The 44,405-nt window shown below is 45.8% G+C and carries 52 protein-coding genes and 1 tRNA gene; 15 read left to right on the forward strand and 38 right to left on the reverse strand.

Annotation, left to right across the window (positions count from 1 at the left end):
* Positions 1-27 precede the first annotated feature (27 nt).
* From K0A89_07760 to K0A89_07790, 7 genes are all read right to left on the reverse strand, one after another.
* A complete protein-coding gene (locus tag K0A89_07760; GenBank protein MBW6518382.1) occupies positions 28-1,209 on the reverse strand; it encodes a glycosyltransferase family 4 protein in 1,182 nt (393 codons plus the stop codon).
* Positions 1,206-2,381, reverse strand: a complete 1,176-nt coding sequence (locus tag K0A89_07765; protein ID MBW6518383.1) for a glycosyltransferase family 4 protein — start codon at positions 2,379-2,381, stop codon at positions 1,206-1,208. Before K0A89_07765 ends, K0A89_07760 begins: the two co-directional genes overlap by 4 nt.
* Positions 2,378-3,454 carry a UDP-N-acetylglucosamine 2-epimerase (non-hydrolyzing) gene (gene wecB, locus K0A89_07770; protein MBW6518384.1) on the reverse strand — a complete coding sequence of 359 codons (1,077 nt, stop codon included), beginning with the start codon at positions 3,452-3,454 and terminating at the stop codon, positions 2,378-2,380. The genes K0A89_07765 and wecB overlap by 4 nt, the downstream gene beginning before the upstream one ends.
* Positions 3,455-3,502: 48 nt before the next feature.
* Positions 3,503-4,435: a glycosyltransferase family 2 protein gene (locus K0A89_07775; GenBank protein MBW6518385.1), complete on the reverse strand. Its 933-nt coding sequence runs from the start codon at positions 4,433-4,435 to the stop codon at positions 3,503-3,505.
* Positions 4,436-5,161: 726 nt separating this feature from the next.
* Positions 5,162-6,049: a UDP-N-acetylglucosamine-1-phosphate transferase gene (locus K0A89_07780; protein ID MBW6518386.1), complete on the reverse strand. Its 888-nt coding sequence runs from the start codon at positions 6,047-6,049 to the stop codon at positions 5,162-5,164.
* 303 nt (positions 6,050-6,352) lie between these two features.
* Entirely contained in the window at positions 6,353-6,568 is a 216-nt protein-coding gene (locus K0A89_07785) for a PEF-CTERM sorting domain-containing protein (GenBank protein MBW6518387.1), read from the reverse strand.
* Between the two features lie 478 nt (positions 6,569-7,046).
* The gene (locus K0A89_07790) at positions 7,047-7,196 is read right to left on the reverse strand and encodes a hypothetical protein (protein ID MBW6518388.1); all 150 of its coding nucleotides are present in this window, start codon (positions 7,194-7,196) and stop codon (positions 7,047-7,049) included.
* A 392-nt stretch (positions 7,197-7,588) separates the two neighbouring features.
* Between K0A89_07790 and K0A89_07795 the strand changes: the two genes are divergently transcribed.
* Together K0A89_07795 and K0A89_07800 are read left to right on the forward strand one after the other, a co-directional pair.
* Positions 7,589-8,359, forward strand: a complete 771-nt coding sequence (locus K0A89_07795) for an undecaprenyl-diphosphate phosphatase (GenBank protein MBW6518389.1) — start codon at positions 7,589-7,591, stop codon at positions 8,357-8,359.
* A 77-nt stretch (positions 8,360-8,436) separates the two neighbouring features.
* Complete coding sequence (locus K0A89_07800) at positions 8,437-8,949, forward strand: VanZ family protein (GenBank protein ID MBW6518390.1); 513 nt, start codon at positions 8,437-8,439, stop codon at positions 8,947-8,949.
* A gap of 3 nt (positions 8,950-8,952) precedes the next feature.
* Here the strand turns inward: K0A89_07800 and K0A89_07805 are convergent, their stop codons facing one another.
* Positions 8,953-9,891, reverse strand: a complete 939-nt coding sequence (locus tag K0A89_07805) for a tributyrin esterase (protein ID MBW6518391.1) — start codon at positions 9,889-9,891, stop codon at positions 8,953-8,955.
* Between the two features lie 175 nt (positions 9,892-10,066).
* Here K0A89_07805 and K0A89_07810 point away from each other — a divergent pair, with 175 nt between their 5' ends.
* The 3 genes from K0A89_07810 (at position 10,067) to K0A89_07820 (ending at position 11,851) form a co-directional block, all read left to right on the forward strand.
* Entirely contained in the window at positions 10,067-10,285 is a 219-nt protein-coding gene (locus K0A89_07810) for an antitoxin family protein (protein ID MBW6518392.1), read from the forward strand.
* The gene (locus K0A89_07815; GenBank protein MBW6518393.1) at positions 10,269-10,664 is read left to right on the forward strand and encodes a type II toxin-antitoxin system VapC family toxin; all 396 of its coding nucleotides are present in this window, start codon (positions 10,269-10,271) and stop codon (positions 10,662-10,664) included. The genes K0A89_07810 and K0A89_07815 overlap by 17 nt, the downstream gene beginning before the upstream one ends.
* A 155-nt stretch (positions 10,665-10,819) precedes the next feature.
* The gene (locus tag K0A89_07820) at positions 10,820-11,851 is read left to right on the forward strand and encodes a class I SAM-dependent methyltransferase family protein (GenBank protein ID MBW6518394.1); all 1,032 of its coding nucleotides are present in this window, start codon (positions 10,820-10,822) and stop codon (positions 11,849-11,851) included.
* A gap of 168 nt (positions 11,852-12,019) precedes the next feature.
* On the opposite strand, the gene K0A89_07825 is transcribed toward K0A89_07820, so the two are convergent.
* From K0A89_07825 to K0A89_07865, 9 genes are all read right to left on the reverse strand, one after another.
* Positions 12,020-12,469 (reverse strand): hypothetical protein, encoded by a 450-nt coding sequence (locus K0A89_07825; GenBank protein MBW6518395.1) that lies wholly within the window; start codon positions 12,467-12,469, stop codon positions 12,020-12,022.
* Positions 12,470-12,504: 35 nt separating this feature from the next.
* Complete coding sequence (locus K0A89_07830; protein MBW6518396.1) at positions 12,505-13,371, reverse strand: PepSY domain-containing protein; 867 nt, start codon at positions 13,369-13,371, stop codon at positions 12,505-12,507.
* A gap of 15 nt (positions 13,372-13,386) precedes the next feature.
* Positions 13,387-13,857, reverse strand: a complete 471-nt coding sequence (locus K0A89_07835) for a hypothetical protein (protein ID MBW6518397.1) — start codon at positions 13,855-13,857, stop codon at positions 13,387-13,389.
* Between the two features lie 741 nt (positions 13,858-14,598).
* A complete protein-coding gene (locus tag K0A89_07840; GenBank protein MBW6518398.1) occupies positions 14,599-14,823 on the reverse strand; it encodes a hypothetical protein in 225 nt (74 codons plus the stop codon).
* A gap of 76 nt (positions 14,824-14,899) precedes the next feature.
* Positions 14,900-15,538: a LysE family translocator gene (locus K0A89_07845; protein MBW6518399.1), complete on the reverse strand. Its 639-nt coding sequence runs from the start codon at positions 15,536-15,538 to the stop codon at positions 14,900-14,902.
* Between the two features lie 27 nt (positions 15,539-15,565).
* Complete coding sequence (locus tag K0A89_07850; protein ID MBW6518400.1) at positions 15,566-15,766, reverse strand: hypothetical protein; 201 nt, start codon at positions 15,764-15,766, stop codon at positions 15,566-15,568.
* Positions 15,767-15,811: 45 nt separating this feature from the next.
* A complete protein-coding gene (locus K0A89_07855; protein MBW6518401.1) occupies positions 15,812-16,819 on the reverse strand; it encodes a transcription initiation factor IIB in 1,008 nt (335 codons plus the stop codon).
* A 94-nt stretch (positions 16,820-16,913) separates the two neighbouring features.
* On the reverse strand, positions 16,914-17,168 hold the full coding sequence (locus K0A89_07860) for a Gar1/Naf1 family protein (protein MBW6518402.1): 255 nt from the start codon (positions 17,166-17,168) through the stop codon (positions 16,914-16,916).
* Between the two features lie 65 nt (positions 17,169-17,233).
* Positions 17,234-17,881 (reverse strand): histidinol phosphate phosphatase domain-containing protein, encoded by a 648-nt coding sequence (locus tag K0A89_07865; protein MBW6518403.1) that lies wholly within the window; start codon positions 17,879-17,881, stop codon positions 17,234-17,236.
* 97 nt (positions 17,882-17,978) lie between these two features.
* Between K0A89_07865 and K0A89_07870 the strand changes: the two genes are divergently transcribed.
* Positions 17,979-19,133: an AI-2E family transporter gene (locus K0A89_07870; GenBank protein ID MBW6518404.1), complete on the forward strand. Its 1,155-nt coding sequence runs from the start codon at positions 17,979-17,981 to the stop codon at positions 19,131-19,133.
* 27 nt (positions 19,134-19,160) lie between these two features.
* Here K0A89_07870 and K0A89_07875 read toward each other — a convergent pair whose 3' ends face one another.
* From K0A89_07875 to K0A89_07890, 4 genes are read right to left on the reverse strand one after another with little or no spacing between them, the layout of a single operon-like run.
* Positions 19,161-19,907, reverse strand: coding sequence for a fumarylacetoacetate hydrolase family protein (locus K0A89_07875; GenBank protein MBW6518405.1), 747 nt, complete (start codon positions 19,905-19,907; stop codon positions 19,161-19,163).
* Positions 19,908-20,699, reverse strand: a complete 792-nt coding sequence (locus tag K0A89_07880) for a dihydroorotate dehydrogenase electron transfer subunit (GenBank protein ID MBW6518406.1) — start codon at positions 20,697-20,699, stop codon at positions 19,908-19,910.
* Positions 20,696-21,610, reverse strand: coding sequence for a dihydroorotate dehydrogenase (locus tag K0A89_07885; protein ID MBW6518407.1), 915 nt, complete (start codon positions 21,608-21,610; stop codon positions 20,696-20,698). The genes K0A89_07880 and K0A89_07885 overlap by 4 nt, the downstream gene beginning before the upstream one ends.
* Position 21,611: 1 nt before the next feature.
* A complete protein-coding gene (locus K0A89_07890) occupies positions 21,612-22,421 on the reverse strand; it encodes a 2-amino-3,7-dideoxy-D-threo-hept-6-ulosonate synthase (GenBank protein ID MBW6518408.1) in 810 nt (269 codons plus the stop codon).
* Positions 22,422-22,597: 176 nt separating this feature from the next.
* On the opposite strand from K0A89_07890, the gene K0A89_07895 reads away from it, so the two are divergent.
* Entirely contained in the window at positions 22,598-23,005 is a 408-nt protein-coding gene (locus tag K0A89_07895; GenBank protein ID MBW6518409.1) for a CBS domain-containing protein, read from the forward strand.
* A 19-nt stretch (positions 23,006-23,024) separates the two neighbouring features.
* On the opposite strand, the gene K0A89_07900 is transcribed toward K0A89_07895, so the two are convergent.
* Positions 23,025-24,818, reverse strand: a complete 1,794-nt coding sequence (locus K0A89_07900; protein ID MBW6518410.1) for a chloride channel protein — start codon at positions 24,816-24,818, stop codon at positions 23,025-23,027.
* Positions 24,819-25,118: 300 nt separating this feature from the next.
* Between K0A89_07900 and hypD the strand changes: the two genes are divergently transcribed.
* The 5 genes from hypD to K0A89_07925 all read left to right on the forward strand — a co-directional run bounded on the left by hypD (position 25,119) and on the right by K0A89_07925 (position 30,579).
* Positions 25,119-25,718 carry a hydrogenase formation protein HypD gene (hypD, locus tag K0A89_07905; protein MBW6518411.1) on the forward strand — a complete coding sequence of 200 codons (600 nt, stop codon included), beginning with the start codon at positions 25,119-25,121 and terminating at the stop codon, positions 25,716-25,718.
* Positions 25,719-26,054: 336 nt separating this feature from the next.
* Positions 26,055-26,786 (forward strand): hypothetical protein, encoded by a 732-nt coding sequence (locus K0A89_07910; GenBank protein ID MBW6518412.1) that lies wholly within the window; start codon positions 26,055-26,057, stop codon positions 26,784-26,786.
* Complete coding sequence (locus K0A89_07915) at positions 26,787-27,041, forward strand: hypothetical protein (GenBank protein ID MBW6518413.1); 255 nt, start codon at positions 26,787-26,789, stop codon at positions 27,039-27,041.
* Positions 27,025-29,178 carry a hypothetical protein gene (locus K0A89_07920; protein ID MBW6518414.1) on the forward strand — a complete coding sequence of 718 codons (2,154 nt, stop codon included), beginning with the start codon at positions 27,025-27,027 and terminating at the stop codon, positions 29,176-29,178. The genes K0A89_07915 and K0A89_07920 overlap by 17 nt, the downstream gene beginning before the upstream one ends.
* Positions 29,179-29,292: 114 nt before the next feature.
* Positions 29,293-30,579, forward strand: a complete 1,287-nt coding sequence (locus tag K0A89_07925; protein MBW6518415.1) for an ATP-binding protein — start codon at positions 29,293-29,295, stop codon at positions 30,577-30,579.
* A gap of 47 nt (positions 30,580-30,626) precedes the next feature.
* Here the strand turns inward: K0A89_07925 and K0A89_07930 are convergent, their stop codons facing one another.
* Together K0A89_07930 and K0A89_07935 are read right to left on the reverse strand one after the other, a co-directional pair.
* A complete protein-coding gene (locus K0A89_07930) occupies positions 30,627-30,974 on the reverse strand; it encodes a cupin domain-containing protein (GenBank protein ID MBW6518416.1) in 348 nt (115 codons plus the stop codon).
* 38 nt (positions 30,975-31,012) lie between these two features.
* A complete protein-coding gene (locus K0A89_07935; GenBank protein ID MBW6518417.1) occupies positions 31,013-31,153 on the reverse strand; it encodes a hypothetical protein in 141 nt (46 codons plus the stop codon).
* 71 nt (positions 31,154-31,224) lie between these two features.
* On the opposite strand from K0A89_07935, the gene K0A89_07940 reads away from it, so the two are divergent.
* Positions 31,225-32,499 (forward strand): ATP-binding protein, encoded by a 1,275-nt coding sequence (locus K0A89_07940; GenBank protein MBW6518418.1) that lies wholly within the window; start codon positions 31,225-31,227, stop codon positions 32,497-32,499.
* 11 nt (positions 32,500-32,510) lie between these two features.
* Here the strand turns inward: K0A89_07940 and K0A89_07945 are convergent, their stop codons facing one another.
* From K0A89_07945 to K0A89_08010, 14 genes are all read right to left on the reverse strand, one after another.
* Positions 32,511-34,634 carry a DHH family phosphoesterase gene (locus K0A89_07945; protein ID MBW6518419.1) on the reverse strand — a complete coding sequence of 708 codons (2,124 nt, stop codon included), beginning with the start codon at positions 34,632-34,634 and terminating at the stop codon, positions 32,511-32,513.
* Between the two features lie 35 nt (positions 34,635-34,669).
* Positions 34,670-35,635, reverse strand: coding sequence for a polyprenyl synthetase family protein (locus K0A89_07950; GenBank protein MBW6518420.1), 966 nt, complete (start codon positions 35,633-35,635; stop codon positions 34,670-34,672).
* 24 nt (positions 35,636-35,659) lie between these two features.
* On the reverse strand, positions 35,660-37,000 hold the full coding sequence (locus K0A89_07955) for an RNase J family beta-CASP ribonuclease (protein MBW6518421.1): 1,341 nt from the start codon (positions 36,998-37,000) through the stop codon (positions 35,660-35,662).
* Positions 37,001-37,054: 54 nt separating this feature from the next.
* Positions 37,055-38,149, reverse strand: a complete 1,095-nt coding sequence (fni, locus tag K0A89_07960; protein MBW6518422.1) for a type 2 isopentenyl-diphosphate Delta-isomerase — start codon at positions 38,147-38,149, stop codon at positions 37,055-37,057.
* Positions 38,150-38,175: 26 nt separating this feature from the next.
* On the reverse strand, positions 38,176-38,949 hold the full coding sequence (locus tag K0A89_07965) for an isopentenyl phosphate kinase family protein (protein ID MBW6518423.1): 774 nt from the start codon (positions 38,947-38,949) through the stop codon (positions 38,176-38,178).
* Positions 38,946-39,842 carry a mevalonate kinase gene (mvk, locus tag K0A89_07970; GenBank protein ID MBW6518424.1) on the reverse strand — a complete coding sequence of 299 codons (897 nt, stop codon included), beginning with the start codon at positions 39,840-39,842 and terminating at the stop codon, positions 38,946-38,948. The genes K0A89_07965 and mvk overlap by 4 nt, the downstream gene beginning before the upstream one ends.
* Before the next feature lie 28 nt (positions 39,843-39,870).
* Positions 39,871-40,668 (reverse strand): MEMO1 family protein, encoded by a 798-nt coding sequence (locus tag K0A89_07975; GenBank protein MBW6518425.1) that lies wholly within the window; start codon positions 40,666-40,668, stop codon positions 39,871-39,873.
* Positions 40,669-40,709: 41 nt separating this feature from the next.
* Positions 40,710-41,327: a 30S ribosomal protein S2 gene (rpsB, locus tag K0A89_07980; protein ID MBW6518426.1), complete on the reverse strand. Its 618-nt coding sequence runs from the start codon at positions 41,325-41,327 to the stop codon at positions 40,710-40,712.
* 35 nt (positions 41,328-41,362) lie between these two features.
* Positions 41,363-41,554 carry a DNA-directed RNA polymerase subunit K gene (locus K0A89_07985; protein MBW6518427.1) on the reverse strand — a complete coding sequence of 64 codons (192 nt, stop codon included), beginning with the start codon at positions 41,552-41,554 and terminating at the stop codon, positions 41,363-41,365.
* A gap of 203 nt (positions 41,555-41,757) precedes the next feature.
* Positions 41,758-41,832, reverse strand: a tRNA-Pro gene (locus K0A89_07990).
* Positions 41,832-42,020: a DNA-directed RNA polymerase subunit N gene (locus K0A89_07995; GenBank protein MBW6518428.1), complete on the reverse strand. Its 189-nt coding sequence runs from the start codon at positions 42,018-42,020 to the stop codon at positions 41,832-41,834. The genes K0A89_07990 and K0A89_07995 overlap by 1 nt, the downstream gene beginning before the upstream one ends.
* A gap of 9 nt (positions 42,021-42,029) precedes the next feature.
* A complete protein-coding gene (locus K0A89_08000) occupies positions 42,030-42,434 on the reverse strand; it encodes a 30S ribosomal protein S9 (GenBank protein MBW6518429.1) in 405 nt (134 codons plus the stop codon).
* Between the two features lie 15 nt (positions 42,435-42,449).
* On the reverse strand, positions 42,450-42,869 hold the full coding sequence (locus tag K0A89_08005) for a 50S ribosomal protein L13 (GenBank protein MBW6518430.1): 420 nt from the start codon (positions 42,867-42,869) through the stop codon (positions 42,450-42,452).
* A gap of 11 nt (positions 42,870-42,880) precedes the next feature.
* A complete protein-coding gene (locus tag K0A89_08010) occupies positions 42,881-43,249 on the reverse strand; it encodes a 50S ribosomal protein L18e (protein ID MBW6518431.1) in 369 nt (122 codons plus the stop codon).
* Positions 43,250-43,598: 349 nt separating this feature from the next.
* Between K0A89_08010 and K0A89_08015 the strand changes: the two genes are divergently transcribed.
* A complete protein-coding gene (locus K0A89_08015) occupies positions 43,599-44,123 on the forward strand; it encodes a hypothetical protein (GenBank protein MBW6518432.1) in 525 nt (174 codons plus the stop codon).
* A gap of 53 nt (positions 44,124-44,176) precedes the next feature.
* On the forward strand, positions 44,177-44,405 hold a 229-nt coding region (locus K0A89_08020; protein ID MBW6518433.1), incomplete at its 3' end, for a DUF123 domain-containing protein.

Consider the following 44,405-nt stretch of genomic DNA (forward strand, 5'->3'; position numbering starts at 1 on the left):
TCAATTGACTTTGTCGCCATCTCTTTTTTATTTAGTGTACCCATGTACTGCCTCTATCAGGACGTTTTCGAAATCTGAACATATCTTTTGCCAGCTATAATTTTCGTTTACGAATTCCATCCCTTCATAACTCATTTTTTCCCTCATTTCTTTATTATTAAAGAGATGGATCACTGCCTGTTCTATCTCATCGCTGATTGCGGTATATATTACCTTATCCTCAGCTATTTCCCTGACACCTTTTAAATCTGTAGAAATTACAGGTTTCCTGCATGCCATATATTCAAGTAATTTTAACGGGAATGAATTTTGACTATCTCCAGTGGTTTTTCGTGAGACCATACACACATCCATGCAGGAGATATAATTAGGCAATTCACGGGTCAGGACACTTCCCACAAAAATAACATTTCCCGCAATCCCCAGTTGTTGTGCTGATTTTTTTAATTGGAATGACCTGTCGCCGTCTCCAATAATTACCATCTTAACATGGTAACCAGAACTGACCAATCGTTTTATTGCAGCAAAAGTCTGTTCAAGCTCAACCCACTCACTTAATACACCAACAAATCCCAGGATAAAATCGCGTTCTATTCCTAATTTTCTCTTCAGATTCCCGGAATCCCGGGGATAAAATAATTCAGTATCCACGCCGTTAGGTATTATTCTTGATGTATCAGGGGGAAAGCAGTAGGAATTTAATAGTGAATCTGTTACCAAAGTTATCTTATCAGATGTTTCCAGAGATTTATTAAACATATATTTCCCGGCAGAATGCCCGATATTCTTGAACACACGTGGGATTTGTGGGGATGTCTTAATCGCTTCAGGCAAGTCATCAGCCACATCAAATACCGTCGGAATATCATAAGACTTTACCTTTTTACCCACATAATAACCTGCGATGAGACTATTAAAATTGATATGAACATCATAGTCACTGAAATGCAGTTTTTCATCAAACAAGTCGAAATTTTTTATTAACAATAATTCCTGTAACACAGGATTTATGTGCCTCTCGGTGATATAATGTAACCTGGCATCTTTCAGACACTCTTCCAGATACTCATCATGCTTCTCCTCTAACCACCAGGCTTTAACACTCAAAATCGTGATCTCATGGTTCCGGGACAGGTGCTTGATAATATGATGCGGTCTCTGGGGATTGATGCGTTTTACGTCAGGCAGTGAAGTGATCAGAATTTTCATGTGAGTTCCCTGTTCTCTTTTCTCTCCCCCATTGTCGTGCTGACCAACACCTCTTCCATTTGTCCCACTATCTTTGACCAATCATAATTCTCTTCCACAAACCTCCTGCCTTGCGCACCCAACCTTTTTCTAAGCCCCTCATCTTCATACAGTGCCAGTATCTTTTGCTTCAGTTCATCCCTGCCAGATGCATAGAGTACTCGCTCTCCTGCAACCCCATGTATCCCCTGCAGCCTGGCTGAAAGTACCGGCTTCCCACATGCCATATACTCGAATAACTTCAAAGGAACCGCCATCTCAGAAATTGCCCCCTCCCTGAAAGGCATAATACAAACATCCATGGCTGAAATATACTTTGGCACTTCAGAATAGGGTACCATACCGGTAAATATCACCTTCTTCTCAACTCCATACCTTTTTGCCAGTTCCACGTTCTCCCCGAACCTGCCCTCTTTCCCAACCACAACCAGCTTGACCTCATCATTCAACTCCTTTAACACAGAAAAGATCGGCTCAAGGTCTATCCATTCCCTCATCACACCCACATAACCAATAATAAAACCATCAAGACCAAAATCGTACCTCGCACCCATACCATGATCCCTGAAAAGATCGGTATCCACTCCATTTGAGATTATGTCTGATTTACCTTCAGGGATATCATAAGCCGTTCTCAGTACCTCTGTGGTCAGGGTGATCCTCTCTGAGATACGAATGTTCTTTTTCAGCATCATATCTCCAAAAAAACCGCCAACCGGTCTTAATATTCCAGGGATTTGGGGTGAATGTCGTACCATTGCACCCAGGTCATCAGCAATATCATATACGGTTTTCAGTTTCCTGGCCGCAAAATAACCCGACACCAAGGTACTATAATTCAAATGAACGTCAAAGTCGTTTGTTTCCACAATTTCATTCACTTTGTTCCTTGACAATACTTCCTGAAGCACAGGACTCACTTTTCTATCAGTTAAATGGTAATAATCTATCCTGTCAAAAATATCATCGAAATCCCTTGAATACGATTCCAGGTCGCCCTGCCCACCTTTCCACCAGTCATTTATGCTGAGAACAGTTACGTCATGATCTTTCGAAAGATGCCTGACAAATTGATGGGGCCTGTTATGCTGGGATTTTTTCAAATCAACTATCGAAGTCACCAGGATGTTCATACATGACGCTCCAGTATCCCAATTATCTTTTCTCCTGCCCTGCCATCCCCAAACGGATTAGTCCAATTTTTGTTGGTTTTTACCATTTTCCTGACAGAATCCAGAATCTTTTCAGGAGATGTCCCTGCAATGATATTGGAACCTGCTTCAATGGTTTCTGGTCTTTCAGTATTATCCCTCAGAGTAACACACGGGACATTCAGGATACAGGTCTCCTCCTGCACACCGCCTGAATCCGTGAGTACCAATCGGGCATTACTTTCAAGTTGAAGGAAGCCTGGATAGTCCAGTGGATCAATGAATTCAATAGTATTTACCACGATGTCGAATTCTTCCATTCTTTTTTTTGCTCTCGGATGAATTGGGTATATTACCGGTAACCCAAACATTTCAGCAACAAGTTCCAGTGCCTTAATAATTCCCTCAAATATCTTTTTTTCATCCACATTTTCCTGTCTGTGTACTGTTGCAAGGAAATATTCTCCAGCTTTAAGATGAAGGTCATTGAGGATATCGACCCTATTATCTGCAATTTCCAGGTTTTGGAAGACTGCATCAACAATGGTATTGCCGGTTACAAAGATCATCTCAGCAGGGATCCCTTCTCCAATTAATGTCTCCCTTGACTTTTCAGTCGGGGAAAAAAGGTAATCTGAACAATGGTCAGTCAAAACACGGTTAATTTCCTCAGGCATTTTCCTGTCATAACTTCTAAGACCTGCTTCAACATGACCGACCCCTATGCCCAGCTTTGCAGCCACGATAGCACCGGCCAGTACAGTATTAGTATCCCCCTGCAACAACGCGATATCCGGGCTTTCTTTTATTAAGATCTCCTCAATACCCATCATCATCTTTCCCGTTTGTTCGCCGTGACTGGAAGACCCGATACAAAGGTTATACTTAGGTTCGGGTAGTTCAAGTTGCTCAAAAAAAATACGGTCCATATTACGTGAATAATGCTGGCCGGTATGAAGAATAAAATAATCTGTGCCTCTTTTTTCGCACTCCCTTATTAAAGGAGACAATTTGATAATTTCAGGCCTCGTTCCAAGAATAATTACAATTTTCATGAAGTCGACATTTCCTAACGCGTGTAAATATCTTTTTTATCTACCGTTTTATTTGTTTTTAGTCTCTCTTATCAACAATGACATAGTGTGTAGAATGATTCCGGTAAATGCTGAAAATGTTCCTATTAATGTTAACATTATCAAAAGCAAAGATGGTCCGAACGGCAACTGCCCTCCTGCTAAAAATAGTTTAATATAATGCAGCCCGATCCCAAATCCTGCCAGCATCAATGCTATTCCCGGCACCGTAAAATAAAATAGCGGCCGATTCAGCTCCATATCATGCAGCACCTTCACCAGCACCCTCAACCCATGCCTCACCGGATTCGCAGTGGAACAATCAACATCATACCGAACACTGATATCCACCTCTTTCACCCTCAGCTTTGCAAGAGCAGCATCCACCAGCATCTCGCTCTCTATCTCAAAACCGCTTTCCCTGAACCTGAAAGCTGGTATGGTATGTGCCGCAAAAGCACGAAAACCGCTCTGGCTATCGGTCACATCAAGCCCACTGCTAAAGTTCGTGGCCTTGTCCAGCACTTTCTGGCCCAGGCGGCGGTATCCAGGAGTATTCTTGCCGTGGCCGTTCATATAACGGCTGCCGTTCACAACATCTGCTTCCCCCTCCAGGATAGGAGCAATAAGTTTGGGTATTTCAGAAGGATGGTGCTGTCCGTCAGCATCCAATGTCACGATGATATCAGCCCCTTTGGCCGCTTTAAAACCACTCCTGAGCGCCGCACCCTTCCCTCTGTTTATGGGATGCCGTATCACTTCGGCCCCGGCCAGTTCGGCTACCTCTGCGGTCCGGTCCGTACTACCGTCGTCGATAACAAGCACCCGGTCGACATACTGACGTGTGCGAAGGATCACGGAACCTATGCTGACCTCCTCATTGTAGGCGGAGAGGACGGCGGTTATGGTGGGCAGGTGGGCACCTCCGGGAAATGGGTTGGGTGAATATGGGTGGAGTACCATGAGGGAAACATATGTAGAATGTCCTTCAATGTATCAAAATTCAGATCAAAGTTCACGTATAAAGCTCCGTTTTTTTTTTCCGTAAGAATTCATCAATCTAACGCTGCCTGCATATCTTTTTTATCAATCCTGTCTTTTTTAGAATAGGTTTTTCATGCTGGATTTCCGAGTTAATAATTACCCAATCTTCAAACATTATTTTCCTTCGGATATTTAATTGCACTCTATATACAAATTATCTCATTCCATTTATATAATTATGTATAACATATTGTACTTAAACAATTGCCAGCGTCGCCAATCTATTTCTTCCCGGAACCATTTTTTCCCCAGCATGTCCCCTCCTAAAGCTATCAACGCGCCAAGTCTAGTAAAGGATAATAGCTGCTTGTTCAATCCCATATCAAAGAGCACCTTCGCCATCACCCCGAATCCATATCATACCGGATTGGCAAGAAAACGATCAATATCATACCGAACGCAAATATCAACCATCTTCTCTTGACTTATTAAGACCTGCATCTACCAGTATCTCGCTCCATAACTCAAAACCACGTTTCCTGAATCTGAAAACTGGGTATTGAATATGCTGAAAAAAGCACACAAACCGTTCCTGGTTATCATAAAATCAAGCCTGAAGCTAGTATTTGTACCAACCAAAGTACATTCTTGCCCGGACATCGGTAGTTCCTGTAAAAAAAGGGAAAGACCTCAGGACTGAACTGGCTACCAGGGTGCAAATATTCCAATCATACAAAAAATCCCCGTCAAAGCGAACATTGCCCAGGCCCCGTGCTTTTCGTTAACTCTGAAATAATAGGGCAATACCCACTTAAGGGTCAATGGATTGGGCACTTCAAGGGTTCCATCTGCCCTTGGGCCACCGAACTTGGCCACGGGAAATTTCCTCACTCTCCAGTATACATACATCAGGAAATTGACCGTATGGGGGATCAGCATGATAAATCCGCTCACAATAAAACCCTGTATCACAATAATTGCCCCAATGGCCGAACCCACGGTCAGCGAACCGATATTGCCCCAGAATATCCTTGACGGATACCGTTCATAGAAATAAAAACCAAGAGTTGCACCGGTAATACTGACCACAGATAAAATATTATCCACATCTTCCATCACAATGCTCTTGATGATCAATGAGACCAGGACAATGATCGATAGACCTGAGGACATCCCATTATATCCGGAATGCATGTTGACCAGATTTGAAGCCACCAGGACATATGTGGGTACAATAAATTGAAGATAGAATATCCCCAGTTCCACGGACCCGATAGCCGGGAATACAATGGCCGTATGGGTTGCATATTGAATGAGGGGATATGAACAATAATACATCAAGAGGAGTTTTGACGTGCGGCCGATATCTATCATATCGTCCAGTACGCCAAATATACCGAACATTGCGATAACAATGAGCACCACATAATTCGTGGCCGAGAACTTGAAGAACAGCGAGTTCAGGGACAGGGCAAGCATGGCAATGAGGAGGATGGCTATCCCGCCACCGGTTGGCACCATCTTTTCACCGGATTTGTAATAGTCTTTGACCACCATGCCCTTTTTTGTGAGTTTCCTTATAAAGTAAGGCATTGAAATGGCAACGGCGATCAGTGGGAGCAGGAGTACGCATAGTATTTCTATGGTAATGAACTGCTGGTAGGTGAGGTGACTTATTATTTCGAAAAGCTGTATAATGCGGACGGTCTCCTGGTTTATTTAATGGACTATTTCTGTTGTTTATTCTTTTTTCAGAGGTTTAACTTTTGTGGTAAATTGTATTCAAAAGAATTAAAGTAACCTCAGTCGGATTTCCGAAGCGACCGAAAAAAAACAAACAAACATTGAGACTTCATTGCAAAAAATAGAAAAAATAGAAAAAGGAGGAGGATTGTTTCAATCCTCTTTTCCTTTCCTACTCTGCAATATGAACATTATTCCTACAATAGCTGCTATTGGCAGGGCAATAGTCGGGAATTCCGGGATCTCGTTATTAAAATCATGTGAGGGCGGGACAAAGACTATTGCTTTATTATCGTCATCTGCTCCAACTCCATCACCATGGAATTTTATGGAGCTATCACCACCGGAAGTAACTATCGGGATTTCAATAGATTCATCACTGCAAAGGTTTGTACCGAGATCGATTCTGGTAATACTATACCATGCCCCTGTTTGATAAATGCCATGCGTGGGGTATAAGAAATGATCATCAGTGGGAATCTCTGGTTTGGTACCATCTGCTGGTATCCAATTATTCACAGATATGCCATTTACGGTTAAACCTATTGAATTCATTGGATCATTTGGATCTGCATTTACCGCCATTAATAGATAAATAATGGATATACATTTATTCTGATTGTGATTCGTGATTGTAAGATTAAAAGAATCATCAGTAATAATCCATGACTCATCTCCCCAATCGTCAGTGTGATCAGGATTATATGTTGAACCAAATGGTTCAAGCCAAAGCTGTCCGGTGACTCCTCCCCCCCCTCCACTTAGAGACGTTGGAGTTACAATAATTACGCAAATTAGTGCAAGAAATAGAAATTTTCCCCTCGCTTTAAATCTTCTTATCATGTATCTAATCCCCCTGTAACAGATTGATCCCAAATTCATCTTTTTCACTTTCATCCATACAACCCAATGTACAGAACATCGGTTCGCTAACATACTCATCAAAAACGAGTATTTCCTTGTGGCAATGACCACAATTGATCTTCATTAAGTTCATTCCCAAAACCACCAACCCTTTATTTTCTTATAATATTTATTATCAATTCATAAGTATTTAATATTTTCCGGAAACTGTAAAAAACCCTGTGATAGTTGTACTCATCATAATGAGTTGCTCAACGTATTTACTATGATGCCAGACCAAAGAAATAAACGGCAACCCGTATTTATATAATAAATATTTTTTGAAATTATAATAAGATTTATTTAACTTCAGTGTTCATGAAATACACCATTTTGCATTCTCATTAGTCCTGCCCTTGGGAAGATATTCTTGTTATTTCCAAATCCCATAAAGAATAACACAATTTCAGAAACCCTTATCAGTGCATCTCATATAATATGACATTTAATTAGGTCATCAGCATAAACGCACATGGCAGGTAACACATGGACATCATCCAGGCAATAGTATTAGGCATCATCCAGGGCATCTTCGAATGGTTGCCTATCAGCAGTGAAGGCCAGTCCATGCTCATCCTGCTCAATGCCTTTCACATGAATGTGAATGAAGCGTTATCATTAGCAATTTTCATGCATCTTGGCACATCCTTTGCTGTGATGATAAAATTCAGGGAAGAGTTCAGAACAATAATAACAGGCAAAGACCGTGAACTTACCCGGATCATAGTGATCAGCACCGTATGCACCGGACTAACCGGTCTGCCGCTATATTTCCTCTTAAAAAGCACCTTTACTGGCGGTATTGCCGCTACACTCCTTATCGGAGTCCTGCTCATTCTAACCGGCGTAATTCTTGGCCTGAATAAAGGGAAAGGGCACAAATCAAGAGGTTCTATCACCCGTTCTGATATGATACTCCTGGGACTGGTACAGGGATTTGCCATTCTCCCGGGAATATCCCGCTCGGGTGTAACGCTGACAACCTTGCTTCTTCGAAATGTTGAACAAAAGACCGCCCTGGTGATTTCATTCCTCATCAGTGTTCCGGTTGTACTGGGTGCAGTTGCCCTGGACGCCGATATGGTCTTCACCCTTGACCCTGTACAGGGGCTTGCATTGTTCTTGTCATCACTTCTGGTGGGATATATAATGATGGATTTTCTCCTGCAATATGCCGACAGGGTGGATTTCTCCCTCTTTTGTATATCCCTGGGAGTGCTGACCATCATCCTCTCAGCCGGGCATTATGTGTTATAAACCCGGACATTCGAGACCAACAGAACATCTCCGGAAATTCGGAAAATGTTTAACCTACGAATGATGTATAATCGGCAATGGCAAGATATCTGCGGCCTGTAAATATTTTCACATTTTTCCTGATATCCAGCATAGTATATGCACTGTTCATATTCTATCTCTCTGCACAAAGTGATGTATCCTCACATCTGGGTTTTATCAAAAAGCAATACCTTCTGGACATTCTCTCCTTTTTAGAAGGGTCCGGATTGGGTATTAGCAAAGAGATCTCGTATTTTGCGTATAACAACCAGGATAAAGCCATGCATTTCATTCTTTACACAGGATTCGGTATCTTACTTTACCTGACTATGCACTTTTCAAGGAACGCTCAATTGCGAAGATATGCTGTATTGCTCGCTCTGGTAATAGGGGTATCATATGCAATAACTGACGAAATACACCAGTCCTTTGTTCCGGGCCGAACCTCATCTCAGGCCGATGTTATAGCAGACACAGCAGGTCTTGTTTTTTCCCTCATCATAACTCCGTGTTTTGTCGCTATGGTAAGATTGATAAACAAATGGTTTCGCAGAGGCCACGCGCAATAGCCATCAACATATCTCATATTTCCTGTAACTCATAGCATCCATCCGGTTCGTGTCCAGTACATCCACCAGCAGTTTCAGGTCACCATCGGATGGCTGGCACTGCCTGGCCGGTGGTATCACCTTCACCTCCCGCTTCGCGAACACAGCCCCGCCCCGCATATTGGCGCACAGGTACCCCCGGGACCTGCCCGTGATAATCAGGTTGCCCGCCCGCATATCTGCAGCCGCGAACTCACCTACATCTCCCCGTACCACCACAGTGCCCCCAGCCAGCAGCGTACCCGTGTTCATACCCGCATTTCCATCCACATAGATTGTGCCTTTTCTCATCAGGATGCCAGTGCTCAGACTAACGTCACCTTCCACCATCACCCTGGCATCCCGCTCACACCGGGCGCCCACCGTATCCCTGAGCACGCTATCTGCCAGCACCAGGCATGGTACGTCCCTATCCTGGAAAGAATTCCTGCCGTCAATGAACGTATCCACGCCCATCCCGTGGTGCAGGATATCTGTGATGGACCTGAAACAATGATAACCATCCCGGCCAGATACCACCTCGACCACATTCCCCAAGGGTTGCGCCACGCTGCCTGAAACATATATCCGGCCCGATACCATGCTGATACCCATGCGGGTGCCAACATCTCCATCCACGAATATGCTGCCTACATCCAGTGCATGCCCACTTCCACCGAAATATTTCAGGTCAACACCCAGGCTGGAAGCCAGTCTGCTGCCCGCATTGCCTATGATATGCACATCACCGCCCGACCGCAGGTGTTCCACCAGGTTACGGTGGGTATATTCACTACCTCGCTGGTTGTCAATAGGAGCATCAGGGTCGAGTTCAGTGCCTTCGTGCTGCCAGTAGAAATTGTATGTGAAGTCACACAGGCAGTTTGTTAGAGATTGTATATCTAATGTCAGTGTGTCATTCATTGCGACTTAATTATCTGGTATGTTTAATTATTTATCGGGATTTATTTGCTCTGAAGATTAACAGGTAGAGTGGGATGCATACATTTAAAGTGGCGACTTAAAACCATTGAACCAACAGATTATATATATTGAAATGTAATGTTAATTATTAACACAAAAGGAATTAAAGAGTATTATGACAAAGGCTATAGAAGTTGTTTATGAGGATAACGTTTTTAAGCCTATTGGCCCAGTTGAAGGTCTTAGGGAACATGAAAGGATGGTAGCGATTTTTTCTCGGCGTCCTTCCAAAAAAGGTTTGCGTGAAGTAGCTGGAACAATGACACATGACGAAGCTATGGCAATGCAGAAACTTATTGATGAGGAGTTCGAAAAAATTGAAGGCGAGTGGTAGGTTAGCTGTTGATACTAACGCTGTAATCGCCTACAGAGAAGGTATTTCTGAAGTATGTACATTGATTGATGATGCAGACGTAATTATTTTACCAGTTACTGTTCTGGGTGAACTACTTTATGGTGCTTTAAATAGTGCTAAAAAAGAACAGAATGAACATGTTATTCAACAATTTGCAGAGTATTCTCTTATCATGCAGGTTGATGAATCAGTTGCTAAACGTTACGCTGAAGTGCGTTTAAATCTTAAAAAAAACGGAACTCCAATTCCTGAAAATGACATATGGGTTGCTGCAGCATGTTTGGAGCTCGAAGTTCCACTTCTGACCCAGGATGGTCACTTTAAGTTTGTTGAAAGATTAGACATTTTTAACTGGTAAATTACTTTGTTTTTGTACATAAAGTATAACTTTTTGTATTCAAGTTAATCCGACCGTAGGGAGGATTTTCTTGTTCTTTTATTAGGGTGTTCAATTGAATAATTTCATTTTCATTTATCTAAACCCTTTTATCGTGCCAGGACATTGTAAATCCCATGAAACTATGGGCCATCAGGGTACCCAGAAAACTGGCAGAGGATACACGAAGGCTGTTGCTGCAGGCAGGCAACATCCACCCGGAAGCCCAGTTGCGCAGGGACAATGAATATATCCTTATTCCTGTGAACAGCAAACCTGACCCTGACGAACTGTTAGAACGAATCGGTTTAGAGACAGATGATAATCTCACCATCATAGAAGCCGAATTTGAAACAAAACCGAAAAAACCATCACTCGAAGACATACTGGGCTTCACACCCACCTTTGACGTGGTTGGAGATATCGCCATCATTGACGCCGATGACCCTGACGCTCCCCGTATCGCCAGTGCATTGATGGAGTTTCGTAAAAGTCTCAAGGTGGTACTGGGGGCGGTAAGCCATGTTGAAGGCGAGTTCAGGACCCGGCAGTTTGTGGTACTGGCAGGTGAGGACAGAACCCATACCGTGCATAAGGAATACGGGTGCCGGTATAAGGTGGACCTTGCCGGAGCCTATTTTTCAGGCCGCCTGGGGAGCGAGCGCCAACGGGTGGCCGAAACGGTGAAACCGGGGCAGTGTGTAGTGGACCTGTTCGCAGGTGTCGGCCCTTTTAGCATACTTATCGGCAGGACCGTGCCCGGCGCCAGCGTGGTGGCCATTGATAAGAATCCAGTCGCTGTAGAGTTATTGAGGGAGAACATCCTGTTGAATAAAGTGAATAATGTGCGTGCGAGGGAAGATGATGCCAGGGATGCGGCCGCAAAGTTGGAACACCGGGCAGACCATATAATCATGAACCTGCCCCAGTCTGCCAGGGAATTCCTGGACAGCGGAATACGTGTGGCCAGGGATGGGGGCATGGTGCATTTTTATGACATCACGCACGAGGATGATCTGTATCGAAGCTCCTGGGAATTGATACGGGGTGCTGCGGTGCGACAGGGGAGAGGGGTGGAGTGTGTTGAAAAGAGGATTGTGCGATCGTATGCACCGTATCAATATAATGTGTGCATTGAGTTTCGGGTTACTGAAAATGAACAAATGTGATCATGATATCTCATGACTGGTTTATAATTTACTTTACACCGCCATTGACATTATCAGTATATTGCATCTTTAATGGCTGACTGGAGGCTACAGGGTAAGAATGGATTTGAAGAACTGGAGGAATTACTCAGGCGAGAGTTGTATATGGGCTAAACAAATACCTTTTTTTTACCCATTTATAGTAATTATTGTGCTGCTTGAAGTGTTAAACCCGCCCCCCGTACGGACCATTGCAACAACCCTGTACGTCCCTTCCTTTTGTGGTCCCACATCCTCCAAACCAGTGTGGGTATATATTTTAGAGGGATCCCAGATTGTATGATGAGGTAGGCCAAAATACCCTTGCGGCCATATATATTCAGGACCTTTAATTTCATTCCAAAAAACTAATGTCTCATTGTGGTCGTTGATTTTATATATCTCCCATTTTGGAACCCCAGCCAGAAGCGTTATTCCGCTGTTTTTAATATTGATGGTTATTTTTTCACCGACCTCATATTCTTTTTTATCGGTATAAACGCTGAGAACTCCCATACTAAAGAATCCTAATACCGTTGCAATGATATATAAAATAACAATTGAAATGCTGATTGCAATAGCAATATTTTTTTTATTCATACTCACTCACCTCAAAAAATAAAAAATTGGAGGTTTTATTTGCACCTGTCCCCTCCAATTACTTCTCCTGTATGACCATCCATCCAAGCCTGCACTATGGCACCATCTCCCCTTGTTTCATCTTCAAATGTTATAATCCATGCTAAGGTATAGCTGCCGGTAGGATTTGTATTGCGCGTATTAGCCCAATCATTTGGTTTTCTGATTTCCAGAGATGAACTCATTAGTTTCGAATCATGTGGGAGTCCGTAGCTCTTATTCAGGAATTCATTTGCAGCCTTGATCGCATCTTCTCTGATAATTTCGGGGGTTGTATCGATGGCAGCCATGCTCGATTCATCGGCAATTTTCTCAACAAATGAGATTAATTCGCCGGTATTTGCATCGATTCTTACAGAAATAAAATTTCCGTATACCGGCACTCCATTCTTCTGCTGTGTCCATACAATGGCATACATTTTTTCATGTGGATATTCGATCAGCTCTACAGAAGCCTGGAGAACTTCCAACGAATCGATATCAATTGCATATTCTACCAGTTGAGTTTTTGCCATCATAAGTGCTTTATTCGATGTTATCGATGTTTTATTGCCAGCTCTAGAAGAGTTAAAATAACCTATCGTCTGCCCGGCATTTGCATCTATATCAATGATGGTCACATCTTTTCCATCAATATAGTCAAACTCCCAATATATATTCGTGTCATCGCTCCGTAAGTTTATCTGTGATTTGTCTACAGGAAGCGATTTTGCTGCAATATTACTTGCTTGTTCCTTAGTAATCGGGTTTTTCACATTGTTAAAATTGAGGCCATCCATACCAGAATTCTGACTTGCCATTGCAATCGCGATTAATCCGATAACAATTAAGCATATTGATACTATTACAAACTTATTTTTCATTTATCCCACCTCTTCTTAAATTGTTATGCTATCGTCACCATAAATGGTGTAATCGCTTCCAATAGTTGTTCGCTGACCTGCCCATAGAGCTGAATTGTGTACTGTATTTCCATGTATCAGTAAATATCCGAATTCATCTGTGAAATTTTCTGATTCACCGATATTTACAGTTCTGGTGAATCCTATGTAAGCCGTCGTTCCTTGATTTATGAAACCTTCGCTTACATCATACATTCCCCAATGCCGTACTGAGGATTTGCAGGCATCAGCATATGCCAGTTTTATTGTGCTTGATGGTACATCGCCACCCGCAATATATGATAAAGGATTGTAAGGCTCGTCAAAATACAATCGTGTTGCACCTACTCCACTTAAATCTCCGCCATGACCTGAAAACATCCATATGGTATCAGATGGTATTCTCCCAAGAACATTACTTTTACTATCTTGGTGATTATATACAGTCGCGTATCCTTTCTGACTCATATAATTGTTCCAGATATTGGCATCTGTTTCTTAATCCATTTGCTTATCTGAATCTGCGATTGCCGCAGCAGCAATACCTGTTGCCGAGAATGTAAGCATAACGATAAAGCAAATAGATGCTAACATTTTCAATTTATTTCGTTTCATTATATACCTCCATCTATATTTTTCCTCTATCGAAGGCGAAACCAGCAAGCTTTAAATAACTTCAAATCCCACCAATACTATGCCTTCGGGTATAGTGGGATTTCAGCCTATTTCTTAATCTCAACATGTCGAAACTCCCACATCTTATATTTATTGCACGAAATTATTTTATTTGTGCAATGATGAGAATAATACACAACTGTATATAAAACCATTGCAATTATCTTAATATTCGGTGGCAAGATATATATATATATATATATATAATTAGAAATGTTTTTAATAATTCACGGAAATTATTTTATCGTACCATACATCCAGTATCCATTCAACTATAGGAAATCAGAGTACACGATGCTGGATTATTCAGAACTGTGTGATATGATTCCGCAGCTATAGTGTTACTATAGAGAACATCCGGCTGAATCAGGCATATCATGTCACTATAAACATGCCTCATTTAGCAATGAATGGGTGGTGGGTGGAAAAAGGATTGTGCGATCGTATGAACATACCAATATAACATGTGCATTGAATTTCGGGTTACTGAAAATGAACAAATGTGATCATGATATCTCATGACTGGTAATTATTTTACTTTACACTCCTCATCCCTTCCTGGAATCGCTTTATTGATGCGTAAATGATGGTGATGAATCCCGCCTGGAACATTAAGAATGCACCAGAATAATCTATTTTTGGACTCGAACCAGCTAAAAAAATACTTATCCAGGAGACGAGGGCAACAATCAATGGAGTAAATATGAGAATTTTACCCATAGCTTCCACAGCGCGTAACCAATCATTGTGTGTATTCATTTTATTGAACCTCATGTTAAATAATGTGACCATTTACCTTACCTTAATAGCATGCATCTTCAATGTTTTTATCTGATCAAAGCAATCCTGACAATTTTCCCAGATCCACCTGGCTGGTCATGAACCACACCCCAAATATCATCAGGAACACACCGCATCCCATCAATACCCGCCGGTACAGCACCTCGGACATCAGCGATCTCCCACGGCTCATTGCAGTAGACACCAGCGTGTACCAGCCCAGGTCCGCCATCAGGTGACCTACCAGGAATATTGAAGCCGCAAACAGGCTAGCCTCAAGCCCCATCAGTATCAGTCCTGCCCCCGCAGTCAGCCACCACAGCCAGAAATACGGGTGGGATACGGATGTGATTATACCTGCCAAAAACGGACTTTTGAAAACGGTGCTACCACCCGAGAGTGTGGCAGTCTTGCCTTCCTTAAAGGTCATGACCCCGAATATCACCAGTACGGCACCCCCGATAATCGAAATCCACAGGATGACACCATGACTGGCCAGCGCAGAAAAACCTGTAACTATAAAAACAAACACCAGCAACTCTACCAATGCATGTCCCGATACCACCCTGGGTCCGCTGGTCCAGCCCCTGGTCAGTGACGTTTCAATGGTAGCAAACAGCATAGGTCCGGGCACAAGAGCACCAGTAAGACCAACACTGAATCCTATGAACAGCATTGTTGAGATATCTATCATTATCCAGGAACCCTGAATGAAAAAAGCCTATTCTTCTGATTTGAACATCAATATCTCATCGTCTAGATATTCAAGGATTTTCATAAGTTTTTCATGAAGCAAAGTGTCATCTTCACACAACGAGAGGTGGGTCTCTATGGCTTCTTTATTGCCATAGAGGCGCTGGAGTATCATCTCCTTGCGTATCTGTGCCTCTATGATTGAATCCTTAACATATATTTGACTCAATATATCAACATCCATTTTTTGAGGGGCATAAAAATATGCCCCTTTTTATAGAATAATTTCTATATCCAACTGTTCAGCCAATTCCTTATATCTGTTTCGTATGGTAACCTCAGTGACACCTGCCACTTCAGCCACCTCACGCTGGGTCCTGCGGTCTCCACACAGGATACTCGATATATAGATAGCCGCTGCCGCAACACCGGTAGGGCCCCTGCCAGACGTAAGTTCCTTCTCTGCGGCCTGTCTCAGGATTTCCACACCCTTGGACTGCACTTCACCCTTCAGGTTCAGGCCCGAGCAGAACCGTGGGATATAGTCAATGGGTGATGTGGGCATGAGTTTCAGGCCCAGTTCCCTGGAAATGAACCGGTATGTCCTGCCAATCTCCTTGCGGCTGACCCTGGATACTTCGGCAATCTCGTCCAGCGTCCGTGGCACGCTGCACTGGCGGCAAGCTGCATACAACGCCGAGGCAGCCACACCTTCAATACTGCGACCCCGTATCAGGTTCATATCCACAGCTTTACGGTACACCACAGCTGCGGTTTCCCTCACATTCCTGGAAAGACCCAGTGCACTGGCCATCCTGTCCAGTTCTGACAGAGCAAAAGCCAGGTTTCGTTCAGTAGCATTACTGACCCTTATCCGGCGCTGCCATTTACGCAGCCGGTACAACTGGGCCCTGCTCTTGGATGAAATGGATTTGCCATAGGAATCACGGTTACGCCAGTCAATCATTGTGGACAGGCCCTTATCGTGAATGGTGTAGGTCATGGGCGCCCCTACCCTGCTCCTCTTCATGCGCTGGTCATGGTCAAATGCCCTCCATTCCGGTCCCTGGTCGATGAACTCGGAATCCACTACCAGGCCACATTCGTTGCACACCAGTTCTGCCCGTTCATAGTCCTGTACAAGGCTGCGGCTGCCGCACTCAGGGCATTCAACCTTAGGCTTTTCAAACGAACCGACTTTCTCTTTATCCTGCCGTATCTTCTCGCGGAGCTTACTTCTCTGGGGTCTTTCGACCTCCCTCTCTTTTTCTAGTTCAGGCATTTTATCTCATTTCCTCAATAAAAATCATCGTTCTGTTCATAATCATAGATATATATCAAATGTATCGCTATCAACCCGGTTGTATTTTCACCAGCTATCTCACATAAACGTGCTTGTGCTTGAGCTTGAGAAGTTCCTCGTTAGCCACATTACTGAAAAGTCTAACTGAAAAATAAGGATGGTCGACCGGACCGAACACATCATTTACCTTGCCGAGCTTTTTCATTTTACGGTTCATGACCACATTGTTCATCCTGGGCAATAATGTATTCTTGTTATTGTTTTCATCCCCTCTGACAATCAGGTTTTTATGGCTGGAAGTGTGTAGTACAGTTCCCAATGTTTTCAAATATGCACCTCTATGAAAGTATTATATATACTAAAACGATTGTATATAAGCTTATCGTAAAAGGTTTATTTATGTGCATTAATCAGATTTAAAGGTTGTGAAATAAGGGCATCATTAGCACGTTTTTCACTTAACCCTGCACCAAGTGCGACCTTACGTGCCTGTTCATCAGTAAGCAGGTCGCCAGGTGAATGGGAATCGGTACCCACCACCAGTGCTGCACCAACCTCTTCTGCCACTCTGGCCACATGACCGTTGGCCCGGTTATGCCCGCAACGAGACGTAATTTCCAGACAGACACCCTGTTCTGCAGCAAGGACGGCATCGTCTCTTGATATGAGTCCCGGATGTGCCAGAATATCAGCACCTGCTTCGATAGCTGCACGGTTGGTCCCCGGAATCACAGGCTCGGCCAGGGTCTCCCCGTGCACAACCACTATCCTGGCGCCCAGTTTCCTTGCCAGGGATACCATTTCAGCTATCTTTTGTGGTGGAACGTGGGTAATCTCCACACCTGGCAGTACCTGTATATCCCAGACCTCTTCAAGGTACGCAGCTTTCTTAATACCGTCCAGCACATGCCCGATATTGGTAAAATCAACGTGGTCGGTAATAGCTATTGCCGTGTATCCGTGAACCACTGCTCTTCGTACAAGTTCACTGGGAAGCAGTTCTCCGTCACTGAATATTGAATGGGTATGAAGGTCGATCATGGTTCAGGTTCATTATCACGGTAATAGATATTATAATTAACGTACCATAAAAAAAATAGTAGAAACACTTTTGAATGGATAAAATAATTTTGATGGTATGACCGGACCCCTTGAACGTAAACATTTCACGATCATTGCAGGTATAATTGTCGTGTCAGCAGCCCTGTTAGTAACATACCTGTCATGGGTCTTTGTGAATGTCATAATTTTGAGCATGCTTGGTGCATATGTATTGCATCCCCTGGACGTGAAGCTGGGGCAGGTCACAAAGATAAAGAACCGGCGTATCACTGCTATTTTAACCATAGTTTTAGTTGTACTAATTTTTTCTGCTTTGTTTGTAAATATCATCTTCATCCTGGGCTCGGAACTGGCAAAACTCCAGCCGGCTGTGCTGGAAACGGATGTGAACTCTTTGATAGATTACGGCATAGGACTGATGGGGGATTACATCCCTGATACCGTGCAGCAGAATATGAAAGAGAACTTTGCAGGTTCTGCATCTTCAGCCATATTGTCAGCCATCAGCCTGCTCCAGCGTGTGGTACTTGGCTTCATATCAAATATTGCACTCTTTGCCATGGAACTGGCAGTCGTCATCTTCATGGTATATTACCTGCTCATTGACAGGGATAACATCGTACAGACCCTCATCGATGTCCTGCCGTCCAACCGTGTGGAGATCGTCAGGGAATTCCTGTATCACCTGGACAGCATTTACAACAGCCTGTTCAATGTCTATTTGTTAGTATGCGTGCTCACAGGTATTATCGGCGGTATCGGACTGATGCTTATCGGTGTTCCTTATCCGGTGATGTGGGGTGCCATCATTGCAATCCTGGCACTGCTGCCAATCGTGGGACCGGGTGCCTTCTATGTACCAGCCTCCATTTACTATGTTATAGTGGATGAACCGGTCCGGGCAGTAATTCTGTTACTATTCGGCTGGCTGTTCCTTGAGACCATTCCCGGTAATGTTATCAGACCCAGACTGATGATGAAAAAGGGGCAGATACATCCCGTCATCACTTTGCTTTCATTCACAGCTCCATTGTTCGTGGTTGGCGCAATGGGAATTATTGTAGGTCCTGCAGCATTCGGTTTCATGCTGGCGCTCTACAGGACATACATTGGAACTCAACCCGGAAAACCATCAGATATCGGAAATCATGACAGAGAGGTTTCATTGGTTGAGCAAAAAGAACTGGCAGATGTTATTGGGAAAGAACCTGTAGAAGAACCCATTGATTAGTCGTATCGACGAATCCGTAAGAAATATTCAAGAGTTTGCTTTTGCCACCTGGTTCTTCAGGATGCCGATACCTTCTATTTCTACTTCAATAGTATCCCCGGGCCGCAGTTCTCCAACACCTGCCGGAGTACCGGTGGCGATCACATCACCTTTATTCAGGGTCATGATATGGGATATGAACTCAACAAGGGCTGCTGGATCAAATATCATATTACTGACATTGGAGTCCTGTGTTACCTCTCCGTTAACGCGTGAACGGATGAACGCATCTGACAGGTCGATCTCCCCCGGTTCGAGAATATAGGGGCCAAGGGGTGCAAAAGTGTCAAAACTCTTGGCCCGGGTCCACTGGTTATCTATCTTCTGGATATCACGGGCAGTAACGTCATTAAAGCAGGTATATCCCATTATCACATCATCGACACGACGTGCCGCAATGTTCCTGCAACGTTTGCCAATTATAACCGCCAGCTCGGCCTCGTAATCAACCTGGTTGCTCTCAGGTGGATACAGGATCTTGTCTCCATTACCGATTACGGCCGAGGGGGGTTTCAGGAATATTATGGGGTGGTCCGGCAGTTCCATATCCAGTTCCAGAGCATGGTCTACATAGTTCAATCCCACACAAATTATCTTGCCAGGTGCAACAGGCGGGAGTGATACAAGTTCTCCAATTTCGTACGAGTCATTATACAGGTCCTTTTCCACTATTACCCTGGTACCCTGTATGGTTCCGGTAAAAGCTTCATCATCAAGTTTGAATCTACCTATCATCTATAAACTATCCTCAAATCTTTCCTGAACAATTTTTTTCCCGGTCGCATCCCTATGATATTTCCCCAGTTCACTATATATAAGCATGTCGCCTTTGAACACAGGTCCATCCTTGCAGACCCTCTGGCCGGATGGGTCAATTGTGCACGCACCACATACCCCTATTCCGCATTTGAAATACCTGTGAAGACTGAACTGTGAGCGGGCTTCAATCGCCTGTGCCTGAAGAATATCAAGCACACCTTTCATCATCAGTTCGGGGCCGCAGACATAGAGCTGGTCAAAGCTTTCCAGGTCAAACTGGTTAACGAGTTCGGTAACAAACCCATGATATCCCTTGCTCCCGTCATCGGTGGCAACACTGACACGACCGCACTGTGAGAACTGTTGTTCGAACAGCAGTTCATCCCCTGTCCTTGCACCAACTATCGTTGTCATGTCCAGCCCCTTTGCATATGCCAGCCGTGCCAGCGGCAGCAAGGGTGCACCACCTACACCACCTGCAATGAGCATTATCCTGGTGCCTTCCAGTTCAAACCCGTTCCCGAAAGGACCCCTGATGCCGATACTGTCGCCCACCTGCATACCTGACAGCACATTTGTGGCTTCGCCCACCCTCTGCACCGTGATAGCGTCCGGATGCGACAATGCCATGGGCACCTCATCCAGTCCCCTGACCCAGACCATAACGAACTGGCCAGGCAATGCTTCCAGCTTGAGATCCATTTTCAGTGTGGTAATGGTAGGCGTTTCGTGGATAACTTCGGTAATAATGGCATTTCGTGGTTTCACCTTCCCACCTTCCTGTGAGCCATTCCAATAATGTCATCAAGCTCCATACTGTTGTCTGCCAGGTATCGGGCCAACCCGGCGGTTACCTCGTTGAATATATTAATACTGTCATAGACCGCAGACCCTATCTGTACCGCACATGCCCCTGCCATCATCATCTCCACAACGTCCTGGTAATTCGCAATACCACCCACGCCTATCACCGGTATATCCAGTGCCTGGTACAGGTCATAGACACACTTTACAGCCACCGGGTGTATGGCAGCCCCTGACAGCCCGCCAAAACGGTTGCCCAGAATAGGATAGCCGCTGTGGATATCTATGGCCATTCCCCGTACAGTATTGATGGCCACCACTGCATCAGCACCACCTTTTTGGGCAGCCTCACCAATCTCAACGATATCTGTCACATTGGGAGTGAGTTTTACCCATACGGGCGCATTTGCGGCCTGTTTAGCTGCCTTCGTGATTTCTGTTACCAGTACCGGGTCCGTACCGACCGCTGCACCATATCCACTTGCATGGGGGCAGCTTACATTCAATTCATAAGCATCAGCACCGTCCAGTCCTGTGATAATTTGAGAGAATTCGTCAGGGTGAGCACCGAACACACTGGCAATCACAGGAACGCCACCTTCCCTGGCAGTAATCAGTTCACCTCTGAACTCCTTATAAGAAGGGTTTGGCAGACCCATGGCATTCAAAAATCCACATCCCAGTTTGAACATGGTGGGATTAGGATGGCCCGGTTTTGGTTCAATACCGATCGACTTGGTCACAACAGCACCGGCACCAGAATCTGCAATCCGTTTAAGGGATGAACCCGTGGTACCCAGTACGCCCGCCGCCAGTATGGCCGGGTTTTCCAGGGCAAGGCCGGTAAGTTCTATGGAAAGGTCTGTTCTGGCCATATTATCCATAGACCTCATCCACTGAAAAATCCTCATGCACTATCTTTGCGATTTTTGAAACGATAGCAACGGGGTCCTCGGCCTGGAACACGTTTCGTCCTATTGCCACACCCTTTCCTCCGGCATGGACCGAATCATATACCACCTGCATCAGGTCCATTTCGGTTTCCATTCTCGGTCCTCCGGCTACAACAACAGGGACAGGACATCCTTTCACCACTTCACGAAACGAGTCCGGATCACCGGTATAATTGGTTTTGATTATGTCTGCACCCAGTTCAGCTCCTACACGGGCAGCATGTTTCACATATTCTACATCATGTTCAGAATCAACTTTTGGTCCCCTGGGATACATCATTGCCAGCAGGGGGATACCCCACTCATCACATTTACTTGCAACCATACCAAGGTCCTCAAGCATCTTTGCCTCGTCGTGGGCACCTACATTTACGTGGACTGACACGCAGTCAGCTCCCACCTTGATGGCATCTTCTACAGAAGTGACCAGTACTTTATGATTGGGGTCTGGACCCAGGGACGTTGATGCCGATAAATGGATGATCAACCCCACATCCTTACCATAACCCCGGTGACCGTATTTTGGAAGACCCATGTGTCCCAGCACAGCATTGGCACCACCTTCTGCAACTTTGTTCACCATAGACGACAGGTCAACCAATCCCTGAATGGGGCCGGCCCCTACACCGTGGTCCATGGGTATAATAATCGTTCTGCCAGTTTTCCGGTTAATAATACGCTCTATTCTGACAGATTTGCCTATATTCCCTGACTGCAGGATATTGTTGTGCATAACTTTCCACCTGAATCCATTGAAGGGTTATAATGGTACTTATTTATTTAGCCATGGATAATTTCACCTTAATTATTTACATAATATATATTTATATATTGCAAAAAGGTTCATATCCATTGAGTGCTTAAATTAGTATGGGGTAATAATATTTGACAAATGGATGTGGATCAAAAATGAATTTAGAAAATATATTACTGAAAGATGTTATGACCAGAGGCGTTATGACCGTTTCTATGGATATTCCTGTAAAAGAAGTGGCATACCTTATGTCAAATCAGCACGTGTCCGGTATAGCCGTCGTAGACCATACCGGTGAGATTATGGGGGTAATCTCAGAAATGGATATTCTAAAAACGGTAAATAACGAATCTTTGCTGGATGAACCAGCCGAGTCGATCATGAATTACTATGTCCAGTCTGTTAAACCCACGACGTCATTAAAAGTAGCGGCTGAGATGATGATGAAACATGGTTATCACAGGTTGATCGTCCTTTCGGAATCAGGGGTTGGCGCATCAAATCGCCCTATTGGGATATTAAGTGCCAGTGATATTGTCAGAACAATATCACACGCCAGGTAACAAATATATCATAACGTCACTACCTTCTGCCAGCAGGTGGGACCCGGCAGAACTTTGAGCTTAGCTGGGCGTGTTCCCTGATAATATCTGACTTGGTCAACAGGCCAAGCATCCTGGTGTGGTCGTCCCGTTCCACAACAGGTAACCGACCGATATTATTCTCAAGCAGTTTGCGGAGTGCGTATTCAAGGTTCTCATCTTCATATGTTACCACCAGTGAACGGGTCATAATATCTCCCACCAGTACAACATCCCGTTCATCAAGAGGTACTTTTTCCGCATCCTCGAAGGTGACTATGCCTACCAGTTTCAGGTTGTCAAGTACGGGATAACCTATATGGCGGTATTTGTGTATGAGGTTCAATACGGTCTGTACCTTCGTAGCCGGGCTAACGGTAATAATGTCGGTGCTCATTACATCTTTCACCGTGACCAGTTCCAGTACATCTATGGTCATCTCGCGACGGTGGGCCGGAGAGTCCATCCGGGTAGGGACCTGCTTTTCATAAATGGACCATTTACCTGACATAACGTATGAAAGTGTTGAAGCCAGCATCAGAGGCGGCAGCAGGTTATAATTCCCGGTCAGTTCTGACACCATGATTATTGCAGCAATGGGTGTTTTTGCAACACCGGCCAGCAGTGCCGCCATCCCCACAAGTACGAAGGTAGAATATTCGACCACTATGGAAGGGAACAGAGTATGGAAGGTAACCCCTAAAACACCGCCCAGCATTGCACCAACTACCAGGGTGGGGCCGAACACACCACCACTGCCACCACTACTGATACTGAATGACGTGGCAATGATCTTTGCGAGCAGGAGCAACAACAACAGTCCCAGGGCAAGTTTCTGGTCAATAGCCATCTGGATAAGCCCGTATCCTACTCCCAGGCTCTGGGGTATGAAATACGCCATCATACCAAGCATGAAACCGCCGACTGCTGGCTTGACATGTTTGGGTATGGCAAGTCTTTTGAAGAAATCCCTCATTCCGTAGAATATATGAATATAAAATATACCTACGGCTGCGGCTGCAATACCCAGCAGGGCATAGAATATGAGTTCGTTAGGATGGGTAAAATGGTAATTCGGCATTGAGAACAGGGAACCCCAGCCAAAGAAGGAACAGTATATCGAGTATGCAACGGTTGACGAAATAAAGGCAGGCACAATACCCTCTGATTCCGAACCCTGCCGGTAAAATACTTCGATCGCAAAGATCGCACCGCCCAGGGGTGCCTTGAATATACTACCGATACCCGCAGCCATTCCACAGATTATCATTATACGCCGGTCCCTGTCAGTCAGTTTTAGCTTGGTGGCAAGTACTGAGCCGAAGCCTGCGCTGATCTGGGCTATGGGTCCTTCCCTGCCTGCACTCCCTCCTGAACCTATGGTTATCATGGATGCAACAGCTTTGACGAATGGTACGCGTGCGCGTATTATGCCACGCTTCTGGTGGTATGCTTCTATCACCGAGTCGGTACCGTGACCTTCTGTTTCAGGGGCGAAGCGATAGACCAGGTAACCTGCAATAAGGCCGCCAACCATTGGCAGGAGTATGAGTAGCAAGCGGTGAGGGTCCGAAGGAGGAACGTTCAACAGGTCTACATCGCCGCCGGGTGAGGCTGGGTAGTATCCGCCAATACCTCCCAGCAGGTAATATGTGGAATAGTAAAGGCCTGAATAAAATAGCACGGCAACCAGCCCGCCAACCACACCGACCAGTGTGCTGAGCAATGTCCATCTCTGGACTTCTTTCAGATCGAGTTCAATGATGATTTTTTTTATTTTGTCAGCAAAATCCATCCTCAACACCTGCTAACTGAGAAGAATGGTCTAACCAGTAATCGAAAAATAGTGAAATGGGAATTATCTGATACTGATAATTGTTTTTGAGGTGAATGATGAAAAATCCATGATGCAAGTATAGTATCAGTACCCGTGTCTTTGACCCTCTTTAAATTTTGGGTCTATTTCGTGCTCCATGATAAATAAGGTTAATGTTAGTTCAAATGGAAGATATCCAGGATTTCTTTATTGAAGAGAACCACAAAAATTAATCTATGATTGAATGTTACTTAACTTAAAATGATTTCTGGAGAAATAATGGAGGATAAGGAACTTATCAAGGAACATGTCACGAATATTATAACTATCGCAAAAGAGATATCCAGGGATATCACCATTATGGAAATATGCGGCGGGCATACCAACGTGATCATGAAGTATGGTATAAGGGAAATACTGCCTGGAAATGTCAAACTGATCTCAGGACCTGGTTGTCCGGTATGTGTAAGTTCCCAACATGACATTGATTGTGTCGTTGAACTGGCACTCAACGGAATCCCCATTGCGACGTACGGAGATATGCTTAAGGTCCCGGGAAGTACCAGCAGTCTTGATGATATAAGGGCTAAGGGCGGGAAGATATTTGAGATATATTCCACGTCTGAAGTAATTAAATTACAGGAAAAATATCCTGATATTGTTTTTTTTGGAATCGGATTTGAGACCACGGCTCCTATGACCACATATCTACTCGAGAGAGGAGTATGTTGTTATTCTGTCCACAAATTGGTACCTCCGGCACTGCAAATTCTTGCTTCAGGGGATGTACATATAGATGGATTCTTAGACCCGGGTCATGTTTCAACAATGACCAGGATGACTCCACATAGACCAATCCCCATCAAATTACAATGGTAATTATTTATTTTATATATGTTTTTTGGTTCTCTTTGAAATGTGGGACATATCTTAACCAGGCGATTGGATTCGTCGTGATTTTGCAGAATTAAGGAGAACGATTACTTCGCCTCCATTTTTTAGCGAGGATAAGCATTGATGCTATTCTCTGTGCCTGCCCCCATCTTACCACCCACCCTCGTGGTGAGGATACGGTCACGGGCTTTTCTGTTGTTCTGGCAAACCAGGGGGTACAGCCATGAATAGATTTATCTCCCATCAACCACCAGCACCCAGCCCCCATATTATGGCAGAATATCCTGCGGTCAAAAAGAAATGGTAAAGCGTACCGTATGAATGTCCAGGAATTCCCTGAATACTTTCACCCCGCTCTATGCTCGGCTTATTACCCCAATATCCCCTCCCTGTCATTATCCAATATTCGAGCGTGCCATAGAGATGAACGAACCATCCCCTCTCGCCTGTGGCCTTGACCCCGGAAGCTTCAAACCCTCCACCATAATTCTGGTGGAAGGGGCCTCGCGCTTCGTGCCCGACCTGCTGCTCTCCCTGTGTGCCCATACCACCGGGCTGCAGCAGCAGGACGTGGTCTTCGTGGACGGGGGCAACAGCTTCAACCCGTACACGTTACGAAGCATTGCAAAAGTGCTGCAGGCAGACACCAAGACCGTTATGACAAAGACCCATGTAGCCCGTGCTTTCACTGAATACCAGATGAACGACCTGCTCACCCAGCAGCTGCCGCACGCACTCGTAAAATGGCAGCCGGGCATGCTGGCAGTAGCATACCTGCCCTACCTCTTCGGCAGCGTCCACACCCGAAAACTGCTGGAACAGGCACTTGAGCACCTGGAGGAATACACCCGCACCCACGGCCTGACCACCATCATTACCAGCTATGGTGGGACCTGGTGGGGCTCCAGGCTGGTGGAGGAGCGTGCCGGCAGGGTCATCAGGGTGGTACAGCACCATAAACTGCTCAGGATACTGGACGAGAACGACGTGCTGGAATTCATGCCCGTCCCGCCCGGCCAGATGCAACTGGGCGCCTATACGGCGGTGGTGTGAATGGGCAGGACCGTGCCCAGTTTCAGGATGCTGCTCGACAGTATCATCATGGAGCTCGGGAATTTCAGGAGGGCGCTGCGCCGGACCGACCAGGAGGTCTTTGACCGTGTCATGGACATGGCGCGTGAACACGCCTCCGCATCCGCAGTGGCGGCAGCCCTGGACCCCATGGACACCATTGTGCTGTCCATCCTTATCGAGCAGCAAAAACAGATAGACCGCCTGAAGGAGGACAGCCATGCCCCATCTCCTTGATATCGATTACCGGGACGGATGTATCATCCTCTGGATCATGCACGCCGGCAGGTGCACACCCCACTACCAGCGGTATTATCCCCGCATATACCTGGAATGTCCTGTCCGCAACAGGCATCTTATCTCCACCCTGCCCCAGGTTCGGCAGGTCAGGGTCGAACAGAAGATAACCTCCCTGGGTCAGGAGCCGCAGGACGTGCTGTCCCTGTCCCTGGATAACTGGAGCGACGTATTTGGCCTGGCCGACATGCTGGAGCAGCGTGGCTGGAAAGCATACAACGTGGACCTGCCTCCCCCACGGCAGTTCCTGCTCGAGCGGGGCCTGTTCCCGATGGCACGGCTGGACCGGCACCTGCACCTTGATGACGACCAGCAGACCACCAGCTACACGAACCCTGAATTGCGCACCATGCACCTGAACGTTACCCCGCGGTCCGTGAAGAACCCCTGCTTCAGTGACCCGGTAAAGGAGATACAGCTTGGAGAGCACACCCTCGAAGGCATGCCTGAAGCCGATATCATAGAGGGCCTGTCCTCCCTGGTCGCAAAAACAGACCCGGACGTGATACTGACACGCGGCGGTGACAGTTTCCAGCTTCCTTACCTGTACCACAGGGCACAGGAAGCGGGAGCCTCCCTCCGGCTGGGCCGTGAAAAGGACGACCCGCCCCGGCAGAATAAAGGCAGGTCTTATTTCAGCTATGGCCGCATCATCTACAAACCAGGCGGCTTCCCGCTCAGGGGCAGGCTGCACATCGACGAGCAGACGTTCATCGTCCGTGAAGGCGGGATGCGCGGCCTCATCGACCTGGGCAGGATAACGGGTATCCCCCTCCAGCAATTATCCAGGCTCAGCCCCGGCAGCGCGGTCACAGCCCTGCAGGTTGACCGTGCGCTCAAGGACAGCGTACTGGTTCCCTGGCGGCGCAACCTGTCAGAGAACTTCAAGACCGCAGAAGAACTGCTGCGAGCGGACAGGGGAGCGCTGATACTGGAACCCAGGGTGGGCATCTACGGAAATACGGCTGAGATGGACTTTACCAGCCTGTTCCCCCACATCATGGTCACAAAGAACATCTCTCCCGAGACCGTGCTGTGCGACTGCTGCCCTGACTCGCCTGCAAAGGTGCCCTTTACCGGATACAATATCTGCCAGCAGCGTCTGGGGTTGATACCCAGGGTCATCGGCCCCCTTATCGAGCGGCGCATGACCTACAAGAGAATGGCCGAAGGCGGCAGCGAAGAACACCGGATGATGCAAAACGTCCTGAAATGGCTGCTCGTCACCAGTTTCGGTTACATGGGGTTCAACAAGGCCAGGTTCGGGCGGATAGAGTGCCACGAATCCATCACCGCCTATGCCAGGGAGATATTGCTCCAGACCATGGAACTCGCCCAGGGTATGGGATTTGAGATACTCCACGGCATCGTGGACAGCCTGTGGGTCAGGGGCAGCGGCGATCCGCAGGAGTTATGCGACCTTGTGAGCGGGACCGTGGGAATCCCCCTGGAACTCAAGGGGCACTACCACTGGATAGTGTTCCCGTCCAACCGCCACAACCGTGCCGGTGCCATGAACCGGTACTTCGGCCTGATGACGGACGGAAAGCTGAAGGTCAGGGGGATCGAACTGCGTCGCAGGGATACGCCCGAATTTGTCAGACGGTTACAGCGGGATATCCTTGAAAAGATGAAATGTGCCCACACTGTGGATGAACTGTACGATACCATCCCCTGCGTGCTGGATGTGGTGCGCCACTATGCCGCCGAGATAACAGGCGGCGATGCCGACCCCGGAGAACTGGTGTTCACCACCCATACAAGGCACAGGCTGGAAGATTACCGGCAAAAAGGGAGCCAGGCCGCGGCCCTGTACCAGTTAAGGGAAGAAGGCGTGGAGGTGCAGCCCGGACAGGCTGTACAGTACATACACACCGACCACAGGTCACGGTATTTCTATAATAGGGTGAAGGCTGCTGAACTGATCGACCCTGATACGGCATATGACAAAAAAAAGTATTATGATATTACACTCAGGGCCGCAGAGAGCATACTGCGGCCTTTCGGGTATGACAGGGATGTGCTGGATGATGTGGTGACGGGTAGTGCACAGATGAGAGTAGAGGATTTTTGTTAGATTTGAGTCGAATATAATTATTAATTATACTCGATTTAAAGTGACTATAAATAGTAATTATACTCGAGCTCAGTCGAACCATATATATATCTTCATAACATAAACATAACATACATGTTAGAACAATCGATACGTTTGTGGAATCCCTGGTGGGCAGAAAAAAAGATGCCTCAGAATCTTACAGGAATAAAACGAGATGTAACAGATTCGATAATAACATCCCTTGATGCACCACATATAAAAGACGTTATCGGGGTCAGGCGTTCGGGTAAGACCACGGTACTCTACCAGACAGCAGCATACCTGATGGACATTGGCGTGGCACCAGAGCATATCGTGTTCCTGAATTTCGATGACCCGGCAATAAATGCTGCACCGCTTGATGATATATTTAGCAGCATCTACAAGATCAATCTAGAAATCTCGCATATATTCCTTGATGAGATTCAGCAAAAAAAAGGTTGGGAGCGTTGGGTAAGAACCTTATATGACACAAAACGATTCAGCCAGATATTCCTGTCCGGGTCATCATCAAGTCTGCTTACACAAGATCTGGGCCGTGTGTTGTCAGGCAGACACATCACATTTAACATAATGCCGTTCTCTTTTCGTGAATACCTGAAAAAAAATGGATGGGAAAATTTTGAAACAGAATATCTAATCTACAAGAGAAAAGAGATACTATATTACCAGAAAAAATACCTTGAAGATGGTGGTTTTCCCGAAACTATCGGGATGAATGAGTTCAATCAAAAAAAGATACTGACATCTCTTTATGGTGATATAATTGCAAGGGATATCCTGGCAAGGTTCGGTGCATCCTATGAAGTTGCGGCGAAGATTTGTCTGTTAATGATCACAAATTCAACACGTGAGTACTCATTCAATAGTGTGGCAAAGGCGACCCATATAGCACTTGAAACAGCCGAAAAATATATTGGATATCTCAAAGAATCACTGCTGATAAATGATCTGTCTGTATTTTCCTATAAACTCAAAAGCCAGTTCAATCAAAATAAAAAGACATATGCAGTGGATACAGGGCTCAGGAATGCCGTATCGTTCAGGATTACCTCGGACCTGGGCAAACTTGCCGAGAATGCAGTATTCCTTGAACATAAAAGACGTAGCAATGAAGTATATTACTGGAAAAGCAAAGGTGGCTATGAAGTTGATTTTGTGCAAAAGATAGGCCAGAATGTACAGGTATTATTGCAGGTTTCATGGGATGTGAGAAACGATAAGACCCGCAAACGTGAAGAGCGATCACTCTGTCATGCATGTGAAGAATTCGGAATTGATATCGCATTGATATTGACAGAGGATACTGAAGATATTGTAGAACGAAATGGAGTGAAGATTACTTATTATCCACTCTGGAAATGGCTGCTTGATATCTAACCTGTGTAAGTATAGTAAGAGAGGCGTTATGGATTTACTGATCAGGCTCATGCCCGGAGCATGGTCAACAACATCTTGAACTGCTGCTTTGCCTGCAGAGCATGAGGAACATTCGCGGGCATTACTACCATCTGGCCGGACGTTGCATTTACGTTCTCGCCGCCGATAGTAAGTTCGACCTCTCCATCCAGTACCAGTACCACTGCATCAAAAGGGGCCGAATGTTCGCTGAGCCCCTGGCCCGCATCAAAGGCGAACAGGGTGATAGTACCTGCCTTGTTCTCGATAAGGGTGCGGCTGACCACTGAATCTGCAGAGTATTCTACGGAATCGGCAAGGTCGAGAGGTTTTGCTGCAGGTATGCGGGTTCTTGGTTCAAGATTAATGTCCTTCATGGGAGCCACTCCTGAACATCTGATAAGAGTACATTTATTTAAGGTTGGTGTTCTACTTTAGCCCGCCCTATCTTCTCAGCCAGGTTCGGCAGCACTTCCTTGCGCAATCCGCCAACGAATTTGATGCTGTCCCTATCAGGCAGGAGAAGGTAGATACAATAAGCGGTCTTGATTGTCATGTCAAATAAATCATAAATTGGTCGTTCATATAAGTACAAATTTATATATGTTTAGTCTTATATACGAGACTATGACTAAAATAGAATTATTCAAATATATAATTAAAGAGTTCCATGAATTACGATTACCTGAGACTTATAATCGAACCCTTTCAATACCCGAAACACAAAAAATAATCAGCCTTATAGGCCCAAGAAGAGTTGGAAAAACATTTTACTTTTATCAGTTACTAAATAACCTGATTAAAAACGGCATAAACCCGAGCAGGATAGTATACATCAACTTTGAAGATGACAGGATCCTGCCATTAAACGTAAAAGATTTAAATTCGATATTAGAAGCTTATTATGAGCTTTATCCGGAAAATACTGACGAAATGCTTTACCTTTTCTTTGATGAGATACAGAATATCAACAACTGGGAATTGTTCGTAAGAAGGGTGTACGATAAGAAAAATACAAGGATGTATATTACTGGTTCAAGCTCAAAATTGCTCAGTAAAGAAATTGCAACAAGCCTGAGGGGTAGAACTCTTTCATATTACCTGTTCCCGTTAAGTTTTGAAGAGTTCTTAAAATTCAATCAGGTCACATTAAACAAGGATTTTGAATATACAAATGCGAGATTCAAGGTTAAGCAACTATTCAATAAATATCTTTATAGTGGTGGTTTTCCTGAAGTGGTGCTGGAGGCTGAAGAACTTACACAGGATATTCTTCAAAACTATTTTGAAATGTTTATCTACAGGGACCTTGTTGAAAGATTTTCCATAAGGAATACATCATTGTTGAAAAGCCTTGTTAAATTCTTAATAACAAATATAGGTACGACTTTTAGTGTAAATTCTTATTATAATAATATCAAACAGGAAATCCCAGTTGGAAAAGATACATTGCTGGAATACCTATCATATCTTGAAGATATCAACCTGATATATCTGGTTCCCATATTCAGCTATTCACTAAAAAAACAGCAGGTAAATCCCCGCAAAGTTTATTGTATCGACAATGGGCTACGAAATGCCGTATCGTTCATGTTTTCAAAAGATGAAGGCAGATTAGCCGAAAACCTGGCATTCCTTGAGCTTAAAAGAAGAGGCAAAGAGCCATATTACTGGAAAAAGAATGGCGAAATTGATTTTATCATAAAGGATAGGGACAGTTCATTGACCGCCATAAATGTTTCATATACAGATGAAATTGATGACAGGGAGACTAAAGTACTGCTGGAATTCGCAGACGAATTTTCTCCCAAGATCAAGGAATTGATTTTATTAACAAAAGACCTGGAGAATACCGACGGCATGATTAAATTCATACCTTTGTGGAAATGGCTTATTCACTAATGCAAAATCCATCAAAATTCGGTTTTAGCCCGTCCTATCTTCTCAGCCAGTTTCGCCAGCACTTCCTTGCGCAATCCGCCAACGAACTTAATACTGCCTACAACCAGGTGCCCGCCACCATTGATACTGGCTTCGGGTATCTCCTCATGCAACTCCCGCACCATTTGCGGGATGTTCATAAGCACACCCCTGCTGCGAAGCACAACAAAATCCGGGCCGTACCCCAACGTGACAATTGGCTTATCAGGATACTTATGGCATAATGTATCATGCACCTCACCACTGGTCTTACCCGGTGGCGGGAATGTGAACTTATGAGCAAAATTCTCCACATCCAGAACATGCAGGAGTGCCCCGCTCGGCAACTCCCGTGATTTCACCGATGGCAGCGATGCTTCCAGCTGGGTCTTGATAGCATCGTTAGCCTGCTTCACCAAAAGAGGCACCAATTCCCGATGCCGCTTCAGATTACCCATATTTAAAATGTCATAGGTAATACCCCTGCCTTCACTGAAACGCAACCAGAACGCTTCATAATCCAGTGCCAGAGCCATATCCTTCAAATCGCTCAAACGGTATCGCGACGCAACCAGTTCAATATACTGTGCAGCCTCCGGTGCTTCCGAGCGGTCGCCTACAGCCGAAACCGCAGGAAGGTGGCGTATCTCTTCTGTCACCTCAGGATTTATCATCCTGGCGATCTCGGTACCCAGCATGCCCGTAGTTATCCCGAAATCCCCGCCCGCATGGGCCGGGTTCACATGGGCCAGCAGGTACTGGTCAACAATGTCATCGGGATGATGATGGTCCACAACCACCATATCCATACCATAGACCTTTGCCTGTAGCATTGCGGGCACATCCTCCTCAGTAGAGCCATTATCCATCAACAGGACCAGTGGCATTTTCTGGCCATGTCTTGCATTATCATCCAGTGCGAACGATATATCCCTGGTAATATCCACCATCTCGTAGAACGGTGCCTTGCTGGGTGAGCGCCGGTAAAAATGATATCCTGCATCAGTCCCGCCGACCTCATTTATGAGTGGTAGCACCGCTTTCTCAATAGCAATGGCTGAAGTGATACCATCAGCATCGGCATGGTGGCGTAGCACGATAGGCCTTGAATGGAATATTGCCTTGCGTATTTCCTTGGCAACCTGGCGCATCTTGGGCTTCAACGCCTCAAGGATCGGGCTCTTAACCAGGAATTCAACATCATGAGGCTCAGACCGTGTGTCCAGCGCATTCTCTATCTCGTCCCTGATAGCAGCCGAATCCGCACCCCACATCTGCCTTATTTCACGTATCTCAATCTGCAGTTCATTGTTCCGGGTATTCAGTTCACCTAAAACCTTAACTATCATATCGGATTCAATTTCAGGATACGAGCGCTGCCCTGCTTTTTCGAACGCAGCACATGGCACCGTACCCGTTTCATCAGCCAGCGTGAATATGGTCGGGCCGCCGGTCTGCTTTATCTGGATGACCTCACCCGAAATATGCACCAGTTTACTGATATGGCCTCTAAGAGCAGATATCTGGGTGCGGGGTATATCCTTCTCTACCTCGATTATCTGGTACTCCGGGAGGAGTACCGGCACAAGGTCAATGTTCCCGTTTGAAGCAATGTTCTTCACCTGTACAAAGATAGTCTCACCCACGTCCGGGGTCCTGGTCAGGTGCTTCTGGTGCGCAAGGCCACGCGTGCGGGAGTTCAGGTTCACAAAGGCACCGAAATTGGCAAGGCTGTCCACCACCCCCTCATACGTCATATCGACCTCAAGGTCTGAGGTATCACAGGCAGGACTCAATTTTCCGACCAGCGGTTTTTTGGCACACGAAGCACACATATCCCCTTTCATATCACCGCCAAGTGGCTGCCCGCATATACGACAGGTTATCATCTCACCCCGGCCGCCGCAGACTTTGCATTTTGTCTCCACTCTAACGGTACCGGACCCGCCGCACGTGTGGCAAACGGACCCACCTTTGAGCAGGCTGCCCAGGTCTTTCTCGGTCATCCTGGTCAGGTCAATAGTTTTGGGTTTTCCAGAACCCTTGCATCCAGGACATTGTTGCTGCGAAACATCAGTAATTCCTGTGCCATCGCAAGCCTTGCATTGTTCAGCCATGGTTATTGAAAATAATAAATTATAAGACCAGGTATTCAGAATTTGCGCTCGATCATGTAATCCGCAAGTGCCAGCATGATATCCTTTGCCTCGCTTTCGGGTAATATGTCAAGTTTTTCTTTCCCCTCAGCCACAAAATTCAGGGCCTTGTCCTGGACATAGTCAATCGAACCTGATTCTTTTAACTTCTCCAGGGCGTCATCAATTTCCTCCCTGGTAGCATCTCTCTTGCCAAAGACATCAAGTTTCACATTATGGTCCCTTGCATGGACTGCTATCAGGGTTTGCTTGCCTTCCATAATGTCGCTTCCCCTGATCTTCCCCAGCACATCTTCGGGTGTGACCAGGTCAAGTACATCATCAAATATCTGGAAACCCACACCAGTCAGACGTCCAAAATCCCACAATGCCTGTGCCTGTTCAGGTGTACCGCCTCCAAGTATAGCCCCCATCTTGCAGGATGCCGCATACAGTATGGCAGTCTTTTTCGTCACCATATCCATATATTCGGCTTCGGATACATCATTCCTTTTCTCAAAACTAATATCAGTCCACTGTCCTTCGCATATTTCAGTGCAGGTGATGGACATCAGTGTCAGGCACTCGACCATCCTGGCCGCATCAGCTCTGGTCTGGCTGAGAATGTGGAATGACTTGGAATACAGCGTATCACCTGCCAGTATGGCACCAGACAGACCCCATTTAATGTGGACTGCCGGTATCCCCCGCCTGAGACTATCCTGGTCCATGATATCATCATGGATGAGGGTGAAGTTATGGACCAGTTCAACAGCGGTGGCTGCAGGAATAACATCCTTCGGATTTCCGCCAACAGCTTCCGTGGAAAGGATGAGAGCCGCAGGTCTTAAACGTTTTCCACCTGCATCAAAAAGGTATCGCATAGCACGATAGAGTTCATCAGGCTCTCCGATAGGCATCAGGTTCTGTATAGACCCATCCACCATTGAGCCTCTTTTTCTTATTTCTTCAAGCAAATCCATAGAATCCCTCTATCCAATGTTAAATTATTCTATAAGTATCTCTTCACCGTTTCGCATAATATGTACATTCTCGCCGAAAACATATCCTGCATCTTCGGCCATTTCCATATAATTGCCATGCATCTCAATATATCCGTGCGCAGGTATCACGTGTTCAGGATTTATCAACCTTAGCAACTCCCAGTGGTCTTCTTTGTACGCATGACCTGAAACATGGACATTTTCATAAATTCGTGCTCCACTCATTCCAAGTTTTGTTTCAAGCGAATAACGGTTGGCCCGTGTCAGGGGATTGGGTATCACATTAGCAGAAAATACTACTTTATCACCACTTTCTATCTTATAATCAGTCCCTTTTGAAGCTATCCTTGGCAGTATTGAGCCAGGTTCACCCTGGTGACCTGTGACGATGGGCAGGTACTTCTCCTTCCCATCATCGTTGATGCGTTTCAGGGCCTTATCGATTGACTTCCGGTGTCCGTATATCTCAAGATTTTCAGGGAATTTCAAAAACCCCATCTTCGCAGCAGTGCCCACATATTTTTCCATGGAACGACCCAGCAATACAGGGATGCGCCCCATTTCAGCGGCGGAATCAATAATTGACTTTATCCTGGCTATATGGGATGAGAATGTAGTGACTATCACTCCGGATTTTGTTTCCTCAGTACCCAGCAGCACATCAGATACCATATCCGCTGCAATTTTCTCAGACGGGGTCTTTCCCTTACGGTCAGAATTGGTACTTTCCGTTATCATCAGGCTTACACCTTCTTTCCCTATCTGCCGCAGCCGTTCAAAATCAGGAGCCTCGCCAATAGTTGGTGTACGGTCTATCTTGAAATCATTAGCATACAGAATAATACCCTCAGGTGTGTGGATGGCGGCAAAGGCCGCGTCAATGATACTATGCTGTACCCGTATAAGCTCGATCGATACCTGGGGGCTCACTTCATATATCTGGCCAGTAGGAAGGCTTTCAACCTTGTTCTTGACCAGATATTTCTTTTCATTACTTATCTGTTGCCTGATGAGCTCTGTCGTATATGGTGTGGACAGGATAGGTGCATCATACCTGTGCGCCAGTTTAGGGATAGCACCAATATGGTCCAGGTGCCCGTGTGTGCACACGATAGCCTTTACTTTTCCTCCTATCTGTTTCATCACCATGTCATCGGGTATTACACCCATATTGATAAGGTCACGGGAATTTTTCTTGTCAAGTTCCACATCTTCATGTATCTGGACCCTGTCAAGACGAAGTCCCATATCCATAATGATTATCTCTTCACCCACTCGTATCGCGGTCATGTTGCGACCCATTTCATTGTAGCCGCCTACCGCTGTAATGCCTATTTCTGTCATAAAAATCCTTTCTCCTGATATACGTATAATCTTTTCATTTTCTCTTGTTATTTTCTAACGCCGTGCAAAGCGGGATGTATCAAATCCTCGCTCTTTAAGATATTCTCCCGTCCTTCCGGTTATCACAAGCTGTGCACGCACAAGGTCTGCAACTGTCGCACTACCTGTCAGGAACATGGCAGCTTTCAATTCTGCCTGGAAATATTCTAATTTCGTCCTGACATCCTGTGGTCCTTTCATCGCAGGTCTAACCAGTGGAAGTGCAGTCGCACATGCACTGGCTCCTAGTGCGAGCGATTTAGCTATATCCAGGCCGGTACGTATACCGCCCGTAGCTATCACCGGTACGGATAAATTACTTTCAATTACGCTCACTGCTGTTGGAATACCCCAGTCCCAGAACAGGTTGCCCAGGTGTTCACCCATGAGCTCATCCTTATTACGCGCCCGGTAAACTTCGACACCTGCCCAGCTGGTACCTCCCACGCCACCCACATCTATAGCAGACACACCAGCTTTACACAGTTTCTGGGCGACTTCACGACTGATACCTGCCCCCGTCTCTTTCACGATCACCGGTATCTTGAGTTTTCTGCAAACCTCTTCGATCAGTTCCAGTCCCTCTGTTGCATCAGTATTACCTTCAGGCTGAATGGCTTCCTGCAGGAAGTTCAGGTGTATGGCCATTGCATTGGCATCTATCATGTCAACCGCCTGCCTGACACCTTCTACCCCATATTCCTTGAGCTGGGCAACACCCAGGTTCCCGAACACGAACGCATCCGGTGCTGCGTCCCTGACCACCCTGAACGAATCTTCCAGGCCAGGGTCTTCAAGTGCAGCTCTCTGGCTGCCCACACCCAAACCAATACCCAACTCCTGTGCTGCAATTGCGAGGGATTCATTCACCTGTTTTGTTTCAGGATGACCTCCGGTCATGGAGGCTATCAATAACGGGAATGCCAGGTTGTATCCAAGCAGTTGCGTTGAAGTGTTAATGTCCTGAATGTTGATTCCGGGCAGGGCATTGTGCACCATTGTGATATCATCAAATCCGGTGCGTTTCAGGTTATGCTCGTCCCTGTGGCTTTCAACATCCTGGTTAGCACACAGGTCAAGGTGCTCTACTTTTCGGTTCGATGTACTCATTTTTCTATACCATTATTGTAAAAGATTCACTTATTCTTTTGTATAAGTGTGCCCATTGTCTCCCCTTGTAAGAACCGGGTAATACTTCCGGTTGCCGATGCATCAAATATCCTGCTGCTGATGCCTGATCTGTCTGCCAGTTCTACCAGTTCCTGCACCTTGCCCAGCATACCGCCGGTAACATCGGTATGTGATGACCCGCCTATATATTTACGTATCCCGTCAAATGTGGCAGGCGTGACCTCAGGGATGTTCTTCTCCTCACTGTCAAGCACTCCATTAATGTTGCTGCCTATACCGATCAGTCCGGCACCCATTTTCCGGGCAATATAGGGTACTATCTGGTCACCGCTTAAAATGTCAGCCCCTCGCACTGAATCCATCGCTACATCACCATGCAGCACAGGTACCAGGCCACGATTCAGCATTTCCCTCAGGGGAGCAATCTGCATATCACTGATACGCCCTTCCCTGAGCATAGTACAGCTCAACGGATGCACAGGTACTGCCGGTACACCGGCTGAAACGAAAGCATCCACGACCATTGCGTTGAGGGTCTTGACACTCCGGTGAGTTTCGATCAATCCTTTGGTGTCGAATTGTTCTATGAGTTTGAACTGTCTGGCAAGAGGATGCCCGAAAGAACCCGCGCCATGTACCAGTATGAGGGGATTGTCTGCACCTGTTGCGGCCACTTCTCTGGCTATGCGCTCAATGGTGCCGGGTATCGCTTTCGGGACGGCGCTGGACTTGTCAGTAATAATACTGCCGCCGATTTTTAGCACGACAGGACGGTTCATTCTACTTTCACTCCATAGGGAGTTGCACTGGTGATCATAGCCTGTCCACCGGCAGATGTTATAGCAGCAGCCACTTCATCAGGCCGGTCGGTGATGGCAACCATGCACCCGCCTCCACCCGCACCTGTGGTCTTGGCGCCCCACGCGCCTGCATGACGGCTGGCCCATACCAGATTTGAAAGTTCAGGCGAACCCACACCCAGAGTGTCCAGCAGTCCGTGATTGATATCCATGAGGTGTCCCAGTGCCTGGTAGTCCCGTCCCTCGATGAATGCTTCACCTTCACCAGAAAGCCTGCCAATGGTACTGATTACCGGTCCTATGACCTGCGGATATCTTTTCCTGAGTTCGCCCACACTCGCCACCAGTTCACGGGTGGAAGAGAACCTGCCCGTATAACCAATAACTATGGGGCATTCCGGCAGGTTGAGCCGCTTTTTGGCAGGTATGGTGACCACGCCGCCCATGGTGGATACGAACGTATCGGCCGGACTGGCTGCACCCTGCACCGCGCGTTCGATATCATGTCCTATTGACGCGATATCGTCGAGTGAATGACCGGTATCGAACTGGATGCTCAGAGCATGCAAGGTCGCAATGGTCACCGCTGCCGACGAGCCAAGTCCTGAACCAACGGGAAGCTCGGATGATATATCTATCCTGACCCCGTCAGGAATGAACGGTTCCATTTCCCTGATACACCGGGTTACATAGGGATGCTTGTGCATATCCAGTCCGGTAATTCCGATACTGGAATGGATAATATGTTCAGTATCAGGACGGACTGTTGCCTTTGTGCGGATATCCACGGCACATGCTGTGGCCGGCTCACCATATACTACGGCATGTTCGCCAAAGAAGTATATTTTACCCGGTGCACTACACGTGGTCATCGTCATATCAATGTCCCCAATATCATTATCATTCAACAATTATGCCTGCATATCCCACAACTGCCAGGAGATCCCCGGTAACATCCCCGCTGGTCGAATAATCAAGCAGGGTTCCCCTGGTCGCACCAAGTTGTGCTGATGCTGCAAGCATGGCAGTTATTGGGCCATACCCGCATGCTGATGCATTCCTTTCAGCCAGCCGGGCATAGAATTCATCCACATCCAGGGAAAGTACGGATTCAATAAGATAATTATCAGTATCCCTGGCCACGTTATCAGGTACATAATGGCTGAAGTCACTTGATGCGATGATAACCACTTTTTTATTACTGTTCCTGATCACCTGTGCCAGCTGGTCCCCGACTTCCATGGCTGTCTGTTCATCCTGCATGCCCATGCAAATGGGTACTATCGCGAACCGGTGAGAAAACCGGTACTGCAGAAATGGAAGCTGCACTTCGATGGAATGTTCATACCTATGCGCGTTCTCATCAAGATCGATTATACCGCCGGCAAGTTGTTTTGCAAACTCTTTATCTGCAGGTACTTCACCCAGCGGTGTCTCCCAGGATTCCTGCGAGACAGCCACCAGTGAGCCAACACCAGTATGGTTAGGACCAAGGATCACATACGTATCAGCCTGTGGCAGGGTAGCATACACATGGGCCGCTGTAGGTCCCGAATACGTATATCCTGCATGGGGCACTACGGCTCCTATCACCTGCCTTGACTGGTCCACAATTGCAGCAAAACATCTATTCAGTTCGCGTTTCAACTGTTTTTGTGTGCCGGGATAGAACTGGCCTGCTACTGCCGAACGTCTCACATACTCCACCACCTTATCTATAGGAAATTGGACTTTCTCATTTAAATTTCTGTCTCAAAATCTTCCAGACTCATGTTGAACTGAATACCCTTGATCTCTGTGATCTTCTTTGCCAGCAGCCAGTAGACCAGGGAAAGGGCTTTTCGTCCTTTATTGTTCGTGGGTATTACCAGGTCCACGTTTGAAGTGGAGTTATTCGTATCACAAAGACCGATTACCGGAATTCCTATACTGACTGCTTCTTTTACCAGCTGGCTATCCCCATGTGGGTCTGTTACCAATACAACATCTGGTTCAAAGAATATATCCAGATTAGGGTTGGTAAGTGTTCCTGGTATGAACCGGCCTATCATGGCTTTTGCACCCAGGGTTTTGGCAAGCATCTTAACAGGATGGTGGCCATACTGCCTGGCAGAAACTATCAATATCTTTGTCGGGTCATATTTTGCCAGCAATGCTGCAGCCAGCCGTATCCTCTGGTCGGTAGCCTGAATATCCAGGACGTAAAGTCCATCTGTCCTGACCCTGTAGACGAATTTCATCATATCACTTGTTTTTTGCTGGGTTCCGATGTGGATACCTGCAGCCAGGAATTCGTCCAGGGGGATGATGGATTCATAACCTGCATCTTTTATTTCACTTTCATTTTCAATTTCCATTCACTTCACCTTTGAATCAATATGATTTATTATTATTATGCTGTTTTTTTGTCGGTCAACCTTTTGACTGTGATAGGGATGACACCCATTTCCAATTCTCTGAATGCGATATCGATGGGTTCGCCAGAATCATCTTCCAGAAGTACAGGTGCTCCCATAGATATCTGTAATGCCCGTGCACCGATAATTCGGGCACGCTCATAACGGGTTAATTTAATAGTATTCAACAATTTCACCTCAAAAACAATACGGTCCTGTGACCGCCAGACTAACAAGTATTAATACATACAGCTAAAATTGATACAGCTAAAATCTATTTCCATTCAATACTTGTGCACCCGGAGTCCCTCCGGGAATGGTTCCAATTCGATACATGATATTATTTTGATTTTACCAGTAACACCTAAGGAGTTTCATTGAAAGGGTAGAGTGGGGTTGCTGAGATTTGAACTCAGGTTACGGCGTCCCGAACGCCGCAGGATGGTCCAGGCTACCCTACAACCCCTACTGGTATGGTGCAAACGAATCCAGCAGTTTGATGTGTGTTAGCAGCATCCTGCGACAGCAATATCTTTCAACGCCCAGATCATCCAGTACCGTACCGGGTTCTTCCAATTCAGCTACACGCTTCTCGAAATCTTCCCAAAGGCTGGAAATGACCTTTCCACAGGTGAAACATCGTACAGGTATCATTGTATTAACTCATCTATATGATTTCTGGGTCTTTGCCCTTGCACCGGATCCGCCGAACTTTTTCGTTTCCTTCTGCCTTGAATCGTTAACCAGCAGGTTCCTGTCATAGCTGAGCATAGTATCCTTCAGTGCAAGGTCACCACTCCATTCAACAAGGCCTTTGCCGATTGCGGTCCTGGCAGCATCTGCCTGTCCCATTATACCGCCGCCATTTACATTTACATCAATATCGATCTTTGAAGTTATCTTGTCCCCTGCTAAAGTAATAGGTTCCATCATCTTAAGCCTTACCAGATCAGGTTTGAATATTTCCAGAGGCTTTTTATTGATCCTTACACGGCCAACGCCATCTTTAATTGTAGCTCTGGCAATGGCGGTCTTTTTCTTTCCGGATGTATTGATAATCTTGACCATTTATATTCCTCCAGATTATAATTTGGCTCCCAGTTTCGTGCTGAGCTCTCCAAGCCTGATATATTTTACCGAACTCAACCGGTTCATATTTGCACCTTCAATGGATACAGCCTCTTCACGCCTCAGTTCCTCAGGCACTCCAATGTAGGTTTTGAGTCTGTCCATAGCATCCCTGCCCCGTGCTCTCTTATAGGGTAACATGCCACGGATGGTCCTTTTTACGATATGGTCGGGTCGCTTTGGGTAATACGGGCCGAATTCCCGGTTTCCGCGGTCTACCGACTGTTTATATTCAGTAAATGTAGTAACCTTATCACCGGAAATAACGATCTTCTCGGCATTTACTATTTGAATCTCTTCACCTGCAAGCAATCTTTTTGCCAGGATACTGGCAAGCCGTCCCAGTATCATCCCATCTGCATTAATAACTGTCATTTCATTACACCTCACTGCATGATCCTAACATTCGAGCCGCCTGGATTTTCCTTGACCAGTTGCTCTATAGTGAGGCATAAGCCCCCTTTTTCTACAATCTTTTCTTTTGCAGTTCCACTGAAACCCAGCGCAACTACATTTACCTTGTGTTCAAGGGTACCTGATGCCAGCACTTTTCCCGGCACTATGATAGTCTCATCCTCACTGGAATGCCTGTTTATCTTGCTCAGGTTAACTTCAGAGTAATTCCTGGTCGGACGTGACAGGCGCAGTGCAATATCCCGCCAGATCTTCACGTCATTCTCACGGGATGCGGTTTTAAGGTCATTGATCAGACCTGATACGCGCAGATTTGTCTTTTTGATATTTTTACTCACTATTGTTCCTCCGTATGACCACCTGCGAGGTGGCCTGACTCACACAGTCTTTCTGCGTTCGGACAAACTATGCCCATGTGCCACAGGATGTTGTAATCCCTACGGTTTTGTTAATTGGAAATGAAAACCACATTAACACGTATGTATGCATCTCACATGCATTTTGCATAAAATATGCTGTATGCTCTGATATATGCGTGGCCTTCATTCTACCTGTCAATATAAATAATTTGTTATGATGAGAATGGGATTTTTGCACAACGTGCATTCTAACTGGTGTAAAAATACCGGTAACTTCAGGGATGAATAAAAGATAAAATTTTTATACATATCAAAATATCAGGTGTAGGTAATGCGAAATAAAAGACCTTTCCTGTTGATACTATTAACTCTTGTTTTAGTGCTTGTTTCAGCCGGGTGTCTGGAAAAACGAGGTCCTCAAGATCCGGATGTCAGCATGTTCGAGCTGTATGTATCTGACCCTGGTGATGTAAGAGTTGATGACCAGGTATATTCAAAAGGGGACAAGGTTTTATTTGTGCTAAAATACCATGATGTAGAGAACTTTAATCCTATTGAGATCAGTACTATCCAGTACGAATTTTCAAGGTTAAAGCCAGTGGATATGGATGTACACCAGGGATTTGAACTTCATGGAATAGCTTTTCTTGATAACGATGGAAATTCCCTGGATACTGTTACCCTGAATCCCGGCGAGTCAGTGTTTCTGAGCCTGGCCATACCTGATACGCAGGAAAAATGGGATGAGATAACGGCACGATTCGCCTCGAACGAGTCAGTACAGTTCGAACTTGTGCTTAAGATACGTGACCTTGCAGTTCCCCTGCAAAGCAATGAACTGACAGTATCTTTGTAAGCCCTTTCAACAGAGTACGTATTTAACCAAACCACGAATTAAAATTACCCTGTATGTTAGATAAGTGTGCCTTTGATGTACCTGAAGGGAAAGGGACATATTCCATTATCCTGGCACTGGATTACGATACTGACATAACGGTCGGTGCACTCGGAGCAAGGTATTTTCCTGCAGGGCATTATTCATACACAGGTTCTGCCAGGGGTACGGGCGGGTTTGCCAGGGTGATACGACACCTGGGCGTGGCAGCCGGCAACAATTCTACCCGACACTGGCATATTG

The sequence above is a fragment of the ANME-2 cluster archaeon genome, assembly GCA_019429385.1.
Classification (GTDB): domain Archaea; phylum Halobacteriota; class Methanosarcinia; order Methanosarcinales; family Methanocomedenaceae; genus Methanocomedens_B.

Bases quoted from the DNA above. Each gene is read 5' to 3' on its own strand.
- K0A89_07760 (MBW6518382.1), bottom strand. From the start codon at position 1,209: ATGAAAATTCTGATCACTTCACTGCCTGACGTAAAACGCATCAATCCC.
- K0A89_07765 (MBW6518383.1), bottom strand. From the start codon at position 2,381: ATGAACATCCTGGTGACTTCGATAGTTGATTTGAAAAAATCCCAGCAT.
- wecB (MBW6518384.1), bottom strand. From the start codon at position 3,454: ATGAAAATTGTAATTATTCTTGGAACGAGGCCTGAAATTATCAAATTG.
- K0A89_07775 (MBW6518385.1), bottom strand. From the start codon at position 4,435: ATGGTACTCCACCCATATTCACCCAACCCATTTCCCGGAGGTGCCCAC.
- K0A89_07780 (MBW6518386.1), bottom strand. From the start codon at position 6,049: ATGCCTTACTTTATAAGGAAACTCACAAAAAAGGGCATGGTGGTCAAA.
- K0A89_07790 (MBW6518388.1), bottom strand. From the start codon at position 7,196: ATGAACTTAATGAAGATCAATTGTGGTCATTGCCACAAGGAAATACTC.
- K0A89_07795 (MBW6518389.1), top strand. From the start codon at position 7,589: ATGGACATCATCCAGGCAATAGTATTAGGCATCATCCAGGGCATCTTC.
- K0A89_07800 (MBW6518390.1), top strand. From the start codon at position 8,437: ATGGCAAGATATCTGCGGCCTGTAAATATTTTCACATTTTTCCTGATA.
- K0A89_07805 (MBW6518391.1), bottom strand. From the start codon at position 9,891: ATGAATGACACACTGACATTAGATATACAATCTCTAACAAACTGCCTG.
- K0A89_07810 (MBW6518392.1), top strand. From the start codon at position 10,067: ATGACAAAGGCTATAGAAGTTGTTTATGAGGATAACGTTTTTAAGCCT.
- K0A89_07820 (MBW6518394.1), top strand. From the start codon at position 10,820: ATGAAACTATGGGCCATCAGGGTACCCAGAAAACTGGCAGAGGATACA.
- K0A89_07825 (MBW6518395.1), bottom strand. From the start codon at position 12,469: ATGAATAAAAAAAATATTGCTATTGCAATCAGCATTTCAATTGTTATT.
- K0A89_07830 (MBW6518396.1), bottom strand. From the start codon at position 13,371: ATGAAAAATAAGTTTGTAATAGTATCAATATGCTTAATTGTTATCGGA.
- K0A89_07835 (MBW6518397.1), bottom strand. From the start codon at position 13,857: ATGAGTCAGAAAGGATACGCGACTGTATATAATCACCAAGATAGTAAA.
- K0A89_07840 (MBW6518398.1), bottom strand. From the start codon at position 14,823: ATGAATACACACAATGATTGGTTACGCGCTGTGGAAGCTATGGGTAAA.
- K0A89_07845 (MBW6518399.1), bottom strand. From the start codon at position 15,538: ATGATAGATATCTCAACAATGCTGTTCATAGGATTCAGTGTTGGTCTT.
- K0A89_07855 (MBW6518401.1), bottom strand. From the start codon at position 16,819: ATGCCTGAACTAGAAAAAGAGAGGGAGGTCGAAAGACCCCAGAGAAGT.
- K0A89_07865 (MBW6518403.1), bottom strand. From the start codon at position 17,881: ATGATCGACCTTCATACCCATTCAATATTCAGTGACGGAGAACTGCTT.
- K0A89_07870 (MBW6518404.1), top strand. From the start codon at position 17,979: ATGACCGGACCCCTTGAACGTAAACATTTCACGATCATTGCAGGTATA.
- K0A89_07875 (MBW6518405.1), bottom strand. From the start codon at position 19,907: ATGATAGGTAGATTCAAACTTGATGATGAAGCTTTTACCGGAACCATA.
- K0A89_07885 (MBW6518407.1), bottom strand. From the start codon at position 21,610: ATGGCCAGAACAGACCTTTCCATAGAACTTACCGGCCTTGCCCTGGAA.
- K0A89_07890 (MBW6518408.1), bottom strand. From the start codon at position 22,421: ATGCACAACAATATCCTGCAGTCAGGGAATATAGGCAAATCTGTCAGA.
- K0A89_07895 (MBW6518409.1), top strand. From the start codon at position 22,598: ATGAATTTAGAAAATATATTACTGAAAGATGTTATGACCAGAGGCGTT.
- K0A89_07900 (MBW6518410.1), bottom strand. From the start codon at position 24,818: ATGGATTTTGCTGACAAAATAAAAAAAATCATCATTGAACTCGATCTG.
- hypD (MBW6518411.1), top strand. From the start codon at position 25,119: ATGGAGGATAAGGAACTTATCAAGGAACATGTCACGAATATTATAACT.
- K0A89_07910 (MBW6518412.1), top strand. From the start codon at position 26,055: ATGTCCAGGAATTCCCTGAATACTTTCACCCCGCTCTATGCTCGGCTT.
- K0A89_07915 (MBW6518413.1), top strand. From the start codon at position 26,787: ATGGGCAGGACCGTGCCCAGTTTCAGGATGCTGCTCGACAGTATCATC.
- K0A89_07920 (MBW6518414.1), top strand. From the start codon at position 27,025: ATGCCCCATCTCCTTGATATCGATTACCGGGACGGATGTATCATCCTC.
- K0A89_07925 (MBW6518415.1), top strand. From the start codon at position 29,293: ATGTTAGAACAATCGATACGTTTGTGGAATCCCTGGTGGGCAGAAAAA.
- K0A89_07930 (MBW6518416.1), bottom strand. From the start codon at position 30,974: ATGAAGGACATTAATCTTGAACCAAGAACCCGCATACCTGCAGCAAAA.
- K0A89_07935 (MBW6518417.1), bottom strand. From the start codon at position 31,153: ATGACAATCAAGACCGCTTATTGTATCTACCTTCTCCTGCCTGATAGG.
- K0A89_07940 (MBW6518418.1), top strand. From the start codon at position 31,225: ATGACTAAAATAGAATTATTCAAATATATAATTAAAGAGTTCCATGAA.
- K0A89_07945 (MBW6518419.1), bottom strand. From the start codon at position 34,634: ATGGCTGAACAATGCAAGGCTTGCGATGGCACAGGAATTACTGATGTT.
- K0A89_07950 (MBW6518420.1), bottom strand. From the start codon at position 35,635: ATGGATTTGCTTGAAGAAATAAGAAAAAGAGGCTCAATGGTGGATGGG.
- K0A89_07955 (MBW6518421.1), bottom strand. From the start codon at position 37,000: ATGACAGAAATAGGCATTACAGCGGTAGGCGGCTACAATGAAATGGGT.
- fni (MBW6518422.1), bottom strand. From the start codon at position 38,149: ATGAGTACATCGAACCGAAAAGTAGAGCACCTTGACCTGTGTGCTAAC.
- K0A89_07965 (MBW6518423.1), bottom strand. From the start codon at position 38,949: ATGAACCGTCCTGTCGTGCTAAAAATCGGCGGCAGTATTATTACTGAC.
- mvk (MBW6518424.1), bottom strand. From the start codon at position 39,842: ATGACCACGTGTAGTGCACCGGGTAAAATATACTTCTTTGGCGAACAT.
- rpsB (MBW6518426.1), bottom strand. From the start codon at position 41,327: ATGGAAATTGAAAATGAAAGTGAAATAAAAGATGCAGGTTATGAATCC.
- K0A89_07995 (MBW6518428.1), bottom strand. From the start codon at position 42,020: ATGATACCTGTACGATGTTTCACCTGTGGAAAGGTCATTTCCAGCCTT.
- K0A89_08000 (MBW6518429.1), bottom strand. From the start codon at position 42,434: ATGGTCAAGATTATCAATACATCCGGAAAGAAAAAGACCGCCATTGCC.
- K0A89_08005 (MBW6518430.1), bottom strand. From the start codon at position 42,869: ATGACAGTTATTAATGCAGATGGGATGATACTGGGACGGCTTGCCAGT.
- K0A89_08015 (MBW6518432.1), top strand. From the start codon at position 43,599: ATGCGAAATAAAAGACCTTTCCTGTTGATACTATTAACTCTTGTTTTA.